Genomic DNA, 57269 nt, shown 5'->3' on the forward strand with positions numbered 1-57269 from the left:
CTCTTCCAGGAGGGCACCAGGCGTGACCGTCTCTACGACTTCACGGCGGACGATGCCTTTGGCCTTCTTGGGGTCTTCGACCTGTTCGCAGATAGCGACCCGATGCCCCGCAGCGACCAGCTGCCGCAGGTAGTCTGCGGCCGCCTTGACCGGCACACCAGCCAGCGGAACGCCGTCGCCGCGCGCGGTCAGCGTGATGTTGAGGAGGCGCGCCGCAACTTCGGCGTCATCGAAGAACATCTCGTAGAAATCGCCCATCCGGAAGAAGAGAATCTTGTCGCGGTGGCGCGACTTGATCTCCTGGTACTGCCGGAGGAGCGGGGTGCCGTCGGTCACGGATGCGGTCACGGGTCCGCGACGATGAAGGGCTGCCCGCCGAGCTGAGATCGAATCCGGGCCAGGGCCTGGTTGGCCAGGGCGCGGGTGGCGAACGGGCCGGCGCGGACCTTGAAAAACCCGCCCTCGTGGACGACGGTTGATTCGTAGCCCAGGCCCTTGAGTCGCGTGACCTGCTGGTTGGCGGCGGCCTGGTTCGGTGCCGCAATCACCTGCACGCGGAAGCCGCCTCGCGCCGGTGCGGCGGTCGGGGGCCGGGCGGGCGCCGGTGCCGGGGCGGTCGGACTGACCGTCGTGGTTTCGACCGGTGCGGCGGGGTCGACACCTTGGGCCTGAATCGATCCGCAGCGCTGCTTCTGGAACTCGAGCTGGTTGCGCAGCTCGATGTCGTCGGGTCGCGCAGTCAAGCCGATATCGGCCAGCCGGCAGGCCTCGACGCCGTTGCGCAGGTCGCCCGCGGCGCGGGCGCCCCAGAACGCTGCCATCGCGCGGAGCGGGCTCGATGGATAATCGGCCAGCAGGCGGCTGACTTGGGAGACCGATGCGCCCGGGTTGCCGCTGGCGTACTCGACCTGGGCCAGCAGCAGGAGGGCATCGTCGGCCCATTCGGAGGTCGAGTACTCCACGATGACGCGGCGGAGCGCGATGCGCCGATCGAACTCCGTGGCGGCGACGATGCCGGAAGTGTAGAGCGCCTCGGCGTAGAGGTTGTCGACCGGGTCGGTGCGGTCGAGCAGCGCCCGAACCGCGGCGCGAGCGGAATCGGCGTGCCCGTCCTGTGCCAGCTGAACTGCGGCAATCAGCTGCGGATTGGTCTGGGCGCTGGTGGCCGTCGGCGTCAGGCCGACCGCCAGGATCAGTGCGAGAACGCCGAGCAGCGTCAGGCGGCGCGTTGCCATGGCACGGACATCTCCATCACGAGGTCGAACAGTATGGAACCTTCGTCGGACACGGAGGTGTTCTTGAGGCGCTCATCGGCACGGCGAAGCGCAGCAAGGGCCAGTTCGATCCGGTTCCTGCTCCAGTCGGGGGCGAGCCGACTCCACTGAGCCGACGCCGCATCATAGGAGACGCGGGCCGGGCGGGCGCGAAAGAGCGACCCTTTGACAGCCTGAACCAGCGCGGAGGAGCGGGCCCCCCGATCGTAGTGGGCTCGCGCGAGCCCCACGCCGACGATGCTGGTTCCCAGGAGGGTTACCAGTGAAACCCCTGACACTCCGGACTGGGCCAGCAGGTGGGGAATCATGCTGGCGGCGGCGCCGGCTTCGCCGCGCAGCACGGCATCGCGCCAATCGTACTGGGTTTCGCCGTGTCGCACTCCCAGAAAATCGGAGACCCGTTCGACGGTGAGCGGATCGGTCGCACTGAGCCCGGCCAGCTTGTCCAGCTCGCTCCGCAGGGCTGCCAGGCTGGCGTCGGTCACGCGCACCATGTGGAGCGCGGCCTCATCTTCCAGGCTGAGACCGAGACGCTCGGCTTGGAGCAACAACCACTTCTTGGCGCGCTCAGGGGGCAGCGGGTCGGCCGACACCGCCAGGGTGCGTCTTGCCAACTCGGCATCGGCGTCGGCGTCGGTCGACCCCTGCACCAATATCAGAATCGTTTCGGGTGCCGGTCGTTCGAGGTACCTGAGCACGGCGGTCTTGGCTTTGGCGCGCTTGGCCCAGCTTTCGACGTCGCGGATGATCACCACCCGCCGGTCGGACATCATCGGCAGGGTGTTGCAGAGCGTCTCGGCGTCCTCAGGATCGAGAGTTGCGGCGGACCGCTGATCGAAATTGAAATCCTTGAGCGACGGATCGAGGGCACGGGACACCAGCTCGCCGATGGCCTCCTCCTTGAGCACATCCTCGGTGCCGTGGAGGTAGAGCGCCGTCGGGAACTCGCCCTTTCGGAGCGCCTTGAAGAGCTGATCGAACCCCTGGGTTGCCATGAACCGTCCCGCGCATACGTGCCCGACAGATCGAAGCCGGAATCTAAGCCCGATCCGAGCCCGGGACGAGGCGACCTGCGGGGCTTCAGGCGCGCAAGAAGCTCTGCACGAACATCAAGGCGGTCAACGACTTGGCATCTCGGATCCCGCGAGCACGAATCATCTGTCCGACGGCGGACCAGCGAAACTCGTGAACCGTGATGAACTCGTCGGCCTCCGGGGCTGCCTCGGCCGGTGTCAGGTCGGTGGCCAGGTAGAGATGAATCGATTCGTCCGTGAAGCCGGGTGCCGTGAAGATCTGGGTCAGACTGGTCAGAGTTCCGGCTTGGTAGCCGGCCTCTTCGATCAGTTCGCGATGGGCGCAGGCCTCGGGCGCTTCGCCCGGGGACAGCGTCCCGGCCGGGATTTCCCAGATATAGCCGTCCGCAGCATGGCGGAATTGTCTGATCAGGAGAATCCTGGGATCAGGGTCGGTCACCGGGTCGAGCATGGGAATCACGGCCGCGGCTCCCGGATGCCGGATCGTGTCGAGGGTGCCCTGGGTACCGTTGGGAAACTGGACCTGGTCGACATCGACGGCGATAACCCGTCCGGTATGAACCCGAGTGGATTTGATCAGCATAGAAGTAGTGTTAACTACCACTCACATTAGAGGATGGTTCGAAGCCAAATGTATGGAATCTTGAGTGTTTCGAGCAGGAGATAGCGGATCTCGCGGGCACTGCCGGGTACGATCGGGCTCAGCGTCACGGGGGACGTATAGGCCGTCAGCCCGACCCGATAGGCCTCGAGCCGGAGCCGGCCCAGGTGGAAGCCGTCGCTGACGAGCAGGACCGAGCTGATCCGGGCCTGGTCTGCCCAGTCACCGAGCGCGCGGATCGAGGCTTCGGTCGACTGGCCCTGGGGTAGTTCGACGATGACCGCTTCGGGAATTCCGGCAGCCACCAAAGACCGCCGCTGCACTCGGGCCTCGCTCTCACTGTCGCCCGGGTGGGTTCCGCCGGTGACGACGATCGAAGGGGCGAGCCCTTCGCCGAAGAGCGCGTAGGCGTGGTCGATCCGGGCCTGCAGCACCGGTGAGGGGCGCCCGTTGTAGTGGGCCGCGCCCAGGACCACGATGGCCCCGGCCGCTCGACGCTGATCGACTCGGCTGGCGCGCCAGATCCACGCAAAAATGCCCAGGTAGCAGATGCCGGCGGCCAGGATGGCGCGCCAGACCCAGCGGAGCGGCGACCGGCGACGACGACTCACAGCACAAACGACTCGCCCAGGCGCGGGATAGTGACCTCACCGACGCCGTTCTCGAGCAGCAAGGTACGCATGGCCTCCGCAGCTTCCGGTTCGCCATGGACCACGAAGGCGCGCCGGACCGGACCGCCCAGGGCTTTGACCCAGTCGCGCAGTTCGTTCCGATCGGCGTGGGCCGAGTAGCCTCCGATGGTCTCGATCTCGGCGCGGCGGACTACGGTTTCGCCGAAGACTTTGACTTCGGTCGCCCCGTCCTGGAGGCGACGGCCCAGCGTGTGTTCCGCCTGGAAGCCGATGAACAGCACCAGGTTGCGATGATCGCCCAGGTGGTTGCCGAGGTGATGCAGAATGCGCCCGGCCTCCGCCATCCCGGATGCCGAGATAATGATGGCTGGCCCGACCAGGCTGTTGAGCCGCTTCGAGTCCTTCACGTCCCGGACATACTGCAGCAAGGGGAAATCGAAGATGCTCTCCATTCGTTCGACCAGCTTTTCTCGCCGATCGAACACCTCAGGATGCATTCGGAAGACCGTCGTGGCGTCGACCGCCAGGGGGCTGTCGACGAACACCGGCAGGTGCGGGATGGCGCCGGCGCGGTAGAGCTGGTGGATCGAGTAGACCACTTCCTGGGTCCGGCCGACCGCAAAGGCCGGGATCAGGATCTTGCCGCCCCGTGCCGCCACGCGTCGGATGGTCTCGCCCAGGTGTTGCTCGGCCTGATCGGTCGATTCGTGATCGCGGTTGGCGTAGGTCGACTCGATGATCAAGGTATCGACGGGCCCTACCGGTGGATCCGGATCGCGGATGATCGGCAGGTTCTTGCGGCCGATGTCTCCCGAGAACACCAGCCGGTGGCCGCCGTCCTCGGTGATCCGGATGTTGACCGAGGCGGAGCCCAGAATGTGTCCGGCGTCGGTGAATTCGAACGCCAGATGCTTGCGCAGGTGATTGATGCGTCGGTAGGGTTGTCCGACGATCAGGTCTTGCACAGCAATCGCATCGGCCAGATTGTAGAGCGGCTGGCTCTCGACCCCCAATGTCTTGCCGCGCCGCGCGAGATACTCCGCATCCTTCATCTGAATGTGTGCAGAGTCGGGCAGCATGATGGCGCAGAGGTCGCGCGAGGCGGGCGTCGCATAGATCGGCCCGTGAAAACCATGCCGGACCAGGAGCGGCAGGCGGCCGGCGTGGTCGATGTGGGCGTGACTCAGAATGATGGCGTCGATGCGCCGCGGATCGAACGGCAGCTCGGCATTCTTCCTGGCCGCTTCGGCCCGGCGTCCCTGGAAGAGCCCTGCGTCGAGGAGAAAACGGCCGCCGGCCGCCTCGAGAAGATGCATCGAGCCGGTCACCTCACCGGCGGCGCCCCAGAACGTCAGGCGAATCCCGCTCACTCGCTACCTCGTGTCGTCAGAAGATCAGGTCCAACCCCGTTCAGCGGGTACCGAACAGCCGATCGCCAGCATCACCCAGGCCGGGCAGGATGTAGGCCACCTCGTTGAGCTGGCGATCGAGGGCCGCCGCAAAGACGGCAACATCCGGATGCGCAGCGCCAAGAGCCCTGACTCCCTCGGGCGCCGCTACCAGGCAGAGTAGCCGGATCCGGGTGGCGCCGCTCCGCTTCAGTTGAGTCACGGCGGCAATGGCCGATCCGCCCGTGGCCAGCATCGGATCGAGGACGTAGATGTCGCGCGCCTCGTCGGCCGGCCCTTTGAAATAGTAGCTGACCGGTTCGAGCGTCTCGTGATCCCGATAGAGACCGATATGTCCCACCCGGGCCGAGGGGATCAAATGCAAGATTCCGTCCACCATCCCCAATCCGGCTCGGAGGATGGGTACCAGCATCAGCTTTTTGCCGGCCACCCGGGTTCCGGTCATCGGTTCCAGGGGGGTGGTGACCTCGACGGGTTCCGTCGGCAGGTCGCGGGTGACCTCGTAGGTCATCAGCATCGCGATTTCGCCCAGGAGCTGGCGAAAGTTCTTGGTTGCCGTGGCGCGATCCCGCATGATGGTCAGCTTGTGCCGGATCAGCGGATGGTCCAGCACCGTCAGATTGGGATGCTCGGGATGGGGCATTCCGGGAATATACCGATGCATTCCGACCGTGGTGTGGCCGAATCTCGGAACCCGGCCTGGCCAGGCGGCGCAATTCTGGCAGGGTGGCGGACAGCGTCATTTGCCGCCAACTTCTGGGAATCCGTCTGTCCGTCCGTGCCAGGTACAAGGAGGTCGATCATGGCCGCTCGTCTCGTTGCCGCCATCTTGAGCGGAGCCGTGGTGCTCCCGGTGGCAGCCCAGCCCAACCCGTTCAAGCTTCCGGAAAGCCGCGTCAGGGCGACGGTGGCGTATCAGCTGAGCGGCGATCAAACTGGCACCGCGCAGGTGGCGATCGATGGCAACCGCTTCATGAGCAGATCCGATGCGACCATGAAGATCATGGGCCGGTCCGAGAAGTCGGCAACCTGGTCGCTCATGACGTCTGATTCGATGTACACTGCCGATCTCGACAAGCGCGAGGGCTATGTCGGTCCGAACCTGCTGCCCTACTATGCCAAGGCTTACGATGCGCTCGACGGTGCCGGGAAGCGCCGCTTTCATGACAACGTGGCGGAAATGGGCGCGATGATGTCGAAAGTCTTCGACATCAAATCCTTCGGTGCGGTAGGCGAGAAGCGCGGCGAGCGGACGATTGCGGGCGAAGTTTGCGAGGATCACGTGTTCGGCGGCTTTGTGACCTGCTCGATGAAAAAGGCACCCCAGATTGCGCTGCACACCAAGGGAAGTGTGATCTGCTTCGAGATGGAACAGACCGCGACTTCCGTGTCGCTCGCGGCTCCGGCAGCCGAGGCGTTTGCCGCCCCGGCCGGGATCAGCTTCAAGCGAATGCCGGGAACGGAGAATCCGGATTCCGCGGCTCGCGGCTTCGTTGGTTACCTGGCAAGCGAGGGACTGGCCGATTCGCTTCAGGCCGCCAAAGCCCAGTTGGATAAGGCCAAAGCCGACGCGGCTGCCAAGGGCCAGCCGACCGAGCTGACCCCCGAACAGCAGGCCCAGATGAAGCAGGCCTGCGAGTTCATCAAGAATGTCGATGTGGGTCAGGTCATGGCCAATGCCCTCAGTTCGTTTGCGGACGAGCTCAAGCAGGAAGCGGTCAACGCGGCTAAGGACGCCGCGAACGATGCGGCGCGCGACGCCAAGGACGACGCCAAGCGCAAGGTGCGCGGCATGATCCGTCGCCCGCGGGTGCCCTGAGCACGCGGATGCCTCGCAGGCTCCTCCTCCTCGGAGCGCTGCTGGCGTTCGGGGTGGAGGACGCCGCGTCGCAGCGGCGGTCGCGGTGGGGCGTCGAGCCTGAGCCGAACATCGGCTACGACGGCCGCTACACCTTCGTGCGGCTTCGCTACGGACCAAACGGTCCGGCGGGTTGGGCCTACGACTACCCGGCGATGGAACGCAACTTCATGACCATCCTGGCCGATCTCACCACGGCCGATCCACACATTCGGCGCAGCAACATCTTCGACATGGATGACCCCGAGCTGTTCAAATTCTCGGTGGCCTACCTCTCGGAACCGGGGTACTGGGTCCCGACCGATGCCGAAGCCGCCGGCCTGCGCAACTGGCTCGGCAAGGGCGGGTTTCTCATCGTTGACGACTTTCTGCTGGGGCAGTGGGTCAACTTCGAGCGTTCGATGCGGCGAGTGCTTCCGTTTGCGCAGATCGTGCCGCTCGAGGTGTCGCATCCGATCTTCAACGCATTTTTCCGGATCGGGACCCTCGACGGGATGACCCACCCGTCCAGTCGGCATGCCAAGGCGCAATATCTCGGCATCTATGAGAACAACGACCCGACCCGACGGTTGCTCGCGATCATCAACTACAACAATGATATCGGCGATTACATGGAGTGGTCGGGCGAGGGCTGGTACCCGGTCAACCTGTCCAACGACGCCTACAAGCTGGCGACCAACTACATCGTATACGCTCTGACACACTGACGCCCTGAAGGTGCGAACCCCGCGTCCTGCGGGCATCTGCCCGCGGGGGCGGGTGTGTGTTGCTGGCGGGGTTCGCAGGGCGTGAGCCAATCGACGCGAGATATCCGAGAAGAGGGACTCCGCCGCGCCGAACGACGGGCCCTGCTACCGCAGGACCATGCGTACCGAGTCGATCGCGCCGTCGCTTCGCGACGGATCGAGGTCCAGGAGCTGCGCCATCAGCGCGTAGACATGAACGCTCTGGAACGGTGGTACGACGACACCCGACCGGAAGGATGGACCGGCAGCGACAAAGACCCCCGCCATGGAAGCCAGCAGGTTGTCGTAGCCGTGGTTGCCCCGATTGGTCACAGGTCTCGTCTTCCAGCGTTCCCGGGTGCCGATGGTCCAACCCTCGTCGGCAATCGCAATCAGCGGACTGATTCGGGGATGTGAGCGGAAGCGATAGCGTTCGGGCATCTCCTCCCGTCGATAGACCGTCAGGTGAGGATGTGCCGAACGCAGTGCGTGATAGACCGAGTCGCGCCGCCCGGGCGCGGGATCGAGTGTCGTGACCGGCTCCAAGTCGATGATCTCGGTTGGTGCCAGCGCGACATAGTCATCGAGATAGATGACGCGCTCGGGTGAAATCGCGGCCATACCATGATCGGAGACGAAGATCAGATTGGCGCGTTCGATCAGCCCACGCTCGGCCAGCCCGTCGATGAGCGCACCGATCGCCGCGTCGAGCGCCGCCGCTGCCGAATCGACGGCCGGGTGCACCGGACCGTGACGGTGCCCGGTCACATCGACCCCGTTGAGATAGAGGGTGACGAACTGCGGGCGCTGAGGCAGAGGGAGGTCGAGCCACGCCAGCACCTGGACGACCCGCTCGAGTTCGCTGACCCGCGGGTCGAAGTCGCGCCAGTACGACGGGCGCCGCCCTCGGTAGGCGATTTCAGAGCCGACCCAGAACATCGTGGCGGCCCGCCGGCCTTGCCGTTCGGCCGTGATCCAGATCGGCTCGGCGGCGTCCCACCATCCCGGCTTTCGGTTGACGGCCGTATCCGCTGTCGTGAAGCGTCCGAGCTGCGGGTCGACCATGACGCTGCCCACGATGCCGTGATGCTCCGGATACAGTCCGGTTGCCAGCGTGAACAGGTTGGGGAACGTTTTGGTGGGGAAGGCAGGGATCAAGCGTTCGGCCCGCACTCCTTGCGCAGCAAGCTGCTTGAGTCGGACGACCCCGGGCCGCTCGAGATCGCTCGGATGAAAGCCGTCGAGCGCGATCAGCAGCACCAGTCGCTCGCCGAGTTCTGGCGTCGTGTCGCGCGCCGCAGGTCGGGTGCATCCAGCCAGCAGCGCGGTGATGACCAAGAGCAGCAACGATCGCATCGGCAGGAAGATGGCGGCCGGGTCGGTGGTGAGCCAGGCCCGTCGCATGGCCGTGACGGGCGTGTTGCCGTATTGTTCAGGGGTCCGCTCATTCACGCTCATCCGTTCTCGAGGACTGTACCCGATGGCCCCACTCGCCACTCGACTGACCTTGTCGCTTGCCGTTGCCGCCTCGTTGCTCGCGGGCTGCGCGCAGGCGCCGCAATACGATATCGTGCTCAAGGGGGGCCGCGTGCTGGACCCGGCCTCCGGTCTCGATGCGGTCCGGGACGTCGGCATCCTGGGCGACTCCATCGCCGCGATCTCTGAAAAGGCGCTTCAAGGTGCCACCGTGGTCGACGTCACCGGCCTGGTGGTTGCCCCCGGGTTCATCGACCTGCACGCCCATGGTCAGACCCCCGGCGATATGGCCTTTCAGGCACAGGACGGGGTGACGACCGCGATCGACATGGAAACCGGCGCTTATCCGGTGGCCGGCTGGTACAAGTCGATGGAAGGACGGGCGCGCCTCAACTACGGCGCCACCGTTGGCCACATCCCAGCTCGCTTTGCGGTGCTCAACGGCATCGAGATCGGTCACTGGCCGACGAATCCGGGTCCGGCGGCCGGTCTCGGGCCGAACCCCGCAGGTGCCAACCGCGCGACGACACCCGCCGAGCTGGAACAGCTCGCCGACGCACTCAGGCGCGGACTCGATGAAGGAGCCCTGGGCATCGGATTCGGGATCAACTACACCCCGGCCGCGTCGCCGGCCGAGATTACGCGGCTGTTTCAGGTCGGTGCGGAACGAAAGGCGCCGGTCTTCGTGCATACCCGCGCCTTTGGAATCGGGGCGATTCGCGAGGCCATCACGAGCGCGAAGGAGGCAGGTGCGTCGCTCCATATCGTCCACATCGGCAGCAGTGCTTCGACCGAGGTGCCAGTTGCGCTTGCTCTGATCGACTCGGTGCGGGCCGCCGGGCAGGATGTGACCACCGAGGTGTATCCGTACACGGCGGGCTCGACCCTGATCGAATCGGCCATGTTCAATCCTGGGTGGCAGCGGAATCTCCGGATCGACTACGGCGATCTTGCCTGGGCAGCGACCGGCGAGCGTCTGACCAAGGCCACCTTCGACAAGTACCGTGCCCAGGGCGGCTGGGTCATCCTCCACATGATGAAGGAGGAGAACATCGAGCAGGCGATCCGGCATCCGGGTGTGATGATCGCGAGCGACGGCGTGCCGTTCGTCAACGGCTCGGGTCATCCCCGCGGCGCGGGGACCTTTGCCCGGGTACTCGGCCACTACTCGCGGGAGCGTCAGGTGGTGCCGCTGGTGGAGGCGGTCCGGAAGATGACTCAGCTTCCTGCGCAGCGGCTCGAGGCGTACGTTCCGGCCATGAAGTCGAAGGGGCGGATCGCGGTCGGCGCCGACGCGGACATCACGGTGTTCGATCCAGACAAGGTGCTCGATCGCGCCACCTTTACTGAACCGACCGTGACGTCGGTTGGGATTCCCTTCGTGCTGGTCAACGGGACCTTCGTGGTGCGTGATGGCGCGCTGGTGCCTGACGTGACACCGGGACGCCCGGTCCTCGCGAAGCCCTGATTGGTGCTGCGGACAGCAAACGCCCGCCCGGCTGTTGAGCGCCGGGCGGGCGTTTGTCGTTGGTGGTGCGGAGGCTGACGTCAGCGGCGGTCGAACCGGATCCGGAGCATCCGTCCCGCGCTGACATCGAACCCGTCGATACGTCCGCCGCTCCGGGTGAAGCGAATGAGGTAGCCACGAGCCGTAAAGGCATCCGAGAAGGCTGGCGCGAAAGTCAGCTCACCCAGGCCGCGCGGTTTGCTGACCAGGGTCCCGCCTTCGACCGCCAGTGTCCAGGTGGTTGCGAGCTCCGGGCTGTAGTAGGTCCCCGCGTAGGCGGCCAATCCAGCCGACCCCGGCTCTGCCATGGCGACTCGATCATAGGCGCCGCGGTCGTCCTCGCCCACCGTCAGGCGGAGCTGTGGGGCGGGCTGGGCGTCCTCGGGAAAGAGCAGGGTCAGGTTCCCAAACGCGAGGCGGCTCGGCCCGGCGTTCCGCACGGCAGCACCGGAGCCGCCGTTGACCGATGCCATCAGGGTATCGCTGCGCAGAGCCATGGTGACGACGCTCTCGTGCCGAGGCGAGTAATAGCTGCCAAGGTAGCGAGCTGCGGCGCTCCCGAGAACGGGCTGCTGCGCTGCCGCGGTATCGGCTGGCCGGGGAGCCAGCGCCTCGCGCAGCACAGCGTCGGCGACCGCGTCGGCAAGCCGACTCGTGTTGGCGCTGCTGACGTTGCAGGTGATGCCGATGCCGGTGCGGTACTCGGGGAAGCGGGCGTACATCGCGCGATAGCCGCCCCACGACCCGCCATGCGATACCCGCTTGAGGCCCCGATAGGTGTCGACGCGGAGCCCGCGGCCGTAGTCGTGCACCTTGCCGTCATTGAGGACACCGGTCTCGACGAGCCCGTCCAGCAAGGCCTGTCCTCCGACCTTCGGGTCGGCAAAATTCCCGTCCCACCGCGCCAGCTCCTCGACGCTCGATTGCACCTGCCCGTCGCCAGTTTGCTCCCAGTTCGAGACGTCGAGCACATACTGGGCCGAATCGACCTCCTCGTAGGCCAGGGCCCGACCCGGCACCAGCGCCACGTGACTGTTTCGGAAGTGCGTCCGGTGCATGCCGAGCGGTGTGAAGATGCGCTCCTGCGCGAAGTCCTTCAGGTTCTTGCCGGACGCGCGTTCGACGATGATCGACATCAGAAAGTAGCCCGAGTTGCTGTAGAGCCACTGGCTGCCCGGGGCAAAGTTCAGGTTGCGCTGGCGGACGATTGCGGCGAGCGCGTCGGCGTCGTCGGTCACGTCGTTGGTGCGGAAACCGCCCAGGATCATCAGGCCGATGTAATCGCGGAGGCCGCTGGTGTGACGAATCAGCTGGTCGACCGTAATTGGTCCGCCCGGGTACTCCGGCAGTTCAGGAATGAACTTTCGAACGTCATCGGTCAGAGCGAGCTTGCCGTCTTGAGCCAGGAGCAGGATGCTGGCGGCGGCAAACTGCTTCGAGGTCGAGCCCAGGTCGAACATGGTTTGCGGTCGGATCGGCACATTCCGCTCGAGGTCCGCCATCCCGTAACCTTTGGCAAACCGGATCTGGCCGTCCTGGTACACCGCCACCGCGCATCCGGGCGAGGTGGCCCGATCGAACGGCCGGAACGCGGCGTCGATTCCTGCTACCTGCGCATTGGTGAGGTTATTGCTGCGGCCGGTGCATGCGACGGCGCCGAGCAGCGGGAGACCAAGGGCAATGGCGACGACGATCGGGCGTGAGAACATGGCTATCCGCAGGGTGATGAGGACGTTGTGGACCCGCAGGCGGGCCCGCCTGCGGGAAGCATAACCGGAACGCGGCGCCGTCGGGTGGTGCACCTCACTCGCTGTCCGACTCGCTCAGACGCGGCACGATGCGCTGTGCGCTGGTTTCCCGCCGCGAGGCAGTCAGAAACGTGGTGAACTCGGTTCCACCGGTGCCCAGCGCGCCGACGACGTCCTTGGCCTGTCTGGTAATGTAGCGCGCCGCAATCTCGAGGTGCCGCTTCCGAAACAGGTCGAGTGCATCGATGCAGCGGTCGTACCGCTCGGCGAGTGCCGGGATCTGTGCCCGTCTGGCGTCGACGAAGCTCCGGATCGACGGGCCAGCCTCGAGCCGCTCGAGGAAGGCGCGATGGGGCGGCGGCATGTAACCGCGCATGGCGGCCAGGAACGGCTGGCTGGCAGGATGGGTGTGTACCACACCCAGGCCGGCGTCGAGTGCCTGGATCAGAGTGCTCTGCGCCGCGCTTCCGCCGGTCAGGATGCGGGGTGGCCCGGTGGTGCCGTCGAAGCGCACGCCGGGTTCGACCCAGCTCGCCAGGTACGGACGAACCCGCAGGTAGAAACCCCGCGGATCGCACCGCTCGTACATCCGCTCAAGCACCCCGGTAATCGCTCCGGTGACCTGGGCAATCGATTCGAGCCCGTCAACGACGTCTTCCGGAGCATTGCGATCCACCGCATCCTGGCTCCGCGCGATGGCCGAGAGTGCGGGCGCGCCCGTCGCTTCGATGGCCGCGGTCACGAGAATGAACCACTGCTCGTCGAGGCCGCCCAGGAAGGTGCGCTGGCAGGCGAGGTTACCCAGGGCCACCGGGCCCTCGGGGTCGATCCGGCGCCAGTTAGTCAGCACATACGACGCATGCGCAATGATGGTTGGTCTGCCCAGCCGGCGAGCCACCGCATCCCATGGTTCGGCAATGGCGCGTGGAAGTCGGGTCGCGGGAGCCCGGTCATCGGCATGGACGTAGGCCGAACCGAGAAACGAGAGGGTCTGCATTGCACGCTCGAGCGGCGCTCCGTCGGTCAGCGGTCCCGGATCCAGCAGGGGCAGTCGATCGGCTGCGGCGCGATAGCAGTCGGCGGCCAGCAGGGGTGAAAGCTGGTCCGCCAGCCCTTCCCACGGTTCAAACTCGGCAGGAAGTCGGTCGAGCGGGTCGGTGTCCGGGAGAAATCCGCGCGTCGGGGAGATGGCGTAGGCCGTCAGATCAATCACGAATCACTCGCAGCGGAAGCACGTTCGACGGTGAGCGGCCCCGTGCCGCGCCACGGGGCAAAGATCGGCAGCAGTGCGAGTCCTGGCAGCGCAGCAAGGACGGTCACCAGGAAGAATGTCGACCAACCGAGTTGCTGGACCATCCAGCCGGCGGGCGCCACCAGCACATCCCGGCTGGCACCCATCAGGCTGGTGAGCAGGGCGAACTGGGTGGCGGAGAACCGCGGGCTGCAGAGGCTCATCAGAAAGGCAATGAATCCCGCGGTCACCAGGCCGGTGCAAAAGTTCTCGATGACGATGGTCGACACGAGGACCGAGTAGTTGCGACCGACCAGCGCCAGGCCCCAGTAGGCGAGATTGCTCACCGCCTGCAGGATCCCGATGATCCAGAGCGATCGATTGATGCCCAGCTTGGCCACCAGCGCGCCGCTCGCCAAGGCGCCAACGATCGTGGCCGCAATGCCCAGCCCGCCCTGAATGGCGCCAATGTCGGTCTGAGAAAACCTGAGATCGAGCAGAAACGGCGTTGCAATTGCGGCCGCGAGGTAGTCAGGCAGCTTGTAGAGCACCACGAAGCCCAGCACCAGGATGGCGTTCCGCGCCCCCGCCCGCTGAAAAAAGTCCTGAAACGGCAGGACGACCGCATCGCGAAAGGACTGGGGTGGTTGTCCGCCCGTGGAGGGTTCCTCACCGAACAGGGCGGCCAGGATCCCGACCCCGACCAGGGCGGACAGCAACAGATAGACCATCGGCCACGGCATCCGGTCGGCCAGGACGAACGCCAGCGCTCCGGTCGCCAGCAGGGCGACCCGATACCCGACGACCCAGATGGCTGCGCCGGCGCCCATCTCCCGCTCAGCCAGCACGTCTGCTCGGTACGCATCGACGACAACATCGAGCGAGGCGCTGAAAAAGGCGATGAAGATCGCGTTGATGGCGAGGAGCTTGAGACCCTGGCGCGGATCGGCCAGCGCCATTGCGGCAATCGCGAGCACCAGCGCGATCTGAATCAGGACCAGCCAGCCGCGCCGCCGCCCCAGAATCGGCGGCACATACCGGTCGATCACCGGGGCCCAGAGCCACTTGAGCGAGTAGGGCAGTGCGACCAGGCTGAAGAGCCCGATGGTGGTGAGGTCGACGCCCTCGGTGCGAAGCCAGGCCTGCAGGGTCCGGCTGGTCAGGTAGAGCGGCAGCCCCGATGCAAACCCCAGCATCGCGAGGACCACCATTTTCTTCTGGCCCCAGACGCCTGATCGGGATGAGGTGGGGGCCGGCGGGAGCATTCCTGTAATCTATCGCTGCGCCGATTTCCTGGTACGTTTCGGCGCCCGCTTCACAACACGACCTTCACTCGATTGGCCTGCTTCGAGGCATGACCATGGCGTACGCTCGAACTCTCGCTGCTCTTTCCCTCGCTCTGGTGGCCGCCTGTGCCCAACCGGGCCAGTACGACATCGTGATTCAGGGGGGACGTGTCATCGACCCGGAAACTGGTCTCGACGCAGTCCGGAACGTCGGAATCACCGGCGACCGGATTGCCGCGATCACCGATCAGGCCCTGCGGGGCGACCGCGTGATCGACGCGGCTGGCTTGGTGGTGGCACCCGGGTTCATCGACCTCCATCAGCACGGTCACGACGAAGATTCCTACCGCCTCAAGGCCCTCGACGGGGTGACGACCGCACTCGAAATGGAAATGGGCGTGCCGGACTATGCCGCCTTCCTTGCTGCTCGTGCCGGCGGTACGCTGGTGCACTACGGTGCCACGGTCAGCCACGAGGCGGCCCGCGTGGTGACTTGGGGTTTGCCTCTCGAGCCGAGTCAGGGTGGCCCCGCCGCGGCGATCGATGACCCTGCGGCCGGCCCGGTGACGGAAGAGGCAGCCTCGCCCGAGCGTCTCGAAGCATTGCTGGCCTACGCCCGGAAAGGACTCGACGAGGGGGCACTCGGCATCGGGATGGGGCTCGAGTACACGCCGGGGGCCACTCGCTGGGAAGTGATTCGGCACTTTCAGCTGGCGGCCGAGCGTAAGGTGCCGGTCTATGTCCACGTTCGCGGGACCGGTGCGCTGGAGCCGGGTTCGAGCATCGAGTCGATCGTCGAGATGCTGGGCGCCGCCGCCGCCACCGGAGCGAGCGTTCACATCGTTCACATCAACAGCAGCTGCATGAGCTTTGCGTTCGACTGCTTGAGCATGATCGAAGGTGCGCAGCGTCAGGGGCTCGACGTGACGACCGAGGCGTATCCATATGGCGCCGGGATGACCAGCATCGCGTCGGCGCTCTACAACCCGGGCTGGAATGTGCGTCGCAAGGTGGACTACGGCGACATCGAACTGCCCACCACCGGAGAGCGGCTCACCAAGGCGACCTTCGATGCGCTGCGGGCCACGGGTCGGCCCGAGTATGTGCTGATGCACATGAACCCGGACTCCGTGGTCGATCGGATCGTAGTGCATCCGATGACCATGATCGCGAGCGACGGCCTGAAGAGCCATCCGCGTGGCGCGGGGACCTACGCGCGCGTGCTGGCTCGGCATGTGCGCGAGCAGGGGGCGTTGACGTTGACCCAGGCGATCGACAAGATGTCCCTGATGCCCGCCAAGCGTCTCGAAAGCGCGACGGCGGCGGCCAAGCGGAAGGGGCGGGTCCAGGTCGGCGCCGACGCGGACCTGGCGATCTTCGATCCGACCACGATTGCCGACAAGGCCACCTACCGCGATCAGCGGGCGGCAAGCGTCGGGATGCAGTATGTCCTGGTGGCTGGCGTACCGGTGGTGTCGGAGGGACAACTGGTCGAGGGAGTTGCCCCGGGGCGGGCAATCGTCGCTGACAAGCGCTGACGACACATCACTGGCCGAGCCGCGGCAGCAGATCCGGCGGCTCGGTCTCGTCCGGGTCAGGGTTTGTACTTCGTTGCGTCAGGGTCCGGCCTCCAGGGATACTGCGGCTCGAAGTATCGCCAGAGCAGGGCGGATATCTGCTGCATCAGGATCCCGGGTTCGCTGTCGGTGCCCAAGCCCTCGTCGGCCGCCTTCCAGATGCTGACCGTGAACACGTAGTCTCCCGACGGTGCGTTGACGACGGCCGTTTCCGATCGGGCCCCGCGGACCCAGCCTTGTTTTGAGGCGACCTGTACCCAGGGCGGGATCGCAGCGAGCGCAGCCCCGTTCCAGTACACCCGAGTCAGCGCGCGATACATCTCTTCGCTGGCGGCCTGACTGACCGCCTTCCCGTCCCGGATCATCAGCATCAGCCGCGACATCTCGCGCGGGGTGGTCTGGCCCCAGCCGTAGAGCTTCTGATTCGCCTCGCGGCCCGGCGTCCGCGAGTTGACTCGGGTGTGCTCGAAGCCGTGCGCAGCCATCCAGGCGTTGATGGTCGTTCCGGTGCCGGCAAGGTGCTGCAACCAGAGCGAGCCGGTGTTGTCACTGGTGGTGATCATCAGCATGGCAACCTGGCCCAGGGCAATCGTTGCGCTGTCCTTGAGCCCGCCGATGATGTCGACGCCGCGATAGAGCAGCGAGTCGGTGTAGACGAGGCGGGTTCGATAGTCGAGCACGCCGCGATGAATCGCGTCAAAGGTGCCCACCAGGATCGGCACCTTGACCACACTCTGGGTCGGGAAGACACTGTCGGCATTGATGCCCGCGGTCTGCCCCGTGCGCAGGTGGCGAACATACAGACCTACCTCACCCTTGAAGCCACCAACGAGCGACTCGAGCTCCGCCTGCAGCGATGGGTCAGCTCGTTCCGGGGCCGGCGTGGTAGCGAGTCGAGCGGGGCGACAACCTGCCAATGTCGTGGTGACCAGCAGGCCGGTCAGAAGGGTGCGGGTCATGGTCGTCAGGTGTTAGGCGTGGCGTGATATCGTTCGACAGCGGCCGAGGCCGGCAACGGTACGACGATAGCTCCAGCAGGCCCGGTCCGAAAGGCGGCGAAGATCACGCTGCCCGGCATTTGCTCCGGATGTGCTGGTCAGCGATCTTCCGGCCGGTCCCATCCCACTGCTCATGGCGCTCACCATCATCGTTACCGCGGTCGTCACCCTGCTGCTGGCCGTCGTGGCCATGAACTTTGCCACCTCGGAGAAGCAGCTCGAACGGAAGGTCGACCATCGACACCCTGTCCGAGACCCTCAGTTTCGGCGCGAGATGTCAGTGATGATGGGCCCCGCGATTTTGCCCGGTAACCGGGTCACGGCGCTGCAGAACGGCGACGAGATCTTTCCCGCCATGCTCCGCGCGATCCGATCGGCCCAGGTGTCGATCACCTTCGAAACGTATATCTACTGGTCGGGGGAGATCGGCCGGGAGTTCAGTGAAGCCCTTTGCGAACGGGCCGAGGCCGGTGTGCCTGTCCATCTCACGGTCGATTGGGTCGGCAGCCTCAAGATGGATCAGGCGTTGCTCGACCGGATGGAGTCATCCGGCGTCCGCTTGCAGCGCTATCGGCCGCTGCACTGGTACAACCTCGGTCGCATGAATAATCGAACCCACCGAAAGCTGCTGGTGGTGGATGGCCGACTCGGGTTTACCGGCGGGGTTGGTATCGCGGATCAGTGGCAGGGTCACGGCGAGGATCCCGATCACTGGCGTGATGTTCATTTCGAAATCGAAGGGCCTGTCGTTGCTCAGTTGCAGGCGGCGTTCAACGACAATTGGATCAAAACGACGGGTACGGTGTTGCGCGGCCCAGAGTACTTCCCGCCACTGAGCTCAGCTGGGACGATGGATGCGCACATGTTCATCGCCTCGCCGCCGGGCGGAAGCGAGAGCATGCACCTGATGTACCTGCTGGCGATCGGCGCGTCTGAGGAATCGATCGATCTCGCCGCGTCCTACTTCGTGCCCGACGACCTGACACTCAAGGCGTTGATCGCGGCGAGCCGCCGTGGCGTGAGGGTCCGCCTGCTGGTACCGGGGCAGCACATCGATTCGGAGGCGGTCCGACTCAGTTCCAAGGCAAGCTGGGGCGCCCTCCTCGAGGCGGGGGTTGCGATCTATGAGTACCAGCCGACCATGTTGCATACCAAGCTGCTGATCATCGACGGCCTCTTTACCTCGGTCGGCTCCACCAACTTCGACGCGCGGTCATTCCGCCTCAACGACGAGGCCAGTCTCAACATCTACGATGCCGATTTTGCGGCCCGGATGGCTGACTCCTTCGAACAGGACCTCCAAAAGGCGGCGCCGTACCACTACCAGATGTGGCGCGGCCGGCCTCTCCGTGCCCGGCTGGCCGAAGCTCTGCTCTGGCCGATCCGATCGCAGCTCTGACGCTCAGGGCCGGGCAAACACGGCGCCGTGGGGCACACCGGGGGCGTCGGTGCCATGGGGCCACTGTACTCCGACCATGCTGAATCCGGCGGGACCCTGGTCGGTGTTGCGAAACCCGGCGTCGAGCGTGAGTGTGCCAGTCGCTGGGTCGAACCGAGCCATCACGACCCGATGTCTCATCCCGGCGTTCCCGGTCACCACGACGCGCCGCTGGTCGGGCGACACGGCGATCCAGTGCGGCACGTCGTTCGTACCGAGGGTGAGTCGACCGACCTCCCGCGGTGCGGCCGGGTCGCTGATGTCGAGGCTGACGACGGCGCGCCAGGCGGGGACGGCAATCAAATAGTAACTGCCGACGATGACCGGGATGGCGCAGTACTCGCCTGCCATTCTCGGGAACGACGCCACCAGGCGTGATGTCGGTGTTGCGCGATCGAGGTCCTCCACCAGATACAGAGCGCAGTTGAAGGTCGAAACCAGGAGCCGCTTGCCGTCGGGAAGCAGCCGGGGTTCGGCGGTGAGCAGGGCCTCGTCACCGAGGGGGCCGTTGGGCAGGGGCACCGTGTTGAGCAGGGTCAGATCCGAGAGCCGCCAGATCTGAAGGTACGCCGAGGCGGGCGAGTCGGCGTGCATGTCAGAGGTCGTCGAGACGATGCGATCGATCGCGGGCATCACAACCGCGCTGTAGGGACGGGTACCCGGATGCACTCCGGGGCCTTGGGCCGATGCGGCGCGCACGGTTTGGCCGGTCGGGGTCATCTCGGCCAGTCCTCCCGGGGCGATGGTATTGCCCTCGTGGCGGTTCTGAAAGGTGGTCAGCACGTTGCCACTGGGCAGACGAAGATATGAATGCGGGTGGCTCATGCCCGCGACATCGCCGAACTGCGCAGCAAGCTTTGGCGTCGCAGGATCGGTCAGGTCGATGATGAAACTCTGGCCGGTGGCAAAGCCGTTGGCGAAGAGTTGCCTGTCGGCGGGCATCTCGTGCTCGGTATGATGCGGTACGTTACGGCGGCCAGGTACTGGGAGCGTGGTCACGAGTCGCCCTGAGCGTCCGGAGTCCTCGGCCAGGTCGATGACGGCGAGAAAGTCCGGTTGCGTCGAATCGACGGATGCGGTCCAGACGTAGAGGTAGTCGCCTGCATCCGCCGCATTCGACTGGGAACCCGAGCTGCAGGCCAGCAGCAGGAAACAACCCGCTGCGCAGAAGCGAACGACAACACCTTGCTTGGGTCTGGACATCGAGCCTCCGGTTCCGTGTCTGTGCTGCGTCAGCGTCGGTTCGCCACGCCCGGGCGAGCAATGGGCAATCTGGCTGGTCTTGCGCGCGCCCGATCAGCAGAGCGGCCGCGACCCGGCGGATCGATCCTGCAACAGATAACCCCGGACCGGAGCGAGGCGCGCGAGCAGAGCATAGCTGAGCCCGCCAACGAGGGTGGCGAATCCGGTCGCGGTAAACGTGTTGAAGACGCCGCTGGACCGGATCGTTGCCGTCACGGGATCAAAGACCAGCAGGAACGCGACGACCCCGAGAACAAAGCTGACGAGTGCGACGAGATTGATGCCGTGTGTGTACCGATACGAGCCCGGTTCGAAGATACTCTTGAGGTCGAGCCTCTGGCGGCGGACGATCCAGTAGTCGACGAGCAACAACCCGACGGCGGGTCCGTTGACAATGCCCATCACCGCGAGGAACACACTATAGTAAGTCCAGACCCCTCCCCACAGCGTGAGCACCGCAACGAACATGGCCCAGAAACCGACCACATGACCGTAGCGCCAGGTGGGCCAGAGCACCTTGGTGCTGATCGCCGTGCCATAGAGCCCGACCGCGGTCGTCGACACGTTGGCCACACCGACGAAAATCAGGGTCAGGCTGCCGAGCCAGGGGCCACCCAGTCCGAGCAGATAGGCGGTGGGGTCGCCGGTGATCGGGGACCCTCCGGCTGCCGCCACGTGGGCAACGGCGACGCCGATCAGTACGTACGCAGCCATCATGACGCCGTAGCCGAGCCAGAGACCCCAATGCGCAGCTCGTGGCCCCTTGGCCAAGCGAGTCAGCGCGCCGATCACCGGAAACCAGGCCAGCATGAACGCGACGTTCCACTCGGTGCCGATCATATAGGCGGAGCGGGCGCCGCCTGCCGGCACCGACGTGAGGGGGCCCGCACGCCATGCCGCGCTCAGGTGCGGGCTCCGCATGACGAGGAAGGCCACCACCGCACCAACCGCGAGGAGCAGAAAACCCATGATCCACGCTGCTCGGCGGACAGCTCCGGTGCCACGTAAGGCGATCGCGAAGCCGAGGCCGACGCAGACCAGCGCCAGGCCTTTGACCCACCAGGGCGAACTGACATCCATCCCGGCGGCCCCGGCCAATTTGGCAATCGATTCGCCGAACATCTGGGCGTTGATCGCGCCCCAGCCCCAGCTCGCGGTGAGTACGGTGATGAGGACGATGCTGGTGCCCGTGTGTCCCCAGAGTGCGCGGGAGAGCAGCCAGTGGTCGATTCCGTACTTGTTGGACATCAGGCCGATCAGGCAGATCAGCAGCACAAACGACAGGCCCGCGCCCAGAGTACTCATGATCGATTGCGGCAGGCTCATCTGCCCGGCCAGCGCTGCTCCCTGGACAAAGCACCATGTCGCCGTGGCGTAAGAACCGGCCACGAAGGCAAGGTCCGCCAGGGAATAGAGCCGTCCGCTGCGCAGAATCGGCACGATCCCGTAGCGCGCTTCCTGATCGGCGTATTCGGCAGCGTCGGTCACGTCAGATGCGAGCCCCGAGAAACATGATGGCCAGGCACACGATCGCCACGACGACGGTCATGATTCGGTCGGCCTTGGCGAGCGGAGCCCCGAAATCGTAGCGCCCGTCCGCCATGGTGGCACAACGCTCGAGGCACGCCAGCTTGATCACCTCGGCACGATCGAAGGTTTGCACCGGCGCGGTACTGCTGCGTCGGTTCCGGTCTTGGGATTCTACTTGGCCAGAGACCACGGTTGGGCCTGGGTTAGGGAGGGGATCGTGTGGCGGAATCTCTCGACAACCCTTGATCTGCGCCAGTAGCACCCCGGTGCAGTATCTTCGGGGTTCCTCCCGAACCGAGACAATTCGATGCTTCGTTCGCGCCTGTTCCTGGCCGGTATTGCCGTGCTGGCGGCTTGTGGTCCCAAGGACGAACCGGCTCCGGTCACCGCCGCGACGGCCGGGTCGTTCGAGCCGGTGACGATCCCCTACTCTGAGGCCAGGACGCTTCGCTCCCGGTTCGTGGATCAGGAGTTCAAGATCTTCGTTGCGCTTCCGCCGGCTGGTTCGGGCGCGGCGGCGAGTTCCAAGTACCCCGTGATCTACACGCTCGATGCCAACGGCGAGTTTGGCATCGTATCGGAGATTGCGCGGCTGGCCGCGTTCGAGCCGGGGACCATCCCGCCTGCTCTGGTGGTCGGCATCGGCTACCCGGTTAGCAGGTTTGAAGAGACCTTGAACCTTCGGACCCGGGACTACACCCCGACCGCGGACACCGGGTTTGCTCGCTTTGCCACCAACCTGTGGGGCAACGGTACGGCGCCGACACCCGGGGGTGCGCCCGCATTCCTCCGCTTCATCCGCGAAGAACTCAAGCCCTTCATCGAACAGCATTATCCTGCCGACCCGGCGGATGCGACGTTGATCGGACATTCGTTCGGCGGGTTATTCGCCAGCTATGCTCTGTTCCACGAGCCTGCGACGTTCCAGCGATACGTCATCGCGAGTCCGTCGCTCTGGTGGGATCGCCAGGTCTCGTTCGAGTACGAAAAGCAATACGCCGCGCGCAACAAGGATTTGCCGGCGAGGGTCTTTCTCTCTGTGGGAGGGCTCGAATCGGCCGCCGAGCTTCGGAAATCGCTGGCGGCGTATCCCGACTCGATGCGGGCGCCCATCCTCGCCTATTACGAGGAGGCGGGGTATCCCCAAATGGTCGAGCTGCTGGAACCCTTCGCCAAGGCGCTGGCTGGTCGCAGGTACCCGAGCCTACGGATGACCTCGTACATCTTCCCCGACGAAACCCACGCCTCGGTCATGCCCATGATCGCGAGTCGGGGTCTTCGAGACGTGTTTCGACCGGCCGCGCCGTAATCGCGGCCGGATCTGCTAGAGGCGGAAGAGGTAGCTGGCTTTGGCAAAGAATCCGTCGACCCGACGCCGGAGCTCGCGGAAGCGGAACTCCTGTGGTTCTTCGAGGGTCGAGCCGTAGCCGATATAGAAGAGCGTGCCCGGGGTGGGCCGGTAGCTGAAGAGCCAGTCCATTCGGAACTCGTTGCGCCGCTCGGCTTGCGACGGCAGCCGGTCGAGATAGATCTGCTGACCCTCGCGGGTCTCGAGTCCCGCCTGCTCGCGGGCGGTGTACTCGCCGATCAAGCGAAAGAACACGGCGCGATTGAGCTGATACTCGAGTTTGATTCGGGGAATCGTCTCGGTCGAGAAGCGGCTGCCGTCACGTTGGCGATCGAGGGTCAGGCGGGTCACCTGCATCGTGGTGCGCACCGCCGATGCGGGCCGAAGGTCGACGACCGCATTGAGCCGCAAGCTCCGACCGCGGCTTGCCTCGCGGAAGATCGGCACCTCGCCAAACGCGACACTTGCCGTGGCGCTGACTTGCCGGAAGGTTGGCGTGGTGACCGACAGCGATCCGGACCAGAGGTCTCGCTCCGGCCCGGGCATCGGAAACGGCTGGAAGTTGGGGGTGTTGAGCGACGGGCCCAGGACCTCATACCCGTCGTAGTCGGCCGGATCGTAGGCGTAGAGATTCCGCGTCAGCGAGGTACCGACCTGCCAGCCTCCCCGTAACGTCGCACTGGGCGAAATACTCTCCCGTCCTTCGATCAGGCCATCGCCGAGCCCGTCGTAGGCCCACATCCGCCGCAAGCTGAGAAAGCCGCCGATCGTCTGGACCAGCGCACCAGGCGCACCGTAGAAGCTCAGCCGGTTGGAGAACGCCGCCTCGACCACGCCGGTGCGATTGACGAATCCGGCTGCGGCGTCGAAATCCGGGTCAATTGCCTCGATGCTGTGGTGGAACCCCCAGCGCCGTCCCGTCCGGTCCCAGTCGAGCTTGAACAAATTGCCGCTGCGGCTGGTCCCGCCCCGGTCGACGAACGACTGCGCCGATTGTATCTCGACATAGTACAGCCGCGAATGGTAGATCCGAGCGTCCGCACCAATCAGACGAGAATAGTCACCGCCGTCCTCCCGCGCCGTCAGCACACCGCCGACGGTGCCGGTTCGGCCCAGATCCTGACGCAGTCGTGTCACACCGAAGATCGGTGCCTGGCCCCCGTTCCACGAGGTGGAGCGGGCGTCGGCGGCTACCATGGTTGCCAGGGTAACGCCGCCGACCTTGCCGGCCAGCTTGAGTCCGGCCGAAGGCGACACGATTCGTCGAGTGTAGATCAGCCGGCTCGGCGTATCGAACAGTTCGAGACCATCGAGAAAGAAAGGCCGTTTCTCGGGGTAGAAGAGGGCAAAACGTTCGTTGAGGAGCACCTGACCGATGTCTGCCTCGACCTGGGAGAAATCCGGGTTGACGGTGCCGTTGAGGGTCAGGCTCTGATTGACCGCCCAGCGAGCATCGCCGCCCACGTCGCCGGTTTCGTCGTAGCGCCAGACGCCTGATGTGGCACGCGCCCCGTCGAGCCGACCCGTGACGGTCGGAGTGACCTCGAGGACCAGCCCGGGCCGCATCTCGGTCAAGCCCTGAAGGGTGCCGCTCTGGGCCAGGAAGTTCGAGTTGGCCCGCACCGCCGGGGTCCAGGTGTCCTGGTAGCCGGTGTGCTGCACGCGCCGGAGAATTTGGATGCCCCAGTCCTGCACAGCTTTCGACTGGTAACGGAGACTCTTGAACGGAATCCGAATCTCCACGACATAACCGTCTGATACGACTTGGCCACGGGATTCGAAGACATAGTCCGGGTTGAGATCGACATTCCCGTCGAGAAAGTTGCTGCTGGAAAATCCGCCGCCGGTGGCTGACGATCCGCCAGCGCCTCCGCCCCATTGGGAAGAGCGGGTACCGTCCTGCTGCACACCGAGCGGATTGACGCCGAAGAGGTAGGCCAGGCGACGATCGTCGTGGGTATCGAGCAGAATCTGGATATGGTCTTCGCTGGCGATGTTGTCGCGGTTAGCGCGGGTGGCGCGGACCACGTCACCATGAATCTCGGTGGCCCGGACACCAAAGTGGATCGCATGCGCCGAGTACCAGACCAGGACTTCGGTCGGCTCCTCGGCAGGGCGGCCGTCGACCGGTTGATACTGGGAAAATTCGGTCAGTCGGGCTGCCTGCGACCAGACGGCCTCGTCGAGCACGCCATCGACGGTGATCTCGGCGTCGATACGGGGAATCGGAACCTGAAGTCGCTGCGCACGGCCGCTGAAGGCAAGCGTGTCGGTGAGCTGGGCCAGCAGCAGCAGAGCAATCGGAAGCATCGGTGAAAGATAGTGAGCTCGTCATCGGGGCGGGGCCGACCGGGCCAGACAGAGGCAAGGTCTGATGCCCTGACCGGGCGGCTCCGTTACCAGGCGATCAGGGTTGCCACCGGCTGGCTCCCGGGCCATCATTTGGGACTCTGTTTTGTATACAATCGCGCTAGCGCGCGCCGATCAGGTTCCCCTTCACTGAGCCATGCCCATGTCGACGTTGCGGCGGTTCTCGTCCCTTCTCCTGTTGGCTCTCGTAACCCTTGCCTCCACCGCCACGGCCCAACGGGCCTCACAGCGTGGTCCGCTCGACGGATTCGACCAATACGTCACCAATGCGATTCGTGAACTCGAGCATGCCGGTATCGCGATTGCCGTCGTCAAGAACGACTCCATCGTCTACGCCAAGGGTTTCGGCGTTCGGGCCATCGGCAAGCCAGACCCGATCGACGCGAACACGATCTTTGCCATCGGGTCCTCGACCAAGGCATTTGCCGGCCTTTCGGTGGCCATGCTGGTCGACGAGGGCAAGATGAGCTGGGATGAGCCCGTCGCGACCTACCTGCCCGGTTTCCGCCTCTACGACCCATATGTCTCGCAGCAGATCACCATGCGCGATGCGCTGACCCACCGGAGCGGGCTGGCGCGCACCGACCTGGTCTGGATCAGCGGGCAGTTCACCAGCGAGGAGCTGATCCGCCGGCTCCGCTTCGTCAAGCCGGCCGGGCCGTTCCGACAGGAATACGGTTACCAGAACCTGATGTACCTTGCGGCCGGAATGGCGGTTGCTAAGGTTGCGGGGACGCCGACCTGGTCCGACTTCGTGACCCAGCGGATCCTGCTGCCGCTCGGGATGCGGGAGTCCAGCCCGTCGATCAAGGGTCTGGCTGGCAAGACCAACGTGGCAGAGCCGCATGCCCGTATCAATGACACGCTGCGAACGGTACCTGCGCGCGACATCGACCACGTTGCTCCGGCAGGGTCGATCAATTCGAATGTGCTCGACATGGCCCAGTGGCTCCGCTTCCAGCTCAACGGCGGCAAGGTCAACGGGAAGGCGCTGCTCGGTCAGCGGGCCTTCGATGAAACCCGGACTCCGCAGTTCACCATGCGGCGGGGCGGCGGCGGCGGTGGGGGTGCCCAGCCGGCCGAACGCGACGGCTACTTCTCTGCCTACGGCATGGGCTGGTTCCTGCAGGACTACAAGGGTCGCTTCGTCGTGCATCACGGCGGTAACATCGACGGCATGACGGCCCTGGTCGCACTGATGCCTGACGAGAATCTGGGGGTCGTTGCGCTTACCAACATGAACGGCTCGCCGCTGCCGACTGCGCTGACCTATACCATCTTCGACCGCTTCCTCGGCCTGCCTGCCAAGGATCGCGTGGCGGAGATCAAGGAACAGCGAGCCCGGGCAGCGACCCGCGTGGCGCAGCAGCAGGCTGAGACCGAGGCCAAGCGGGTCAAGAACACCATGCCGACCCTGACGCTCGACAGGTACGCTGGCACCTACGCCGACAGCGCCAACGGTGAGCTGAAGGTCACGCTGGAAAACGGGAAGCTGGTGGTGCGCTACGGTACCCAGTTTACCGGCGACCTCGAGCATTGGAACTACGATACGTTCCGAGCCGCCTGGCGGAACTTGGCGCTCTTTTCGCATAGCATGGTCAACTTCACCATCGGTCGCGATGGCACTCCGTCGACCGTTTCACTCGACAATTTCGGCGAGTTTGGTCGTTCCCCCTGACGCGAACGATACTCGGGCTCGGTCGCCCCGGATCGAGCCCGAGGTGCGTGCCCCACGCCCCTCGCAGCGTGATCAGGCTGCGGCGTTTCCTGCCCGATCGGTGGCGGCCGCAAGCGTACCTGGGTCTGCGCCGATTCGGTCAGCTTCCGCCTCACCGCGGGCCCGAACACGCTCGCAACCATTGGAGGGATTCGGGCATCCCTAACGGCAACACATAGTTCATACTCGGAGACACGATGTCCCTTTCGCTCGGGGAGTTCCGGCACGCCGCCCGGCGCCTGATGCGTGCGCCGCTCTTCACCCTGATTGCCGTCATCACCCTCGGTGTCGGGATCGGCGCCAACTCGGCCATCTTCAGTGTGGTCAACGGCGTCCTGCTGAAGCCGCTTCCGTACGAGGACGCCGACCGGCTGGTGCAGGTGACCCATGTGGCGCCGAACCTGGGTGGAACGGGGCGGGACCTGCCACTCTCCGACGCGCTCTACTTCAGTTACCGCAGCGAGAATCGTGTCTTCGACGACCTCGGCCTGATGTTCGACGGCGCCGCGACGATCACCGGCGGCTCGTCACCGGAGCGGGTTCGCTCTCTGGTCGTGACCGAAGGGACCCTGTCGCTCCTCCGTGCGCAGCCTGCGTTCGGCCGGCGGTTTACCGCCGAGGATGACGCGGCCGGCGCGCCCCCGACGGTGATGCTGAGCTACGGCTACTGGCAGCGACGTTTCGGCGGCGACCGACAGATTCTCGACCGGAACCTCCAGATCGACGGCGTGCCCCACCAGATCGTCGGGGTGTTGCCGCGGGACTTCCGGGTGCTCGAGTACGATCCGGCCATCTATCTGCCCGCGCGGCTCGACCCGGCGCGTGCGCAGCTGATGGCGATTCGCTATCCCGCCCTGGCGCGGCTCAGGCCCGGTGTCGACATCGCCCAAGCCAATGCCGACCTGGCCCGGGTTCTTCCCTTGGCATTCGAGCGGTATCCGGGCGGGATGCCCTATGATCGATTCAGGCAGACCGGATTCGCACCGGCGATCGAGCCCCTGAAACAGGCCGTCGTCGGCGACGTCAGCACCATTCTCTGGGTCCTGCTCGGCACCGTCGGTCTGGTACTGCTGCTGGCGTGCGCGAATGTCGCCAATCTGTTCCTGGTCCGCGCAGAGTCGCGCGAACGGGAAGTGGCCGTGCGGACCGCTCTCGGGGCGGACCGGGGTCGGATCATCGCCGGCTTTTTGGCCGAGAGCGTGCTGCTCGGTGCGGTGGCTGGTGGCCTCGGCCTGGCGCTCGCGTACAGTGGTCTCCGCTTGCTGCGTACCATTGGCCCGCAGGGCTTACCCAGGATGAGCGATATCGGCCTCGACCTCCGTGTCCTGGGCTTCACTGCCGCGATCTCGCTCGTGGCGGGCCTGCTCTTCGGTCTCTGGCCCGCGCTCAAGTACGGGCGTCCTGACCTGCATCGTGCGCTCAAGGAGGGCAGTCGGGGTGGCGGGTCCGACCGGGCACGATTCCGTGCCAGGAACGGTCTGGTGGTCGTGCAGGTGGCGCTGGCTCTGGTGCTGCTGATCGGTTCCGGTCTGATGGTGCGCAGCGTCAGGTCGCTTCAGGCCGTCGACCCGGGCTTCCGGGGGTCGGATCAAGTGCTCACCTTCCGGCTTTTCGTTCCGGAGGCCGAGGTTCCTGATCCGCTCCGGGTCATCGAGATCGAGCGACAGATCATGGCCGGGCTGGCGCAGCTGCCCGGCGTCAGCAGCGCAGGTGCTTCCTGGGCCGTCCCAATGCTTCCGCTCCGGATGGACTCGCCCATCAGCGTCGAGGGCGTGGATGTCGATCCCAACACCCTGCAGCCGCCCCGTCGCCACAACACGCTCGCCCCCGGCTTTGCGGAAACCCTGCAGACCCCGCTCCGCGCGGGACGCACCATCACCTGGGACGACATCGATAACCGGTCCAAGGTGGTCGTGATCTCCGAGAATCTGGCACGCGCCTACTGGCCAAGCCCAGCCGACGCCATCGGCAAGCGGATCAGTCTCGGCCTCGGCGGCGACTGGCATGAAGTTGTCGGCGTGCTGGCGGACATTCGATCCGACGGGGTCAGCCAGGACGCGCCAGCAACCGTGTTCTGGCCCCTCTCGCCCGACCGCTTCGGCGGGCAGCCGGTTCGGTCGATGTCGTTCCTGCTGCGCACCAGTGGTGACCCGCGCGGTATGCTGCGGTCGGTGGAGCAGGCCGTCTGGGCGGCAAGTCCGAGCCTGCCACTGGCCGATGTGCGAACGCTGGCGGATCTGCAGGCGATTTCGATGGCCCGGGCAGCCTTCGCCATGGTGATGCTGTCGATTGCGGCGGTGGTGGCGCTGATCCTGGGCCTGGTCGGCATCTATGGCGTGATTTCCTATGTCGTGGCGCAGCGGACCCGGGAAATCGGGGTGCGGATCGCTCTCGGTGCGCAACCGGGGGATGTGCGTCGAATGGTGCTCGGTCAGGCGGCGCTGGTGACCGCCACCGGCCTCGGTATCGGTCTCGTGACCGCCGCGCTGCTGACTCGGATGATGGCCGGTCTGCTGCATGGCGTCCAGGCCGTCGATCCGCTCACCTACGGTTTGACCGCTCTGGCGATCGGCGCAGTCGCGCTGGTTGCCAGCTACCTGCCGACCAGGCGAGCCGTGGCGATCGATCCTGCCACGGCGCTGCGGGCCGACGGCTGACTCGTCGGCCCTGGCCCTCAGCTGCGCGGACCGGACGCCTTGAGCTTGCCGGCTGCCTCGACGAAGCGCGGATCACGAGACACCGTGTAGGCCGTACCGGCAACCTGGTCGGCCGTCGCCGTTCCGGTACCTGCGCTGGTCGAGTGCATCGAGCCGACGTTCGCTACCACGGCAACCACCACGTCCGACCCTTCGATCCAATAGAGAGATCCCGTAAAGCCGAGCACGTCACCGTCGTGCCCGATCAAGGCAACCCCGCTCGGATAGGTGCGCCGGACCACGTTGTGCCCAACCTCTGCGTTGTCGCCGATCCGGCGCCACTGGGTCAGGACCTGCATGCTCGCGGGGCTCAGCAACTTGCCGTCTCGAAGCGCTGCTCCATAGCGCGCCAGATCGCGCGCGGTGGCGATCATGCCGCCGGCTGTCCATTCCACCGACAGGTTCGATCCGGTGGCGTCGATCAGATCCGGTCGCGTCTCGCTGAAGGCGGGGTTGACGCCAGCGTCCTGGCGGAACGTCGGCGTGGCCCAGTGGTAACGATGGGGAATCCGCTCGCTGGGCACAGGTTCGAACCCTTCGAGCCGAATATCCGCCAGCCCGAGCGGATCGAGAATCCGGCGATGGATCTCGGCGACCGGATCGTTGCCGGTGACCCGCTCGATGATCATGCCGATCAGGGTGTAATTGGTGTTGGAGTAGCTGTACTTCGAGCCTGGCTCGAAGAGCGGCTGATGCCCTGTGATGTACGGCAGCGTTTCGGTTCGGCCCCAGATGCGAGCCGGGTCGAGCCGATTGCCGCGCCCTTCGCGGATCCAGACCGGGTCGTCCTCCCAACTCGGCACGCCGCTGGTGTGGTTCATCAGCTGCGCAATGCTTGCCCTGTCGGCGTTGGGAATCCCTGCGACGGCCGGGCCAAGGATGCTGGCGGCGGTGGCGGTGAGATCCAGTCGCCCCTCGTCGGCCAGCTGGAGCAGGACCACGGCTGCGAAGGTCTTGGTGATGCTCCCGATGCCGAACAGCATCTCGGGTTGAATCGGGGTCCCGGCCAGGACGTCCGCCTGTCCGGCGACCCCGGTCCAGATCACCCCTGAGCTGTCGGCAATGGCGGCGGAGATTCCGGGCACTCCCCTCGCAACCGCTTCGTCGAGGAGGGTCTGCAGTTCCATGGCGACGCTCTCGGTCGGAGGAGATTGGGCCGGCTTGCAGGCAATGGCGGCGAGCGCCATGGCGGCGAGAATTCGCGGACTCATGAGTGCTCCGGCGCAGTTGGGTGGCGCAATAGCAACCACCAAAGATGGCCCCGTCGGGCTGGGAGGAGTAGCATTCGCATCCTGACCGGCGAAACCGCGTGGTTCCGCCGCTCGTAGGCTCTGGCGCGATCCCACCTCAATCCGAACCTATGGACATCCGATGACTCGCCTGCTGCTGGTCTCTGCGCTGGTCGTGTCGGTCCTTCCCGGCACTGCTGACGCGCAAAGTGACGTCGAGGGGCGGCGGACCTCCCAGAGCTCGCCACTCTCGTTGCGGAGCGACTGGGAGCACCAGCGCCGCCATCTCCTGGCCGTGATCGACTCTGCCACACCGGCTATGCTCGGCTTCCGGCCGACCCCCGGTGTCAGGACCTTTGCGGAGCAGATCGATCATGTGGCGCGGGTTGCGGCGTTGATCACCCGGGGCGTCATCGCGGATCGTCCGTGGCCCGACGGTCTCGATGCGGACACGGCCAGCTACCTGCACGATCGGAGCAGGCTCCGGGCGCAGACCGACAGGTTCCTGGGCTATGTCGTCGAGGCGGTGTCCGCTGTGCCCGAGGCGCGGTGGGTCGAGGATGCGACGCTGTTTCGGATGACTTTATCGCGGTTTCGCTGGAACGTCACCGCGCTTCAACACTCGTCCTGGACGCTCGGTCAGCTGGTGCCCTACCTCCGTCTCAATGGGCGAACGCCGCCGCCATTCACGCCGCTGTAATGGGACGGTATTGTGCCGATCCTGTCCAGGTGTAGCTTCGAGGAACCGGTCATTCCCGCCGACCCTTCCCTGGAGGTGGACCAGATGCGCTATCGGACGTCAGGAGCCCTGATCGCCATTGCCGTCGGGGTGGTCGTTGCGGACACAGCCTTGGCGCAGGCCCCGGCCGCGCAGAGGGCGCGCGCCTGCTCGCTGTTGCCGAAGGAAGAGGTGAAGCAGCACCTGCCATGGGAGGCGATGCTCGACAACATTGCTCCCGAGGAAACGCCGATTGGTGCTGCGGGTTCGTCCTGCGATTACCCCGGCGTGACAATTCAGGTTCTGCCCGCGACCAGCCGTATCATGGAGATCGCGCGCGCGAAAAGCGGCGTCGAGACGGTGAGCGGAATCGGTACGGAGGCCCTGTTCCACGTCAACCCAAGCGGGTATGCCGAGTTGTATGTCAGGACCGCCCGGCAGGTCCTGACGATTCAGGCCAGTGCCCCAAACGGGGTGGCCCAGGTCAAGCCCGGGGTGTTGAGCCTGGCACGGGTCCTGGTCGGAAAGCTCTAGCGGCTCACTTTGCCGTTTCCCGCTGTCCCGGCGTCTCCACCCACCGTAACACCTGTTCTGCGGCCTGCCGACCCTCTCTCGTGGGGAAAGCCTTGGTCAAGTAGAGCGCCCTCCGCACTACCCCGGCCAGGTCGGTCCGCTCCAGTCGAATCCCGACCCCGATACCCAAGACCGTGGCCAACGCGACGGCAACCAGTGCCACGCCGATCACCACCACCATGTTGAGCGCCTCCGTGTCAAAATAGGAGTGTCAGTCGTACGGCTCGTAGGCACCGCGTCCTCGGGGCCGATCCGGCCCTCGTCGCTATCGCAGGTGGTGAGGAGCAGCCAGCGAGCGATCTGAGCAGCGGACCACCGGCGCATGGACATACCGTCGACTGAAGCGACTCCACGGTACGGTCGGGGTGTGACAATCACAGCGCGGCGCTGATTCCGATGGTCAACTCGGCGCCAACAGGCTCGGCCCTCGCCCCTCGAACCAGCTCCGTTTCTGCGTATGTACCGGCAGCACCCGCGCGGGGTCGATCGTCCCGACGACCCACTCCATTCCAGCGGCGTGAATATGCCCCGAAGCGTGGAACGGTCCCGACTCGGCACCGGGGAGCCCGCCCACCCGTTTCAGCTTCCAGAGGTCGAGCCAGGCCACCAGACGCTCCTGGTCGACCTTCTGCTCTTCGCCTCGCGCCTCCGAGCTGGAGTAGATATAGGTGCCACCATCGGGTTCGATGTCGATCAGATTGGTGATATCCCAGTATGAGAGGCAGAGCAGGTAGTCGCCGGGGCGCTTGCGGATCGTCGCGGCATCGACGATCGCGGTGGCAAACCCCTCGAGTACCGGCGTTTCCCAGGCCCCGACCGTGGATCGCTGCGCACGGAGGATGCCGACGCCGTCGCCAGGTTGAGGGATAGCCGGGTCGATCACGTGCATCCGATCGAGCAGGTAGGCATCCTTGGTCGTCACCACCAGGCGACGCCCGACGGCGGTGGCGATCTCATGAAAGCTGCGCAGTCGTTCGATGTTCCGGGCCGAGAAATCGGCGATGACGAGGCCGGGCTCGCGCTCGACCACCTCGAGACAGGCTTCTTTCACCTGCTGCTCGGTCGCGGGTTCCGTCGAGGACAGGTTGGTTCCCTCGACGATCAGCAGCGCGGGCTTGAGCGCGCCCATGGCCTCGGCCATCTGCCTGGTGCGCCAGCCCGAATGGCCGTGGAGGCGGATATCGCCGGTGTAGCAGACCCAGCCGATCGGTGTGTTGATGGCCCAGGCGCCGGATCCTGGAATCGAGTGGTCGACCCGGAAGAAGCGCAGCTTGTCGGGATCGAGCTGACAATGCTCGAATGGTGCCGCCTCGAACAGGGTTTTCGGCCCGGGCACGCTGGCGAAGAACGGATCGAGCGCGATCTTGGCGGCTCGGATCGCATCGTCGTGCTCAGCAATGAAATGTGGTCGCCCGGTTCGCGAGGCCGGCCGCACTGCTTCGAGGAGGCCGGACTTGCCGACCGCCTTCGGAGCGACATAGCAGTACTGCGCTTCGGGTCCGCCGCCGCCGATGTCCTGCATGGCCTTCCCGATCAGGGCCGTCATCAGTCCGGTGTACACCGGGATGTCGGGCCGGAGGAAGCCCAGGCATCCGTTATGGTCCTGGTGCGCGTGAGACAGGAGTACCCCGTCGAGATGATCGAGCCGGCGATAGGACGGGTGCCCGTGGTATCGGTTCCAAAGATCCGGCTCGAGCCGGAGGTCATCCCGGTAGACGCCTTCGATCGGTGGCAGCAGGCCCACCGCAAGAAAGTCCCGGAGCCCGACGGCAGCGCGGGGACTCAGGAACTCGTCGAAATACTTTCCGTTGCGCGCAAAGCTGGTACCGAAGTCGAGGAAGTACTTCCGGTCCCCGAACTCCAGGAGGATCTTGTTCCCCCCGATCTCACCCGTTGTCTCGTCACCCCCGAGCCCGCCCAGGACGGTGACGGTCAGTTCGTCGCCCACGGCGTAGCGGGTCATGCGAGCGCTCTCCTGACTGCGGCCCGGTAGTGCGCCGGCCGCACCACCTCCGCATCGATGCCGTGGTCGAGGACTCGTCGTACCAGCCAGGCTTCATTGGTCACGACGAGCTCAACCTCGACGCTGCCATCCTCGACGTTCTGGTGCGCAGGATACCGGGCCCGAATCCAACGAGCGACCCCAGGCGCGAAGCGGACCGTTACCGTGTCCACCTGATCGGTTGCCGCCCGCAACAGATCCGCATGTTCCACCACCTCACGAAAATCCTTCCTGAACTCGAAAGACAGATCCGTCGGTCGCACCGCGACGGCTCGATCGAGCCGGAAGTGGCGCCACCCCTCGGCGGTCCAGGCGACGACGTAGACCCGGTCGTGGTAGTCGATGATCTGGTGAGGGTCGAGCGTCCAGGTTCGCGGGGTTGCCTCGCCCTCGCCCGCGTAGTCGAGCTCGATTCGCCGCCGGTTGCGAGCAGCCTGGGTAACAACCCAGTGCATGGCATCACTCGACTCATCGGCGGCGGCCGGCAGCTTGGCGCCATCCAGGACGGCGTCGAGCCGTTTGGCCAGCTTGGCGCCGGCCGGATCGCCGGCCAGGGCAATCTGAAGGGCGCAGCGCTCCATCGGGGTGAGCAGCAGGGGGCGGCGAAACGGGCCCCCGCTCGAGATGCTCAACCGATCGTCCTGCTGCCAGGCGGACAGGCTCAGGAGCCAGTCATCGGCGGAATGCTCACCGAGCGCAGTCAAGGTCCGCAAGTCGGCGGCGATGGCTTTCTCGGTGACGCCGAACGCCGCCGCCACCTGGGCCAGCGTCGCCGGCTCGTCCCCGCACCGTTCCCGGCGACCCAGTTCGGCCACCATCTGAACGATCCGAGTCAGCTGTTCGGCGGTGCTCATCGATCCCCCGTGTCGTAAATCCTGACCACCTGTTGGCGAAGTTCCTCGAGTGCCGCAGCGAGGTCCTGCGGCGTCTCAATGCGGACCTTTCGTCCCAGCGAGAGCGCCCAGCGGAGGAAGCTGCGCCGGTCCCGGATCGTCATCTCGAAGGTAGCTTCGCGCCAACCGGCCGACTTGGCAAGGAGCTTCCCCAGCTTGCGGTTGGCCGCCCGTTGGGCGTCTGGCCCGACGATCGTTACTCGCGCGACGGCCGCGTCGCCGTCGCCCCATTCCCAGGGCGCCTGTCGGACCATGGTCCGCACATCGAAGTCCGCGGGGCGGTCGAAGGTGGTACCGTCCGGAACGACCTGGTCCAGGTCCTCGACCGAGATGATCACCGCGAGGTCCCGGTCGCGGTCCCGTCCGGCGCAGTACCAGCGACCGGCTTGGAAGAGAAGGCCCCAGGGCTCGAGTCGAATCGGGGTCGGCTCGGTCGAGCCAAGAGTCCACTGCCGACCCTGAACCGAACGCCGGTGGACCACGCCGTCCTGAAGCGCAGCGAGTGACTGCGCGGCCTCCGCGCTGAGCGGCGCGGCGAGGGCACGCTGCGCAGCGAGAGGTTCGAGGGGCAGATCGAATTCCAGTTTCCGCCGGAGCGACTTCGCTGCCTCGGCCCATTCGGGTGCCGGCTGCTGCGCCAGCCGGCGGGTAGCCCGGTCGATCAGGTCGAGTTCTGCCTCAGAGAGTTGCAATCGGCGCAAGGCCGGATACGGTCGTTCGGGGGCCACCTCGCCAGCCAGTTCGAGCTGCGGGAGGTAGATCCCATCGATCCGGAGACGATATCCCGGAACACCGGTCTCATCCGGGGCCGGGATGTTCTCGATCCGGATGCCCAGTGCTTCGAGGTCGGCTTTGTCCCGCTCGAACTTGCGGCGGGCGGATTCCTGATCCTGGTTCTGATAGCCGCGGACCCGCTCGAAGATCTGGGCACGGCTGACTCCGAACCGGTGGTGAAGCAGGAAGGCCAGCAGATCCATCCATCGGGCGGTCTTGGTGTTACTCATCGGCGGTTCCGCTGGGGAAAGCTGGGTCGCCTCCCGGCAGGGGTCGAGTCTGATCGAGTCATTCGGACATTATACGCCGAGTATGGGACAGTGGCAGAGATCTGCCTCAGCGATGCTCTCCGAGCCGGTGGGGAGTCTGCCCGTTGTCCTCACCGCCCGTTCGCCGAGCCAGCCCGCTACATTCCGATCCGTCCTCCAACCCATTGGCCCCATGCATCGCTCACCCCGCCTGCTCCCGTTCGGCGCCGTGCTCGTCGCGGCCGCGTGCAACACCCCGTCCGCCACACCCGCCGAGAGCGCCGTCGCTCCGTCCGGCGCGCCGTGGACACTCCAAGTCGTCCGTCCAGACACCAGCGACGGCATCCGGATTCTGATCCTCCATGACATGGAGGGCCTCTCCGGTCAGAGCGACCCGTCTTCCTTCAATTACGGCACGCCGCTCTACCCCAAGGGTCAGGAAATGCTCGTCGGCGATATCAACGCCGTTGTCGACGGTCTCTACCAGGGCGGTGCCACGGAGGTCCTGATCGTCGACGGCCACGGCAGCGGCAACCCCGGCCCCGACGTCCGGCGTGACCTGCTCGACCCGCGCGCGAAGCAGATTCTTCGCGCTGAATCGTTCGACGGCTACTTCGACACCCCGAACTTCGAAGAGTTCGATGGTGTAGCCGTGGTAGGTATGCACGCCAAGACCGGATCCCGCGGCTTCGCCTCCCACACCTTCACGCTCGGTATCGGGATCGCCATCAACGGCCAGACCATCACCGAAACCGAGTTGGTCGGTCTGTCGTGGGGAAGGCAGGGCACGCCGGTCATCTTCGGCTCCGGCGACGACCGCCTTGCTGCCGATCTCGCCGGCCCAATGCCGTGGATCGAGTTCGTCACCGTGAAGACAGCGACTGCCGCCGACAGCGCCATCACTCGCCCGGTGGACGAGGCACGTGCGGAGCTGACCGCCAAGGCCAAGCTTGCCGTCGAGAACCTGAAAGCTGGTAAGACCCAGGCGATGAAGGCCCCCGCCCCGCTTCGGGTCGGGCTTCGCGCCGTGCCGCCCGCCAACATCGCGGTGCTCGACGGGTTTCCGGGTGTGACTTACGCGGACAGCACTGCGACGATCACCGTCGACAGCTTGCGCGCCGGCTACGATGCGCTGATCAAGATGGTGGGCATCGCTACGGGCGCCTACAGCAGCCAGCTCGCCAGGATCGTGGCATCGCGGCCGGACGGACAACAGATCCTGCGGGCCTACGGCGATCAGGTCGGCAAGGTCTGGTTCGACTATGAGTCGGGTCGCTGGAAGGCCCCGCCAGCACCAGTGCCGGATACGGGCCAAAGGTACCACGGATATCGCTAGCATCAGATCTGGGGTTCCGCTTCTAGTCCGGGTGCCGGCCCGTCGGCACCCGAGAAGCCGGGGGGCTTCTTGACACCCAATGCCCCCGGCGTAGAATCGGGGGCATCTTAGCTCGCCATCCCTTTCACATCCGGACAACCTGTGCCCGATCCAGTCTCGGCACGACCGGCAATGCTGGGAGACGGACCTCTCGCGGTCCGGAACCTCGAGGTCGTCTATAGCGACGTGATTCTCGTGCTGCACGGGGTCAGCCTCGAGGTGCCCGCGCGAGCGATCGTTGCGTTGCTGGGCGCCAACGGTGCAGGCAAGACAACCCTGCTCCGCGCCGTCACCGGGCTGCTCTCGATCCACCGCGGCCGCGCCACCAAGGGTGAGATCCGCTTCGGCGGCATCCGGTTAGGCGCGCAATCGGCCCCGGACATTGTCCGCCTCGGTGTGGCACAAGTCATGGAAGGCCGCCGCCTCTTTGCCGAGCTGACAGTCGAGGAGAATCTGCGAGTCGGCGGGTTTACCCGCGGTCGCGGGGCCATGCGTGAGGGTCTCGACCGGATCTACACCCTCTTTCCACGCCTTGCCGAGCGGCGCCGGGCGGTCAGCGGTTACCTGTCGGGCGGCGAACAGCAGATGGTCGCGATCGGACGTGCGTTGATGACCTCGCCGCGTCTCTTGATCCTCGATGAACCCTCTCTTGGCCTCGCACCGAAGATCGTGGAGCAGGTGCGCGAGATCGTGCTCACGGTGCACGAGGCAGGCACCGCTGTCCTCCTCGTGGAACAGAACGCCGCGATGGCGCTCTCGGTGGCGCACTACGGCTACATCATGGAGAACGGGAAGATCGTCCGCGACGGCTCGGCCGACGCGCTGCGCGCCGACGCTGACGTTCGCGAATTCTATCTTGGCGGAAGCGGCGAGAATCGGCGCTCGTTCCGTGACGTCAAGACCTATCGACGCCGGAAGCGATGGAGCGCGTGACGGCCTCGCCCCTCCTCGCTGTCGAACACCTGACCCTTCGGTTTGGCGGCGTTACCGCGCTCGACGATGTGAGCTTTGCCGTCAACCACGGCGAACTCTTCGCCATCATCGGACCGAACGGCGCCGGCAAGACGTCGATTTTCAACTGTCTGAACGGCGTCTATCGCCCGGAGCAGGGAATTATCACGCTTGGTGACACGGTGCTCACCGGCTGCTCACCGACCGCCATCGCTGAACTCGGTGTGGCCCGCACCTTCCAGAATCTCGGTCTCTTCAGCCACCTCACGGTGCTCGAGAACCTGCTGCTGGGCAGCCACCATCTGATGCGCACGGGCCTGCTCGCCGGCGCGGTCTGGTTCGGCAAAGCGCGTCGAGAGGAGATCGCGCAGCGGCGCGCCTGCGAACCGATCATCGAGCTGCTCGAGCTCGAACCGTACCGCTTTCAGCCGGTGGCGCTGCTGCCGTACGGGGTGCGCAAGCGGGTCGAAGTGGCGCGCGCGCTGGCGATGCGGCCGCGCCTCCTCCTGCTCGACGAACCGGCGGCAGGAATGAACCTCGAAGAGACTGAAGATCTGGCCCGCTACATCCGGGAAATCAACGAAGAACTCGGCGTGGCCATCCTGCTGGTCGAGCACGACATGCATTTCGTGATGGACTTGGCGCGACGGGTCATGGCGATGGACTTCGGTCGGGTGCTCGCCATCGGTCTGCCCGAGGCTGTCCGGGCTGATCCTGCAGTGGTGGACGCATACCTCGGGGTGGCGTCATGACGGCGACGATCGGGGCCGAATCCGTGCGCACTGACGCTGCGGTCGTCACCCTGCCTGCGCTGCTTCGCCGCAACGCAGAGATGGCCCCCGACCGGGTGGCGCTCCGTCACAAGAACCTGGGTTACTGGCAGGAGTACACCTGGGCCGAGTACGCCGTTCGCTCGGTGCGCGTCGGGCTGGGGCTGCGGGCGCTTGGTGTGGACTCAGGCGATCGGGTCGCCATCCTGGCCGAGAACCGGCCGGAATGGCTTTGGACCGACATCGGCACACAGGGTATCGGCGCGATTGCCGTTGGCGTCTACTGTACCAGCCCGGCCGAGGAGGTGGCGCACGTCCTGGCGGACTCCGGGTGCGTCGCGGCGGTGGTGGAAGACGAGGAGCAGCTCGACAAGCTGCTGCAGGTTCGCGAGCGGCTGCCCCTGCTCCGCCACATCGTGCTGATCGAAACGCGCGGTGCCAGGCATCGGGTTGCGGCCGGTGAGGTCGTCACTTTTGAAGCGTTGCTCGACCTGGGTGCCGCGGCTGATCCAGATGCCTTCTGGCGCAGTGTCGACGCCCTGGATCCGGCGGGTGTCGCGATCATCGTCTACACCTCTGGCACCACCGGACCGCCTAAGGGCGCGATGCTCACCCACGCCAACCTGCACAGCGTCGGCGACTCATGGGGTGAAATCTGGGGTGTGGGTGAAGAGGATGAAATCCTGTCCTATCTGCCGCTTTGTCATGTGCTGGAGCGTTGCCTGTCCGTGATCCTCGCTGTGGCAATGCGCTATCGCGTCAACTTCGGCGGTGGCGGCGAATCGCTGGTGAGCGACCTTCGGGAGGTTCAACCCACCTTCTTCGTGGGTGTGCCGAGGGTGTGGGAAAAGATGATGGCGACGGTGGAGATCAAGATGCGGGATGCGTCCTGGCTCAAGCGCCGCATCTATATGTACTGGATGGATCGTGGCAGTCGACTGGCCCGGAGTCGGCTTGCGGGTACCCCGCCGACCCTGCTAGAGCGGCTGAGCTACGGATTGGGCTGGATCCTGCTCTTCCGGCCGCTGCGCGAACGACTCGGTCTGGCCCGCGTCCGGGCGGCGGCGACCGGGGCGGCGCCGATTGCGCCGCAGGTCCTCGAGTTCTTTGCTGCGATCGGTGTCATGGTTTGCGAGGGCTACGGCCAGACCGAGGGCTCCGCGCTGGCCACCTTCAATCCGGCGGGTCGCGCGCGGCTCGGCACGGTGGGGATCGCTGCGCCCGGGGTGCAGATCCGGATTGCCGAGGACGGGGAAATCCTGGTCAAGTCGCGCGGTGTGTTCGCGGGCTACTTCCGGAACGAGGCCGCAACGCGGGAAACGATCGATCCCGACGGCTGGCTGCGCACCGGCGACGTCGGTGAGATCGATGCGGATGGCTATCTCCGGATCACCGATCGCAAGAAGGACCTGATCATCACCGCGGGCGGCAAGAACATCTCGCCGTCGTGGATCGAGAACCGGCTCAAGGTGTCGCCCTATGTGCGCGAGGCGATCGTCATCGGCGATCGCCAGCGCTACATCGTGGCGCTGATCGGCATCGAACTCGACACTGTCGGCGACTGGGCGGCGAGACAGCGACTGGCCTACACCACCTACCAGGATCTCGCCGAGCGGGCAGAAGTACAGCGACTGGTGGCTGAATGGATCGAGGAGGTGAACCGCGAGCTCGCACCGGTCGAACAGGTCAAACGCTTTGCGCTGCTGCCCAAGGAACTCGATCACGAGGAAGGTGAGCTGACCGCGACGCAGAAGGTCAAGCGCCGCGCCATCGCGCTTCGCTTCGCTTCGCTGGTCGAGGGGCTGTATCGATGACCGATTTCGTTCAACTGGTCGTGGCGGGTTTGTCGCTCGGGTCGATCTATGCGCTGATCTGCCTCGCGTTTGTGGTCGTCTACCGCGCCACCGGTGTGCTCAACTTCGCGCTTGGCGGCCTGGTCGTCCTTGGGGCGTACGTCACCTTTCAGTTTGGGGTGCGTTGGGGGTTTCCTTTTCCGGTCGCGGTGCTTGCCGCTGCGCTGGTCCTCGGTGCGGTCGGCCTGCTGATCGAGCGCTTCGTGCTGCGACGGATGGTGGGTCAGCCCGTCTTTGCCGTGATCCTGATTACTCTGGGCCTGCTCTTCGTGCTGGAGCAGATCTGCACCACACTCTGGGGCTACGACCTCCAGATGCTGGGCGATCCCTGGGGCCTCCGCACCGTGATGCTGGCCGGTGCAACCATCAAGCTGCTCGACCTCTGGACCATCGGGGCATCGGCGGTGGCGCTGACGCTCGTCTTCATCGGCTTTCGGTTCACGACGGTCGGGGTTGCCATGCGCGCGGCAGCAAGTGACCCTGAGGCCGCGCTCGCGCATGGTGTCAATCCACGGACAGTCCACGGCATCGTCTGGGCCCTGGCGGGGGTGCTCGCGGTGGTGGCCGGAGTCTTTCTCACGGCGGGGCCGCGCGGCATCGATCTCACCGTCAGTCTCGTTGCCTTGCGGGCTTTCCCCGCAGCCATCCTGGGTGGACTCGATTCGACCGAGGGTGCGGTGGCGGGCGGGCTCATCGTCGGGTTGGCGGAGGTGATGAGCGCGGCTTATATCACGCCCAACGCGCCGTGGCTCGGTGCGAACATCCACACGGTGATGCCGTACCTCCTGATGATTCTCGTGCTGCTGGTGCGCCCGTACGGGCTCTTCGGCACGCCGGAGGTGCGGCGGGCATGATCTGGAAGCTTCGCAACACCCGCCTGACGACTCGGTACGAGCATGACACCGTGCTCTTTCGCTCCCGCCCCGCGCAGGTTGGCGCGCTGGCGATGGGGCTCGCGTGGCTGGTCCTGCCGCTCGCAATGGGCGAGTACTGGTCCACCGTGCTGGTGTATGCCGGAATCGCGGCCATTGGCGCCATCGGCCTCAACCTGCTGATCGGATTCACCGGCCAGGTTTCGCTCGGCCACGCGGTCTTCTATGGGATCGGCGCCTACGCAGCGGCGGTGTTTGCCGGTCGGTGGGGGCTGCCGTTTCCGCTTTGGCTTCTGGCCGCCGCCGCGGTGGGTGGTGCTGTTGGCGGCCTGGTCGGGCCGTTTGCTCTTCGGCTTCGGGGCAACTACCTGGCGATCGTGTCGCTCGGGCTCCTGGTGCTTGGCCAGCATGTCTTCGAGAACTGGAGCAGTGTCACGGGCGGGCTCACGGGCACGAGCGTGCGCGCGCCAGTTGCCGCGGCTGGCGTCGACATCGCGTCGCTGCAATTCGGCTCCTTCCGGCTCTCCCGGACGCAGGGCTATCTCTACTTTGTCTGGATCGTCGTGGCGGTGCTTGCCCTTGCCGCACGGAACATCGTGCGCTCCCGTCCTGGACGGGCGCTGCAGGCCATTCGCGATCGGGATCTGGCCGCCGAGATCATCGGTGTCTCCCAGGTTCATTGGAAGGTCGGGGCGTTTGTGGTCTCGAGCGGGTACGCCGCTTGCGCCGGGGCCCTGTACGCCTCCTTTGCGCGCTTCGTCAGCCCGCTCGATTTCTCCCTGCTCTTGTCGATTCAGTTCATCGCGATGATCGTCGTGGGTGGAGTCGGCGCCGTGTCCGGCTCAGTGCTCGGCGCGCTGTTTCTCACCTTGCTGCCGCGGGTAATCGAGAGCATGAGCGGCAGCATCCCGTTCGTGAGCAGCGATGGGACTGGGGGCGGGCTCACGGTTCAGTCGCTCAATCAGGCGCTGTTCGGGTTGCTCATCGTCGGTTTCCTGCTCTTTGAGCCGCTCGGACTCGCCGAGATCTGGCGGCGGCTCGTCCGGTACTTCAAAGCCTGGCCATTTTCGTACTGATCCATGGAGGGAACAGATGTCAGCTCGTGTTTCGATTCGGCACCGCGGCGGTGCCGCCCTGCTCATGCTGTTGGGGCTGACCGCTTGCGGAGGTGGTGGCAGTGGGGCGACCCCTGGCATCGTCGGCGACACCATCGTCATCGGTGCACTGACGCCGCTCAGCGATCCGGTTGCGGTCATCGGCAAGCCGCTTCTGGCCGGACTGACCGCCTACTTCGCCCGTATCAACGAGCAGCAGGGCGGGGTGGGCGGCAAGTACAAGGTGAAGATCCTTGCCGAGGATATCCAGTACGTCAATCCGTCGACGGGTGCGCAGAAGTACCAGAAGATCAAAGATCAGGTTGCCATGTTCGGTCTGGTGCTTGGTACGGATCAGGTCAATGGCATCCTGTCGCTCTTGGCTGAGGACGGGATCCTCGCGGTACCGACGACCTTTGACGCCGAGTGGGTCCGGGACGAGCGCCTGCTGCCGTGGGGGTCGCCCTATCAGCTGCAGGCCATCAACGGCGTGGCCTATGCGCTGACGGAGGGTGGCGCGACCGGTGCCACGGTCTGCACCATGACGCTCGCGACTGGCTACGGGAAGGCGGTTGTCGACGGGGTCGAGTATCTCGCCGAGGCGATGGGTTTTCCGGTTCCCGTCAAGGCGACCTTCCGGCAGGACGATCAGGATTTCGTCGCGCCGATCACGCAGCTCAAGAACGCCGGATGCGGCGTCGTGATGCTCGCGTCGCTGCCCAGCGTGACAGGCAAGGTGCTCGGCGCGGCAGCGCAGCTTGGCTTTGCGCCGCGATGGATCGGGACCTCGCCGTCGTGGCACCAGGCGTTCGTGACGTCGCCGCTGCGGGACTACCTCGTGGCGAACTACTGGAGTTCGTGGGACGGCGTGTCGCTGTCCGATACCAGTGAAGCCGGGGTGCGTACGATGCTTGCGGATCAAGCGGCGTATGCCCCCGGGCAGGCGCCGGACTTCTACTACTATGCGGGCTACGTGATGGCGTACCCGCTTCATGCGTTGCTGGAACACGCCGTTGCGGCGGGTGACCTCAGCCGGGCCGGGCTGCGGGCGGCGAGCCAGGTGCCTGATACGGTGTACTCCGATGGCCTCGTCAGCCCCTGGATCTACGGGCCGGGCGTGGATCGTGATCCGCCCCGGGGCGCAACGATTTTTCGGATCAACCCGGCCGACCCGCTCGGGTTGGAGGTCGTTCGCCGCGGGTTCACAGCGCCGGCAGCGCAGTCGTTCACGTTCAAAGGACACTGATCTCGTTTCAGAATCTCTGAAACGTCTCGTTTTGAAACCCACGACGTTCGGCGGTCGTAAGCCGGTTCGGGAGACTACCTCCCGAACGCGACCTACAACGCCCGGCCGTCGATGCCAACTCGGAACTCTCCTGCAGAGAATCCGCGTCGGGGTGCTCGCCGCCCCGAACTGATCCTCCTCGCCGCCTTCGTTGTCCTGGGGTGCCATCCCGGGAACGACGAGGCGAAAACGCTCCGCGATGCATGCGCCGAAGGTACGGTGCTAGCGTGCCACGACTTCGGCCAACGACTCCAGGAAGGCCGCTACGTTCTGCGCGATGAAGCCGGCGCCGCTCGCTCGTTCGAGCAGGCCTGTGCCGGCGGCGTCGGCGACGGCTGTGCCAGTCTCGGCGTCATCTACCAGACCAGCCGGGTCGTCAAGCGCGACTCCGCCCGGGCCCAAGGCCTGTTCCGTCAGGCCTGCGACGGCGGCGCCATGGAAGGGTGTACTCGCCTCGGTCTGCTGCACCGGGCCGGTGCCGGCGTGACCCACGACCCAACCATTGCCGCCGGATTGTTCCGCCAGGCCTGCGAAGGTGGCGATCTAACCGGCTGCGCCAATCTGGGAACTCTCGAGGCCGCAGGCGAAGGCGTGCCCCAGGACTACGCAGCTGCAGCCGACCTGTTCGGGCGAGCCTGTGACGCCAAAGAGTCGCTGGGGTGTGTCGGATTGGGCCGACTTCGTGCCGCCGGCAACGGGGTCGAACGCAACGACTCCCTCGCCGCTGCGCTCTTCAAGTCGGCCTGTGACGCGTCCGACCAGTCGGGTTGCTTCGAACTCGCGGTGCTCAACGAGAACGGCCAGGGCGTGCCTCAGAACTTCCAGCGGGCCGCCCGCTTGTATGAGGTGGCCTGCGACGAACGGTACGCCGCCGCATGCTACAACCTGGCTGGCCTGCATCAGAAGGGTGCCGGCGTGTATCGCTCGCCTCAGCGCGCCATGGCCCTGACCCGACGTGCCTGTGACCTCGGCCACGCCGAGGCCTGCCCCCGCATCAAAGGATCGTGATGTCGACCGGCCAACCCCTTCTCGCTGCCCAGGGTCTCGGCAAGCGATACGGCAATGTCGTGGCGCTCGACGACGTGTCGTTCACCATCGGCGACGGCATCACCGGCATCCTCGGTGAGAACGGCGCCGGGAAAAGCACCGCGATCAAGATCTTCATGGGTCTTCTCAAGCCGACCGCAGGCAAAGCCACGGTGCTTGGTGAGGATGCCTCCGAGAGCCTGACCGTGCGCGGACGCCTCGGCTACATGCCTGAGCACGATTGCCTGCCAAGCGGGATCAGTGCAGCGGAGTTCCTGACTCATATGGCCGAGGTGAGCGGTCTACCGCCATCGACGGCCCGAACCCGTGCGGCGGACACGCTGCGGCACACCGGCCTGTTCGAGGAACGCTACCGTCCGATTGGCGGGTATTCCACCGGGATGAAGCAGCGGGTCAAGCTCAGCCAGGCCCTGGTGCACGACCCGTCGTTCGTCTTCCTCGATGAGCCGACGGCCGGTCTCGATCCGCTGGGCCGCGAGGAGATGCTCGACCTGGTGCGGAAAACCCATCGTGACTTTGGCATCAGCATTCTCTTCTCGTCTCATCTGATGGCCGACGTCGAACGGACTTGCGACCGGATCATCGTCTTCCAGGCCGGCCGGCTGATCCACTCGGGTGAGGTCGAGCAGTTCACGCGGGAGACTGAAACGGTGTTCATCGAGGTCGACACCAATCGCGATGGGCTGATTGCTGCGTTGGAGCGGCGCGGCGTGCTGGTGACCGTCGATGGTGCCGGGCTGGCACTCCAGGGTCCCGACGAAACGGTGTACGACCTGGTGCGGGACGCGCTGGTGGAGGCAGAGGCGCCACTCCGGCGGATGGGGCCGCAACGTCGTGCCCTGACCGAGCTGTTCGAGCGAGGTGCCGCATGAGCCAGCAGGGCACTGTTTTCGATATCGGCTACCAGGGGTACAGCGGTGTGCGCGAGGGTCGCGGCCGCGCGCGGACGGCCGTGTTCAAAGACGGATTACGGGCCGCGCTCGGTTTGGGGCGCGGCGGTCGGGCCAAGATTCTGCCGTGGTTCTTCATCGGCCTCCTGTGCGCTATCGGCAGCATCATGGCGTTGGTGGCCGGTGCGGCCGAACGACTGGGAGGGCCAGGCGCGGCGGCGCGGGCCAACCTTCCATCGCACGTCGACTTCTATGGGGCGGCGTCGATCATCCTCTTCGTGTTCGCGGCGTTGGTTGGTCCGGAGCTCCTCTGCCGTGACCGCAAGGAGGGAACTATCCATCTCTATCTGGTCCGGCCGCTCACTGGTACCGACTACCTCGGTGCGCGGTGGCTTGCCTTCCTGGTCGTGATGGTCGGCGCCGCCTGGCTGCCGCAGCTGATCCTGTTTCTCGGTCTGGCTGCCGGCGATCCACAGCCGATCGAGTACCTCCGCAAACACTGGCTCGACGTGCCGAAGTTCCTTCTGTCCGGGCTGGTAATGGCGGTCTACGCGACGACGCTTGCCCTCCTGACGGCTTCGTTCACCAAGAGTCGCGCCTATGCGGCGGTCTTTCTCGTTGGCCTCTTTACCATCACCGCGCCGTTTACGGCCGGGCTCGCGTCCGAGATGAACAACCTGGCTGGTCAGTGGATCTCGATGTTCAACCTGACCAACATCCCGGTTCATGTGAATGACGTGGTCTTCGGCGAGTTCAGCATGGTCACCGAGGACGCGCCGGCTCGGCTCTTTCCGGCCTGGGGTCGGGTTGGCTGGTACTTGCTCTGGACGGTCGTGCCGGGCGCGATTCTCTGGGGTCGCTATCGGAGGCTCACGCCATGAACGACGTTCGTCCTGTCATCCGGGTCGATCGGGTCTCCCGCTGGTTCGGCAGCGTGGTGGCCGTCAGCGAAATGACCTTCGACGTGATGCCCGGCATCACGGGTTTGCTGGGGCCGAACGGCGCCGGCAAGACGACCCTGCTGCGCATGATGACCGGTTTGGCCGAGACCTCGACGGGTCAGGTAACCGTCTTCGGTGAACCGGTACGCGACAACCCGCCGCTCTATCGCCGGATCGGGGTGATGTCCGAGCACGAAACCGTGTACGGCTTCATGAAGGGTCGCGAGTTCGTCACCATGATGGGCCAGCTGCGCGGGGTGGAACGACTCGAGGAAGCGGTCGACCGGGCCATCGAGCGCGTCGATCTGATCGAGGCGCAGCACCGGCCGATGGGCACGTACTCGCGCGGGATGCGGCAGCGGATGCGCCTGGCTGCGACGCTGGTGCATGATCCGGAGATTCTGATTCTCGATGAACCTCTGAACGGCGCCGATCCGCGGCAGAGGGTGCATTTCCAGCGGTTGCTCCGTGACCTCGCGCGGGAGGGGCGGACCATCGTGCTCTCGTCGCACATCCTCGAGGAGGTCGAACAGCTCGCAGAAACGGTTCTTCTCGTTGTCAACGGCAAGCTGGCCGCGTCGGGCGGGTTCCGGGCGATTCGCGCGGCACTCGATCAGCGACCGTATCACGTCCGCGTCACCTGTGACGCGCCACGTCAGCTGGCGGCGCTCGCGGTCGGGATCGGCTCGGTCGAGGCGGTCAACCTCGACCCTGACGGTGCGCTGGTGATCCTGAGCCGGCGGGTCCTGGATCTGCAGCTCGAGCTGCCGCGCCTGGCGCAGTCGGCCGGGATCCGCTTGCGACGGGTCGAGCCGCTGGATGATTCGCTCGAGAGCGTCTTCGGCTACCTGGTGGAGGGCTGACATCATGGGCACTGTGTATCGCCTGACCCTTCGCCAGCTGGCGGGTCGCTGGCGGCTCATCATCATGACGCTGCTCGCTGCGCTTCCCGTCGTGACGGCCCTGCTGACCCTCCGGCTGAAAGCCGCACCGTCGATTGCGGAGTTCGAAGCCGCAGCGTTGAGCACCTTACTGGCGGGATCGATTCTGCCGCTCGTGGTTCTGGCGATTGCAGCTGCGGCCTTTGCGAGCGAAGTCGAAGACAGGACATTGGCCAATCTCACGCTGTCGCCTCTGCCCAGGTGGCAGATAGCGGTGCCGAAACTGGCGGCGGTCCTGACGATTGCGTTGCCGTTTGCTGCGGTAAGCGCCTTTGCGACCGGCTACGTCGCGTTCCTGGCCGATCCACGAGCGACCATCGCGATCACCGTGGCAGCGGCTGTGGCCGTGGCGCTCTACAGCTCCGCATTTACCTGGCTGGGACTGGTCACGACGCAGGCCATCGGGGTTGGCCTGCTGTATGTCGTGCTGTGGGAAGGGTTTTTCTCAGGCTTCGTGTCGGGGGTACGGCTCTTGAGCATCCGGCACTATGCGCTGGCCTGGATGCACGGATTGGACGAGCGGCGATTTGCCGGGCTCGATCATCTCGGATTGCCCGCGGTCGTCATCGTTTCGGCCGTGGTCTTTGGCGGCTTTTTGTGGTTGTCGGTGCGGCGGCTCCGGCGGATGGACGTGCCGTAGCCGCAGCGGCCTCCTACGTAGCCGCGGACCAGATGGCTCGGGTAACATCGCGACCACCGCGGTACGCGCGAATCCCGTGAGTGGCGTTGTTGAGCAGCAGCAATGCATCCGCCCGTCCGTAGCTCTTCATCAGGTCGAGCATCATCGGCTCTTCGCCGTCCCAGGGAAAGGCGAAGACGACATCGAAGTCGTCGAGCGAGAGGCCCAGCTCGGCGTAGGCGGATGGCCCGGTACCCAGGGTACCGGTTCGGAGGTCGCCGTCGCGCGATTGCCAGCGGTAGCCGGTGGGCAGGAAGCTTCCCGCCGCGAACCGGGCTTTCGAGTCGAACTGCCTGGCCAGATCGCACGCGGTCGCGTTGAGACTCGAGTCGATCTCGATCCCGCAGGCCTCGAAGCCAAGCATATCGGCCATGATCGTGATGACGCCCGTCGCGGAGCCCCACTCCAGAAAGCGCAGGCCCTGCCGGCGAAAGGGCCACAACGCTTCAGCCACCACCTCATAATCAGCGGCGACGAAGGGGTGGAACGGCCGTTCCATGATATTCTCCGCGAAGCGATCCCAAAGCGCCCAGCCGGCGGTGCACAGTTCGGCCAGTCGGCTCCGAAGGGCCTCGTCCTCAGCGGAAGGCCGGGGAGTCGTGAAGGATTTCGAGTCGGACGGGGTAGCAGCCATGGCGGGAACCTAAACTGTCACCCCGCTAGTTTCCGGGGTGAGATCGAAAGTCCTGTAAGACCCGATGCCATCGAAGGGACTACCCCAACGACTCCCCTCTCCCAGAGACTGACATGCTCCGTCCCGACCGTCGTGGGTTTCTCGCTGCGACTGGCGCGATTGCCGTCGGCATGCGGCGTCCGCTTCATCACCTTGCCGGCGGGTGGTCCCAAGAGCCCCTTGACCCGGTCGCGAGTTCTGCGGTGCGCCTCGCGGCTGCGGTTCGTCGCCGGGAGATCTCGAGCGCCGAGCTCCTGGAAGCGGTGCTTACCCGAATCGACGCCGTCAATCCGCAGCTCAACGCGGTGGTCCAGCTCGATCGGGATCAGGCTCGCGTCGCAGCTGCGGCCGCAGATCGCCAGCGGGCGTCGGTCGACCGGCCCCTACATGGCGTGCCGGTCACGATCAAGGATTCCTTCGACGTGGCGGCCATCGTGTCGACAGGGGGAACCTGGGGCCGGCGCGCCTACATTCCAGCGGAGGATGCCACGGTCGTGGCCCGACTCCGCAGGGCGGGCGCCATCGTAATCGGCAAGACCAACACGCCGGAACTCACCGCCGGAGCGGAAACCGACAACCGGGTCTATGGGCGGAGCAGCAATCCGTACGACCCAACGCGGACGCCTGGTGGCAGTAGCGGTGGCTCCGCAGCGATCGTGGCTGCGGGAGGCTCGCCCTTCGATGTCGGGACCGACACCTCCGGCAGCATCCGACTACCGGCGCATTTCTGTGGCATTGCCGGTCTCAAGCCGACCAGCGGCCGTCTGTCGCGGGCCGGGCACGTGCTTGGTCCGGATGGGATTCTGCAAGGCATTACCCAGCCCGGACCGATGGCGCGGCGAGTCGAGGACCTCGTTATGGGGCTCGGTGTCATGGCAGGCCCGGACGACAAGGATCCCTTCGTGGTACCGATGCCGGTTCGCGATCCGGCCGCGGTATCGCTGCCGGGGCTCCGGGTAGCCGTGTTCGGCGACAATGGCGTGGTGACGCCCGATGCCGAGATCATGACAGCGGTTGACGAGGCGGCTCGGATTCTCCGCGCAGCTGGCGCGGTCGTCGAAGAGGCGCGCCCCGACGGACTGGCGCAGGCCACCGAAGCGGCATTTGCCCTGATGACCGGTGACGGTGGCGCCACGTTGCTCCGGGTCCTCGAGCGCTGGGGCACCGAGGCCGCGCATTCGGATCTGCGCACTGCGCTCGAGGGCCTGCAGGCGATGCCGGTGGGCGATTTTACCGCCCTGCTCGAGCGGCTCGACCATGCCCGCGCACTGATGCTACCGTTCCTCGATCGGTACGATCTGATCATCTCGCCGGTCAACGTGACGACGGCGGTGGCCCACGGCACGTCGCGGGAGCGGGTCTACCCCGGTCTGTCGTACACGGTGCCGTACAATGTGGCCGGCTGGCCAGCAGGCGTGGTTCGGGTCGGCACCTCCGCCAGCGGGCTGCCGATTGGTGTGCAGGCAGCTGCGGCGGCCTGGCGGGAAGATCTGGTCCTGGCCGCGCTCGGCCAGATCGAACGCGAGACGGGAGGCTGGCGGCCGGTATCCTGATACTCGACGCGACAGCGTGTGCCGCCGCGTCGAGATCGCGGTCGATGGTGCTAGGTGCGCGCCTTCCAGGCGGCGAGCAGCTTGGCTTCCGCTTCCATCTGCGCCGCCAGGGACGCCGGTCCGCCCGCAAGCGCTGGCGGGTGACGCAGTCCCGAGCGCATCGCGTTACGCCGCTCCTCGGGCAGTCCGTCCCACCACGTCAGGGTGTCGCGCGCGGTCTCCTCGAACGACCGGTAGGTGAGGCCGGCGGCCACCGCGCGTGCGTTGCTGACGGTATGCAGCTGCGCAAACGGTCCTGTGGTCGGATTCCAGATCGGGAGCGTGGCTTTCTGCTCTGCCAGCCAGGCGGCATCGACCCAGGTCAAAGTGGCGTTCGAGTTCGTCACCGCCTTGAGTCGGTCGAGCACTTCGCCCGTTGGCATGGGCTTGGCCGGACCGACGGCGTTGAAGGTGCCCGTGTTTCCCTGCTCGATCAGATGCACGGTGAATGCTGCCAGATCGCGCGCATCGATGAAGGACATCGGGTCGCTCGGCTGGCCGGGGGCCAGCACTTCGCCGCCGCGCGCGACCCGAACCGGCCAATAGGTCCAGCGATCGGTGCTGTCGCCGGGGCCGACGATGTAGCCCGGCCGGACGATGATGCTGCCGGTCGGGAACGCCTCGCGCACCGCCTGCTCGGCAAGCACTTTGAGCGGCCCGTAGGTCTCACCGGTGATTTGCTCGACCGTCGGGTCCGGCATGGTCCCGCCAGGATAGTCTTCGGTAATGCCGGGTTGATTGAAATCGGCATAGACCGAGATCGTCGAAATGAACAGGTAGTGCCGGGCGGCGTCCTTGAGCAGGTTAGCCGAGTCGCGCACATGGCGCGGGATGTAGCCCGAGGTATCGATGACCGCGTCCCACTGGCGGCCCTTGAGCGCGTCGAGTTTGCCGTCCCGATCGCCGATCAGGGTTTCGAGATCGGGGAACAGATCGTCGTTGCTGCGACCCCGGTTGAACAGTGTGATGGTGTGGCCCCGCTCACGCGCGCGACGGACCATGTGGGGTCCGATGAACCCGGTACCGCCCAGGACCAGGATACGCAGTGGCTTCGGCGGTGCCGCCGCGGCGGCCGCATCCGCGTTGGGCTCACCTTTGGCGCACCCCTGAAGACCGATGGCCAGCGCGCCCGCGCCGACGGCTCCGGCCTTGATGAAATCGCGTCGTGTCTGATGCATGTCGGGTCCTCGGATTGTCCGATGAAATGAGAAGCAGGCGTTGAGCCAATCGTTGTGTATCAAGGTTCGCCCCCAACATCGGGGTAGAGCGCCAACCTGTCAAACGCTACGAGGTACCCATGGCGGGCGTTTCAGCTTGCCAGCCCTCCGAGGTTGTGGACCGCCGTTTGACGGAAGGTGGTGTGCCCCCGCTGCGCGGTGGCCCCTTCGATCGCCCTACCGCGTGACAGGATGCAAGGTATTGGCGCTCGGATGAGACTGCCTGAGAGATGCCCCATCAGGTTCGCGGGCGCAATCCAAGGCAACCAGGAGTTCTAATGACTGACCGGCTTCGCGCTGTTGTGGCGACGGCGTTACTGGCGATGGTGACATTCGCGGCACCGGTGCGATCCCTGGTGGCTCAGGCCGCCACGGACACGGCCGGGGTCGAACTGATGTACGGGGTCCGGGTCCCGATGAAGGACGGGGTCACCCTAAGCGCGACGATCTACAAACCGAAGCGCCAGAGCGCGCCCCTGCCGGTCATCTTCTGGATGACGCCTTACATCGCGGATCTCTCGCACGCACGCGGAATGTACTTTGCGCGCAACGGCTACGTCTTTGCCGTCGTGGATACTCGCGGGCGCGGCAGTTCGGGCGGAACCTTCGAGCCCTTTGCTAACGAATCCTCCGACGGACCGGAACTGGTGCGCTGGTTTGCGCGGCAACCCTGGTCCAATGGCAAGGTCGGCCTCTGGGGCGGCTCCTATGGCGGCTTCTACCAGTGGGCCATTGCCAAGAATCGGCCAGCCGAGCTCGTCTCGATGGCGCCGGTGGCGTCGGCGCATCCGGGGGTCGACTTCCCCCAGCTGCGTAACATCTTTCGCTCCTATGCGATTCAGTGGCTCACCTACACCAGCGGCGCTGCGCCGCAAGCCAACCTATTTGGTGACGGCTCGTTCTGGATCTCGAAGTACGGCGAGCGCTACCTCGAACACAAAGCGTTTGCGTCGCTCGACACCATCGTTGGGAACCTGACCACGTACTACCAGAAGTGGATGCAGCACCCGACGGAAGACGCCTACTGGCAGGCCATGACGCCGACTCGCGAGGAGTATGCCAGGCTCGATCTGCCGATCTTGACGATCACCGGGTACTTCGACGGCGATCAGATCGGGGCGATGACATTCTATCGGCGCCATCTCGCGGCCGCGACGCCGGCCGCGCGCGGTCGCCACTATCTCATCCTCGGTCCTTGGGATCACCCCGGCACCCGTACGCCGGTACCGTCGATTGGCGGCCTGACGTTTGGCGCAGCGAGCGTGATCGACATGAACCGCCTGCATCGGGAGTGGTACGACTGGACCATCAAGAACGGACCCAAGCCCTCCTTCCTCAAGAAGCGGGTTGCCTACTGGGTCATGGGCCCTGGACCGACGGACGGCGAATGGAAGTACGCTGATGACATCGAAACCATCGCCGACTCGACCCACACGCTCTACCTCGATGCGACTGACGGCGGCAACGACGTGCTGCACTCCGGCAAGCTCAGTGCTGCCCGGCTACCCTCAGGCCGGCAGCCCGGTCAATGGACCTATGATCCGCTCGACGTGCGCGGCTATGCCCTCGAAACGATGACACCACCGGCAGACTACTACAAGATCCAGACGCCGGTCTTCAACCTGCTGGGCAACGGGCTCGTCTATCATACGGAACCGTTTGCGGAGGCCACCGAGATCAGCGGCTATCCGAAGCTGACCGCCTTCATCGAGATGAACGTTCCGGACACAGACTTTGAGGTGACCCTCTACGAGGTGTTGCCCGACGGGAGTGCCATCTACCTCTCCGACGACGCCCTGCGCGCGCGCTATCGTGAATCGTCCTCGGTCGCGAAGCTCGTTACGCCTGGTGAGGTGACCCGCTATCGCTTCGAGCAGTTCACCTTCTTCTCCCGTGTCATCGGCAAGGGCAGCCGGCTTCGGCTGGTGGTTCGCTCGAGCAACTCGCTTGCCTGGGAGAAGAACTACAACTCGGGCGGTGCGGTCAATCGGGAGACCGGCAAGGATGCCCGCACTGCTCGGATCCGGCTCCATAACGACGCTCGCTACCCGAGCGCGCTGGAACTGCCGGTGGTCCGACCCGGTCGCAATCGGGTCGATTAGCGGCCGGTCTTCCGGCTGGCGATCGGTGTGGTAATTTCCCGGCCATCGCCTGCCCGGAAACAACGGAGTCATGCCCGCACCGACCGACAGCTGGGAGGTCCTGATTCATGATCGGGGTCGCGACGGCGCCGTAAGCTATCGCGAGCCAAGCGGGGAGCTGCGCTGCTACTGGGAGTATGGCGGCGGCGACGTGATTGCCATCGTGTCGGTCGGGCAGGAGGATCATTGGCGCTCTCACGCACCATGGGCGGTCGGGCGGCGCGAGGTGATCCTCTCACGCATTGCCGGCGAGGTGATCCGCCAACGAGTACCCACCGGGCGCGCCGACTACGACGAGCGCCGCGCCGCGCTCCATTTCCGCTCCCACGAGGCACCGCTGCCTCCGGGCGAACGGACGGTCACACCTGCTCCCCCGCCAGAATCCTCATCCCCCACCAGGAAACGTCCCGGCCTCATGATCGTGATCGGTATCATTGCCGCTCTCGGGCTGGCGGCATTCCTGATCGGTCGAACCTTCCTCACGGTCCGAACGACCGGGGCGCCCTGGGGGCAATCGGTACGCAGCGGTGATGCCGTCGTCACCATGATAACTCGGCTCGAGCCCTACGTCCCGACATTGCACCGCAATCCTGCCAACGACCGCTACACCGTCGGCCTCCTGATCCACTCTGCCAGCGACGCCGGCCGCGGTCGATTCGTCGAAGTCGCCACCGGCCGGCGCGGGTCCGACCTCAATCAGGCCAAACTCGGTGTCGTCGACGGCAGCCGAGTCTGGTTCGTTGCGGGAAGCCCGGGGGTGTATGATGTACGGACCGAGCGAGTCGATCATCGACCGGCCGGACAGCCGCCGGCCCGCCCCTTCGTGCCCGCTGACCTGGCGACCGGTCGGGACGCGCTCCGGCTGATGCTGATCGATCCCGGATCGCCGCCCCGGCTCGGCAGCGTCGTGCTCCCGGGTGGGGAGGGAATGCATCAAGCCGGGTTTCTGCGCAGAGAGCGCCAGGGCGAGATCCTCCGCGTGGCCGACGATGACGTGCTGCTGCTCTTCGAATCGAAGCCCTATCGCGCCGGCACCGTGATGGTGGCGCGGATCCGAGCCGATGGCACCAGGGTATGGACCCTCGATACCGGCATCGGTGAGCTGCGGGAGGTGTTCCCCGATCCGGCGTACCCCGCGCTGATCGGCGACCGCCCCCGGGAGCCCGGCAAGGTACCCGAACCGATTCTGGTGGTTGTCGATGTCGGCGCTGGCCGCGTCACGACCCGTTCTCTCTGGCTCGAGTGAGTCACCATGGTAATCCGACTGGTCGGACTGGTACTCATCATCATCGGCGTCGTCTCGGCCGTGTTCTCGATCTATCTGCCGATGCAGAGCGGCGAGCTGGACCATCTCAGCCGGTCGCTCACCCGGGCACTGGTCTTCTTTCCGCTCGCAATCGTGACAGGCCTGGCATTTCTGATCGGCGGGACTCCGGCGCTGGACGCCTTCCGGGCACGACCCAAGTCACGCGGCCAACTGATGTTCGTGCTCGGGATCATCATCGGATCCGGGGTGCTGACCGGACTGAGCTACTGGCAACTGCAGGTTCACGCCCCCAAGCCGTCTGAGCTTGAACGGATCCGGGATTTCAAACCCCAGGTGCCCCAGATCACCAACCCGCAGTTCAAGCCGAGACCATAGCGCCCCACCGTTGGCGCAGCGAGCAGCTCAGATGGTTGGAAGTACGGTCCGAACGTGCTCGGCAAAGGCGCGCACGACGGCAGACGGTTGCTCGCTGTCGATCGTCAGCGCAATCCCGACGTTCGGTAGCTGCGGCAACCCGGACTCGGCCGTCAGGATGCGGAGATCGTCCGGGACGGCGGTCCGGGTCAGGACGGCGATCGCCTGACCCGAGCGAGCCACCGCGATCAATCCTGTCAGGCTGGCGCTGGCATAGGCCACCCGGTAAGCGCGCCTCGCTGCCTCGAGCCCACGCCGCGCGGCGCGATGATCGAGCGTGTCGGAATCGGAGAGCGCCAGCCGGAGCGGTCGCCGGTTCGGCGCGTTCGAACCAACCGCGCTGACCCAGACGAGCGGCTCGCGCCGAATCACGGTCACGCCCTGGGCATCCTCCGCAAACGAGGTCAGCGCCAGGTCGAGCTGATGGCGGTCCAGGCGCTCGAGCAAGCGCGGCGTGTGGGCGCAATGCACCTCGACCAGCACCTTCGGGTGTTCCCGTGCAAAACCGCGCAGCAACTGCGGCAGCATGACAACGGCGTAGTCGTCGGGGCAGCCGAATCGAATGGTGCCAGTCAGGCCTTTGCCGGAGACTTCAGCAAGGGCCTCGTCGTGATACTGGAGGATGCGCTGCGCATGGGCCAGCAGTCGGATCCCGTGCGGAGTCAGGAGCACGCCGCGGCCGGTCCGCTCGAGCAGGACCTGGCCTGCAGTTCGCTCGAGGCGTTTGACCTGCAGACTGATGGCGGCCTGGGTTCGGCCGACCCGGATGGCGGCGCGACTCAGGGCACCGGTCTCCGCGATGACGATGAAGGTCCGCAGCAGATCGAGGTCGAGGCCGTCATCCATACCATAAATCTAGCTTATATCTTTGATAACATCTATTAGGCGATCTTGCCGTTGACCTGTGGTGCGGGGTAGTGTGTCGGTATCTCTGACCCGAGACTCACCGTGTCGCGCAATGCCGATCCCGCCTTCTGGAACGCTGCCAACGCTCACCTGATTCGCTACGGCGGGCGCTTCGAGCCGATCATCATCGAGCGCGCCGAGGGCAGCTTCGTCTACGACGCTGACGGTCGCGCGATTCTCGATTTTACCTCCGGACAGATGAGTTCACTCCTCGGGCACGGCCATCC

51 protein-coding genes (2 of these 51 cut by a window edge) are annotated in these 57269 nt (G+C 65.6%); 27 read left to right on the forward strand and 24 right to left on the reverse strand.

The genetic code is table 11. From position 1 onward, the window contains the following. The 7 genes from mutS to upp all read right to left on the reverse strand — a co-directional run. Positions 1–348: the start of a DNA mismatch repair protein MutS gene (mutS, locus tag KF785_00275; protein MBX3145174.1), read on the reverse strand. 2295 nt of this gene lie to the left of the window's left edge; the window shows 348 of its 2643 coding nt (coding positions 1–348); its start codon is at positions 346–348; the stop codon falls past the left edge of the window. Beyond that, positions 345–1235: an SPOR domain-containing protein gene (locus KF785_00280; GenBank protein MBX3145175.1), complete on the reverse strand. Its 891-nt coding sequence runs from the start codon at positions 1233–1235 to the stop codon at positions 345–347. Before KF785_00280 ends, mutS begins: the two co-directional genes overlap by 4 nt. Next, entirely contained in the window at positions 1217–2269 is a 1053-nt protein-coding gene (gene holA / locus KF785_00285; GenBank protein ID MBX3145176.1) for a DNA polymerase III subunit delta, read from the reverse strand. Before holA ends, KF785_00280 begins: the two co-directional genes overlap by 19 nt. Positions 2270–2354: 85 nt before the next feature. Further along, complete coding sequence (locus KF785_00290) at positions 2355–2891, reverse strand: NUDIX hydrolase (protein MBX3145177.1); 537 nt, start codon at positions 2889–2891, stop codon at positions 2355–2357. A gap of 26 nt (positions 2892–2917) precedes the next feature. Next, positions 2918–3520: a YdcF family protein gene (locus tag KF785_00295; GenBank protein MBX3145178.1), complete on the reverse strand. Its 603-nt coding sequence runs from the start codon at positions 3518–3520 to the stop codon at positions 2918–2920. Then, a complete protein-coding gene (locus KF785_00300) occupies positions 3517–4911 on the reverse strand; it encodes an MBL fold metallo-hydrolase (GenBank protein MBX3145179.1) in 1395 nt (464 codons plus the stop codon). The genes KF785_00295 and KF785_00300 overlap by 4 nt, the downstream gene beginning before the upstream one ends. A gap of 40 nt (positions 4912–4951) precedes the next feature. Further along, a complete protein-coding gene (gene upp / locus KF785_00305) occupies positions 4952–5593 on the reverse strand; it encodes a uracil phosphoribosyltransferase (protein ID MBX3145180.1) in 642 nt (213 codons plus the stop codon). Positions 5594–5752: 159 nt separating this feature from the next. Here upp and KF785_00310 point away from each other — a divergent pair, with 159 nt between their 5' ends. Together KF785_00310 and KF785_00315 are read left to right on the forward strand one after the other, a co-directional pair. Then, a complete protein-coding gene (locus KF785_00310) occupies positions 5753–6769 on the forward strand; it encodes a hypothetical protein (GenBank protein MBX3145181.1) in 1017 nt (338 codons plus the stop codon). An 8-nt stretch (positions 6770–6777) separates the two neighbouring features. After that, positions 6778–7515, forward strand: coding sequence for a DUF4159 domain-containing protein (locus tag KF785_00315; protein ID MBX3145182.1), 738 nt, complete (start codon positions 6778–6780; stop codon positions 7513–7515). A 144-nt stretch (positions 7516–7659) separates the two neighbouring features. Here KF785_00315 and KF785_00320 read toward each other — a convergent pair whose 3' ends face one another. Beyond that, positions 7660–8991 carry an alkaline phosphatase family protein gene (locus tag KF785_00320; protein ID MBX3145183.1) on the reverse strand — a complete coding sequence of 444 codons (1332 nt, stop codon included), beginning with the start codon at positions 8989–8991 and terminating at the stop codon, positions 7660–7662. 22 nt (positions 8992–9013) lie between these two features. On the opposite strand from KF785_00320, the gene KF785_00325 reads away from it, so the two are divergent. After that, the gene (locus KF785_00325) at positions 9014–10477 is read left to right on the forward strand and encodes an amidohydrolase family protein (GenBank protein ID MBX3145184.1); all 1464 of its coding nucleotides are present in this window, start codon (positions 9014–9016) and stop codon (positions 10475–10477) included. A gap of 80 nt (positions 10478–10557) precedes the next feature. On the opposite strand, the gene KF785_00330 is transcribed toward KF785_00325, so the two are convergent. The 3 genes from KF785_00330 to KF785_00340 form a co-directional block, all read right to left on the reverse strand. After that, positions 10558–12225, reverse strand: coding sequence for a beta-lactamase family protein (locus tag KF785_00330; GenBank protein MBX3145185.1), 1668 nt, complete (start codon positions 12223–12225; stop codon positions 10558–10560). A gap of 94 nt (positions 12226–12319) precedes the next feature. After that, the gene (locus KF785_00335) at positions 12320–13477 is read right to left on the reverse strand and encodes an indoleamine 2,3-dioxygenase (GenBank protein ID MBX3145186.1); all 1158 of its coding nucleotides are present in this window, start codon (positions 13475–13477) and stop codon (positions 12320–12322) included. After that, positions 13474–14760 carry an AmpG family muropeptide MFS transporter gene (locus tag KF785_00340; GenBank protein MBX3145187.1) on the reverse strand — a complete coding sequence of 429 codons (1287 nt, stop codon included), beginning with the start codon at positions 14758–14760 and terminating at the stop codon, positions 13474–13476. The genes KF785_00335 and KF785_00340 overlap by 4 nt, the downstream gene beginning before the upstream one ends. Positions 14761–14855: 95 nt before the next feature. Between KF785_00340 and KF785_00345 the strand changes: the two genes are divergently transcribed. Beyond that, on the forward strand, positions 14856–16319 hold the full coding sequence (locus tag KF785_00345) for an amidohydrolase family protein (protein MBX3145188.1): 1464 nt from the start codon (positions 14856–14858) through the stop codon (positions 16317–16319). A 56-nt stretch (positions 16320–16375) separates the two neighbouring features. Here KF785_00345 and KF785_00350 read toward each other — a convergent pair whose 3' ends face one another. Continuing rightward, positions 16376–17317, reverse strand: a complete 942-nt coding sequence (locus KF785_00350) for a serine hydrolase (GenBank protein ID MBX3145189.1) — start codon at positions 17315–17317, stop codon at positions 16376–16378. Between the two features lie 172 nt (positions 17318–17489). Between KF785_00350 and KF785_00355 the strand changes: the two genes are divergently transcribed. Further along, complete coding sequence (locus KF785_00355) at positions 17490–18755, forward strand: hypothetical protein (GenBank protein ID MBX3145190.1); 1266 nt, start codon at positions 17490–17492, stop codon at positions 18753–18755. 3 nt (positions 18756–18758) lie between these two features. Here the strand turns inward: KF785_00355 and KF785_00360 are convergent, their stop codons facing one another. The 3 genes from KF785_00360 to KF785_00370 form a co-directional block, all read right to left on the reverse strand. After that, positions 18759–19997: a hypothetical protein gene (locus tag KF785_00360; protein ID MBX3145191.1), complete on the reverse strand. Its 1239-nt coding sequence runs from the start codon at positions 19995–19997 to the stop codon at positions 18759–18761. A gap of 93 nt (positions 19998–20090) precedes the next feature. After that, a complete protein-coding gene (locus KF785_00365) occupies positions 20091–21524 on the reverse strand; it encodes a cytosine permease (protein MBX3145192.1) in 1434 nt (477 codons plus the stop codon). 1 nt (position 21525) lies between these two features. Further along, complete coding sequence (locus KF785_00370; GenBank protein ID MBX3145193.1) at positions 21526–21699, reverse strand: hypothetical protein; 174 nt, start codon at positions 21697–21699, stop codon at positions 21526–21528. Positions 21700–21873: 174 nt separating this feature from the next. Here KF785_00370 and KF785_00375 point away from each other — a divergent pair, with 174 nt between their 5' ends. Continuing rightward, complete coding sequence (locus KF785_00375) at positions 21874–22875, forward strand: alpha/beta hydrolase (GenBank protein ID MBX3145194.1); 1002 nt, start codon at positions 21874–21876, stop codon at positions 22873–22875. A 15-nt stretch (positions 22876–22890) separates the two neighbouring features. On the opposite strand, the gene KF785_00380 is transcribed toward KF785_00375, so the two are convergent. Next, positions 22891–25224: a carbohydrate binding family 9 domain-containing protein gene (locus tag KF785_00380; protein MBX3145195.1), complete on the reverse strand. Its 2334-nt coding sequence runs from the start codon at positions 25222–25224 to the stop codon at positions 22891–22893. A gap of 202 nt (positions 25225–25426) precedes the next feature. On the opposite strand from KF785_00380, the gene KF785_00385 reads away from it, so the two are divergent. Both KF785_00385 and KF785_00390 read left to right on the forward strand, forming a co-directional pair. Then, positions 25427–26962, forward strand: a complete 1536-nt coding sequence (locus KF785_00385; protein MBX3145196.1) for a serine hydrolase — start codon at positions 25427–25429, stop codon at positions 26960–26962. A gap of 236 nt (positions 26963–27198) precedes the next feature. After that, positions 27199–29658, forward strand: coding sequence for an ABC transporter permease (locus KF785_00390; GenBank protein MBX3145197.1), 2460 nt, complete (start codon positions 27199–27201; stop codon positions 29656–29658). 17 nt (positions 29659–29675) lie between these two features. Here KF785_00390 and KF785_00395 read toward each other — a convergent pair whose 3' ends face one another. After that, positions 29676–30908, reverse strand: a complete 1233-nt coding sequence (locus tag KF785_00395) for a beta-lactamase family protein (protein MBX3145198.1) — start codon at positions 30906–30908, stop codon at positions 29676–29678. Positions 30909–31068: 160 nt separating this feature from the next. On the opposite strand from KF785_00395, the gene KF785_00400 reads away from it, so the two are divergent. Then, a complete protein-coding gene (locus tag KF785_00400) occupies positions 31069–31626 on the forward strand; it encodes a DinB family protein (GenBank protein MBX3145199.1) in 558 nt (185 codons plus the stop codon). Positions 31627–31710: 84 nt separating this feature from the next. After that, positions 31711–32178, forward strand: coding sequence for a hypothetical protein (locus KF785_00405; GenBank protein MBX3145200.1), 468 nt, complete (start codon positions 31711–31713; stop codon positions 32176–32178). 4 nt (positions 32179–32182) lie between these two features. Here the strand turns inward: KF785_00405 and KF785_00410 are convergent, their stop codons facing one another. The 4 genes from KF785_00410 to KF785_00425 form a co-directional block, all read right to left on the reverse strand. Continuing rightward, entirely contained in the window at positions 32183–32398 is a 216-nt protein-coding gene (locus tag KF785_00410; GenBank protein MBX3145201.1) for a hypothetical protein, read from the reverse strand. Between the two features lie 219 nt (positions 32399–32617). Then, positions 32618–34180, reverse strand: a complete 1563-nt coding sequence (locus KF785_00415) for a hypothetical protein (protein ID MBX3145202.1) — start codon at positions 34178–34180, stop codon at positions 32618–32620. Further along, a complete protein-coding gene (locus KF785_00420) occupies positions 34177–35073 on the reverse strand; it encodes a WYL domain-containing protein (GenBank protein MBX3145203.1) in 897 nt (298 codons plus the stop codon). Before KF785_00420 ends, KF785_00415 begins: the two co-directional genes overlap by 4 nt. Beyond that, positions 35070–36116 (reverse strand): WYL domain-containing protein, encoded by a 1047-nt coding sequence (locus KF785_00425; GenBank protein ID MBX3145204.1) that lies wholly within the window; start codon positions 36114–36116, stop codon positions 35070–35072. Before KF785_00425 ends, KF785_00420 begins: the two co-directional genes overlap by 4 nt. Before the next feature lie 211 nt (positions 36117–36327). On the opposite strand from KF785_00425, the gene KF785_00430 reads away from it, so the two are divergent. The 12 genes from KF785_00430 (at position 36328) to KF785_00485 (ending at position 48793) form a co-directional block, all read left to right on the forward strand. Continuing rightward, positions 36328–37470, forward strand: a complete 1143-nt coding sequence (locus tag KF785_00430; GenBank protein MBX3145205.1) for a M55 family metallopeptidase — start codon at positions 36328–36330, stop codon at positions 37468–37470. Between the two features lie 141 nt (positions 37471–37611). After that, positions 37612–38442 (forward strand): ABC transporter ATP-binding protein, encoded by an 831-nt coding sequence (locus KF785_00435; protein MBX3145206.1) that lies wholly within the window; start codon positions 37612–37614, stop codon positions 38440–38442. Beyond that, on the forward strand, positions 38439–39212 hold the full coding sequence (locus tag KF785_00440) for an ABC transporter ATP-binding protein (protein MBX3145207.1): 774 nt from the start codon (positions 38439–38441) through the stop codon (positions 39210–39212). Before KF785_00435 ends, KF785_00440 begins: the two co-directional genes overlap by 4 nt. Continuing rightward, positions 39209–41044, forward strand: coding sequence for an AMP-binding protein (locus tag KF785_00445; protein MBX3145208.1), 1836 nt, complete (start codon positions 39209–39211; stop codon positions 41042–41044). Before KF785_00440 ends, KF785_00445 begins: the two co-directional genes overlap by 4 nt. After that, on the forward strand, positions 41041–41937 hold the full coding sequence (locus KF785_00450; protein MBX3145209.1) for a branched-chain amino acid ABC transporter permease: 897 nt from the start codon (positions 41041–41043) through the stop codon (positions 41935–41937). The genes KF785_00445 and KF785_00450 overlap by 4 nt, the downstream gene beginning before the upstream one ends. Next, positions 41934–43031: a branched-chain amino acid ABC transporter permease gene (locus KF785_00455; GenBank protein MBX3145210.1), complete on the forward strand. Its 1098-nt coding sequence runs from the start codon at positions 41934–41936 to the stop codon at positions 43029–43031. Before KF785_00450 ends, KF785_00455 begins: the two co-directional genes overlap by 4 nt. Before the next feature lie 16 nt (positions 43032–43047). Continuing rightward, a complete protein-coding gene (locus tag KF785_00460) occupies positions 43048–44295 on the forward strand; it encodes an ABC transporter substrate-binding protein (GenBank protein ID MBX3145211.1) in 1248 nt (415 codons plus the stop codon). A 111-nt stretch (positions 44296–44406) separates the two neighbouring features. After that, on the forward strand, positions 44407–45342 hold the full coding sequence (locus KF785_00465) for a sel1 repeat family protein (GenBank protein ID MBX3145212.1): 936 nt from the start codon (positions 44407–44409) through the stop codon (positions 45340–45342). Then, complete coding sequence (locus KF785_00470) at positions 45342–46253, forward strand: ABC transporter ATP-binding protein (protein ID MBX3145213.1); 912 nt, start codon at positions 45342–45344, stop codon at positions 46251–46253. The genes KF785_00465 and KF785_00470 overlap by 1 nt, the downstream gene beginning before the upstream one ends. Then, on the forward strand, positions 46250–47152 hold the full coding sequence (locus tag KF785_00475; GenBank protein ID MBX3145214.1) for an ABC transporter permease subunit: 903 nt from the start codon (positions 46250–46252) through the stop codon (positions 47150–47152). Before KF785_00470 ends, KF785_00475 begins: the two co-directional genes overlap by 4 nt. Then, positions 47149–48075, forward strand: a complete 927-nt coding sequence (locus KF785_00480) for an ABC transporter ATP-binding protein (GenBank protein ID MBX3145215.1) — start codon at positions 47149–47151, stop codon at positions 48073–48075. Before KF785_00475 ends, KF785_00480 begins: the two co-directional genes overlap by 4 nt. A 4-nt stretch (positions 48076–48079) precedes the next feature. Beyond that, a complete protein-coding gene (locus KF785_00485; protein MBX3145216.1) occupies positions 48080–48793 on the forward strand; it encodes a hypothetical protein in 714 nt (237 codons plus the stop codon). 13 nt (positions 48794–48806) lie between these two features. Here the strand turns inward: KF785_00485 and KF785_00490 are convergent, their stop codons facing one another. Beyond that, complete coding sequence (locus KF785_00490) at positions 48807–49331, reverse strand: hypothetical protein (GenBank protein ID MBX3145217.1); 525 nt, start codon at positions 49329–49331, stop codon at positions 48807–48809. Between the two features lie 248 nt (positions 49332–49579). On the opposite strand from KF785_00490, the gene KF785_00495 reads away from it, so the two are divergent. Then, on the forward strand, positions 49580–51058 hold the full coding sequence (locus KF785_00495) for an amidase (GenBank protein MBX3145218.1): 1479 nt from the start codon (positions 49580–49582) through the stop codon (positions 51056–51058). 50 nt (positions 51059–51108) lie between these two features. Here the strand turns inward: KF785_00495 and KF785_00500 are convergent, their stop codons facing one another. Continuing rightward, positions 51109–52275: an NAD-dependent epimerase/dehydratase family protein gene (locus KF785_00500; protein MBX3145219.1), complete on the reverse strand. Its 1167-nt coding sequence runs from the start codon at positions 52273–52275 to the stop codon at positions 51109–51111. A gap of 317 nt (positions 52276–52592) precedes the next feature. Between KF785_00500 and KF785_00505 the strand changes: the two genes are divergently transcribed. The 3 genes from KF785_00505 to KF785_00515 all read left to right on the forward strand — a co-directional run bounded on the left by KF785_00505 (position 52593) and on the right by KF785_00515 (position 56097). Continuing rightward, positions 52593–54416 carry a CocE/NonD family hydrolase gene (locus KF785_00505; protein ID MBX3145220.1) on the forward strand — a complete coding sequence of 608 codons (1824 nt, stop codon included), beginning with the start codon at positions 52593–52595 and terminating at the stop codon, positions 54414–54416. A gap of 70 nt (positions 54417–54486) precedes the next feature. Beyond that, entirely contained in the window at positions 54487–55701 is a 1215-nt protein-coding gene (locus tag KF785_00510) for a hypothetical protein (protein ID MBX3145221.1), read from the forward strand. 6 nt (positions 55702–55707) lie between these two features. Beyond that, positions 55708–56097, forward strand: coding sequence for a hypothetical protein (locus KF785_00515; protein MBX3145222.1), 390 nt, complete (start codon positions 55708–55710; stop codon positions 56095–56097). Positions 56098–56124: 27 nt separating this feature from the next. On the opposite strand, the gene KF785_00520 is transcribed toward KF785_00515, so the two are convergent. Beyond that, a complete protein-coding gene (locus tag KF785_00520; protein ID MBX3145223.1) occupies positions 56125–56982 on the reverse strand; it encodes a LysR family transcriptional regulator in 858 nt (285 codons plus the stop codon). A 102-nt stretch (positions 56983–57084) separates the two neighbouring features. Between KF785_00520 and KF785_00525 the strand changes: the two genes are divergently transcribed. After that, positions 57085–57269, forward strand: the start of a protein-coding gene (locus KF785_00525) for an aspartate aminotransferase family protein (protein MBX3145224.1). Its footprint extends 1120 nt past the window's final position; 185 of the gene's 1305 nt are visible here — the first part of the coding sequence; it begins with the start codon at positions 57085–57087; its stop codon lies beyond the right edge, outside the window.

The sequence above is a fragment of the Gemmatimonadales bacterium genome, assembly GCA_019637315.1.
Lineage (GTDB): Bacteria > Gemmatimonadota > Gemmatimonadetes > Gemmatimonadales > GWC2-71-9 > SHZU01.

What these genes read in the sequence shown, in the direction of transcription:
- holA (MBX3145176.1), bottom strand. Translation starts at nt 2,269, where the DNA reads ATGGCAACCCAGGGGTTCGATCAGCTCTTCAAGGCGCTCCGAAAGGGC.
- KF785_00310 (MBX3145181.1), top strand. Translation starts at nt 5,753, where the DNA reads ATGGCCGCTCGTCTCGTTGCCGCCATCTTGAGCGGAGCCGTGGTGCTC.
- KF785_00450 (MBX3145209.1), top strand. Translation starts at nt 41,041, where the DNA reads ATGACCGATTTCGTTCAACTGGTCGTGGCGGGTTTGTCGCTCGGGTCG.
- KF785_00360 (MBX3145191.1), bottom strand. Translation starts at nt 19,997, where the DNA reads ATGTCCAGACCCAAGCAAGGTGTTGTCGTTCGCTTCTGCGCAGCGGGT.
- KF785_00380 (MBX3145195.1), bottom strand. Translation starts at nt 25,224, where the DNA reads ATGCTTCCGATTGCTCTGCTGCTGCTGGCCCAGCTCACCGACACGCTT.
- KF785_00495 (MBX3145218.1), top strand. Translation starts at nt 49,580, where the DNA reads ATGCTCCGTCCCGACCGTCGTGGGTTTCTCGCTGCGACTGGCGCGATT.
- KF785_00505 (MBX3145220.1), top strand. Translation starts at nt 52,593, where the DNA reads ATGACTGACCGGCTTCGCGCTGTTGTGGCGACGGCGTTACTGGCGATG.
- KF785_00325 (MBX3145184.1), top strand. Translation starts at nt 9,014, where the DNA reads ATGGCCCCACTCGCCACTCGACTGACCTTGTCGCTTGCCGTTGCCGCC.
- KF785_00320 (MBX3145183.1), bottom strand. Translation starts at nt 8,991, where the DNA reads ATGAGCGTGAATGAGCGGACCCCTGAACAATACGGCAACACGCCCGTC.
- KF785_00470 (MBX3145213.1), top strand. Translation starts at nt 45,342, where the DNA reads ATGTCGACCGGCCAACCCCTTCTCGCTGCCCAGGGTCTCGGCAAGCGA.
- KF785_00395 (MBX3145198.1), bottom strand. Translation starts at nt 30,908, where the DNA reads ATGAGTCCGCGAATTCTCGCCGCCATGGCGCTCGCCGCCATTGCCTGC.
- KF785_00330 (MBX3145185.1), bottom strand. Translation starts at nt 12,225, where the DNA reads ATGTTCTCACGCCCGATCGTCGTCGCCATTGCCCTTGGTCTCCCGCTG.
- KF785_00515 (MBX3145222.1), top strand. Translation starts at nt 55,708, where the DNA reads ATGGTAATCCGACTGGTCGGACTGGTACTCATCATCATCGGCGTCGTC.
- KF785_00385 (MBX3145196.1), top strand. Translation starts at nt 25,427, where the DNA reads ATGTCGACGTTGCGGCGGTTCTCGTCCCTTCTCCTGTTGGCTCTCGTA.
- KF785_00375 (MBX3145194.1), top strand. Translation starts at nt 21,874, where the DNA reads ATGCTTCGTTCGCGCCTGTTCCTGGCCGGTATTGCCGTGCTGGCGGCT.
- KF785_00315 (MBX3145182.1), top strand. Translation starts at nt 6,778, where the DNA reads ATGCCTCGCAGGCTCCTCCTCCTCGGAGCGCTGCTGGCGTTCGGGGTG.
- KF785_00350 (MBX3145189.1), bottom strand. Translation starts at nt 17,317, where the DNA reads ATGACCCGCACCCTTCTGACCGGCCTGCTGGTCACCACGACATTGGCA.
- KF785_00490 (MBX3145217.1), bottom strand. Translation starts at nt 49,331, where the DNA reads ATGGAACGGCCGTTCCACCCCTTCGTCGCCGCTGATTATGAGGTGGTG.
- KF785_00430 (MBX3145205.1), top strand. Translation starts at nt 36,328, where the DNA reads ATGCATCGCTCACCCCGCCTGCTCCCGTTCGGCGCCGTGCTCGTCGCG.
- KF785_00500 (MBX3145219.1), bottom strand. Translation starts at nt 52,275, where the DNA reads ATGCATCAGACACGACGCGATTTCATCAAGGCCGGAGCCGTCGGCGCG.
- KF785_00340 (MBX3145187.1), bottom strand. Translation starts at nt 14,760, where the DNA reads ATGCTCCCGCCGGCCCCCACCTCATCCCGATCAGGCGTCTGGGGCCAG.
- KF785_00280 (MBX3145175.1), bottom strand. Translation starts at nt 1,235, where the DNA reads ATGGCAACGCGCCGCCTGACGCTGCTCGGCGTTCTCGCACTGATCCTG.
- KF785_00415 (MBX3145202.1), bottom strand. Translation starts at nt 34,180, where the DNA reads ATGACCCGCTACGCCGTGGGCGACGAACTGACCGTCACCGTCCTGGGC.
- KF785_00400 (MBX3145199.1), top strand. Translation starts at nt 31,069, where the DNA reads ATGACTCGCCTGCTGCTGGTCTCTGCGCTGGTCGTGTCGGTCCTTCCC.
- upp (MBX3145180.1), bottom strand. Translation starts at nt 5,593, where the DNA reads ATGCCCCATCCCGAGCATCCCAATCTGACGGTGCTGGACCATCCGCTG.
- KF785_00480 (MBX3145215.1), top strand. Translation starts at nt 47,149, where the DNA reads ATGAACGACGTTCGTCCTGTCATCCGGGTCGATCGGGTCTCCCGCTGG.
- KF785_00475 (MBX3145214.1), top strand. Translation starts at nt 46,250, where the DNA reads ATGAGCCAGCAGGGCACTGTTTTCGATATCGGCTACCAGGGGTACAGC.
- KF785_00425 (MBX3145204.1), bottom strand. Translation starts at nt 36,116, where the DNA reads ATGAGTAACACCAAGACCGCCCGATGGATGGATCTGCTGGCCTTCCTG.
- KF785_00460 (MBX3145211.1), top strand. Translation starts at nt 43,048, where the DNA reads ATGTCAGCTCGTGTTTCGATTCGGCACCGCGGCGGTGCCGCCCTGCTC.
- KF785_00345 (MBX3145188.1), top strand. Translation starts at nt 14,856, where the DNA reads ATGGCGTACGCTCGAACTCTCGCTGCTCTTTCCCTCGCTCTGGTGGCC.
- KF785_00390 (MBX3145197.1), top strand. Translation starts at nt 27,199, where the DNA reads ATGTCCCTTTCGCTCGGGGAGTTCCGGCACGCCGCCCGGCGCCTGATG.
- KF785_00290 (MBX3145177.1), bottom strand. Translation starts at nt 2,891, where the DNA reads ATGCTGATCAAATCCACTCGGGTTCATACCGGACGGGTTATCGCCGTC.
- KF785_00420 (MBX3145203.1), bottom strand. Translation starts at nt 35,073, where the DNA reads ATGAGCACCGCCGAACAGCTGACTCGGATCGTTCAGATGGTGGCCGAA.
- KF785_00485 (MBX3145216.1), top strand. Translation starts at nt 48,080, where the DNA reads ATGGGCACTGTGTATCGCCTGACCCTTCGCCAGCTGGCGGGTCGCTGG.
- KF785_00355 (MBX3145190.1), top strand. Translation starts at nt 17,490, where the DNA reads ATGGCGCTCACCATCATCGTTACCGCGGTCGTCACCCTGCTGCTGGCC.
- KF785_00405 (MBX3145200.1), top strand. Translation starts at nt 31,711, where the DNA reads ATGCGCTATCGGACGTCAGGAGCCCTGATCGCCATTGCCGTCGGGGTG.
- KF785_00520 (MBX3145223.1), bottom strand. Translation starts at nt 56,982, where the DNA reads ATGGATGACGGCCTCGACCTCGATCTGCTGCGGACCTTCATCGTCATC.
- KF785_00510 (MBX3145221.1), top strand. Translation starts at nt 54,487, where the DNA reads ATGCCCGCACCGACCGACAGCTGGGAGGTCCTGATTCATGATCGGGGT.
- KF785_00445 (MBX3145208.1), top strand. Translation starts at nt 39,209, where the DNA reads ATGACGGCGACGATCGGGGCCGAATCCGTGCGCACTGACGCTGCGGTC.
- KF785_00410 (MBX3145201.1), bottom strand. Translation starts at nt 32,398, where the DNA reads ATGGTGGTGGTGATCGGCGTGGCACTGGTTGCCGTCGCGTTGGCCACG.
- KF785_00465 (MBX3145212.1), top strand. Translation starts at nt 44,407, where the DNA reads ATGCCAACTCGGAACTCTCCTGCAGAGAATCCGCGTCGGGGTGCTCGC.
- KF785_00455 (MBX3145210.1), top strand. Translation starts at nt 41,934, where the DNA reads ATGATCTGGAAGCTTCGCAACACCCGCCTGACGACTCGGTACGAGCAT.